Annotated in this window: 47 protein-coding genes and 3 pseudogenes (1 of these 50 running past the window's edge); 43 read left to right on the top strand and 7 right to left on the bottom strand. The window is 31.2% G+C overall.

The window, feature by feature from the left end; genetic code table 11:
• The 14 genes and pseudogenes from B5D16_RS05415 to B5D16_RS05350 form a co-directional block, all read left to right on the top strand.
• Window positions 1–518, top strand: the 3' portion of a protein-coding gene (locus tag B5D16_RS05415; RefSeq protein WP_159444291.1) for an AAA family ATPase. Its footprint begins 844 nt before the window's first position; 518 of the gene's 1,362 nt are visible here — the last part of the coding sequence; its start codon lies beyond the left edge, outside the window; its stop codon occupies window positions 516–518.
• Window position 519: 1 nt separating this feature from the next.
• Window positions 520–1,395: an RloB family protein gene (locus B5D16_RS05410; RefSeq protein WP_078765961.1), complete on the top strand. Its 876-nt coding sequence runs from the start codon at window positions 520–522 to the stop codon at window positions 1,393–1,395.
• Between the two features lie 175 nt (window positions 1,396–1,570).
• Entirely contained in the window at window positions 1,571–2,257 is a 687-nt protein-coding gene (sfsA, locus tag B5D16_RS05405) for a DNA/RNA nuclease SfsA (protein WP_078765960.1), read from the top strand.
• 713 nt (window positions 2,258–2,970) lie between these two features.
• Complete coding sequence (locus B5D16_RS05400) at window positions 2,971–3,552, top strand: type IV toxin-antitoxin system AbiEi family antitoxin domain-containing protein (RefSeq protein WP_078765959.1); 582 nt, start codon at window positions 2,971–2,973, stop codon at window positions 3,550–3,552.
• A gap of 212 nt (window positions 3,553–3,764) precedes the next feature.
• Window positions 3,765–5,684 (top strand): leucine-rich repeat protein, encoded by a 1,920-nt coding sequence (locus B5D16_RS05395; RefSeq protein WP_078765958.1) that lies wholly within the window; start codon window positions 3,765–3,767, stop codon window positions 5,682–5,684.
• A gap of 340 nt (window positions 5,685–6,024) precedes the next feature.
• Window positions 6,025–7,935, top strand: a complete 1,911-nt coding sequence (locus B5D16_RS05390; protein ID WP_078765957.1) for a leucine-rich repeat protein — start codon at window positions 6,025–6,027, stop codon at window positions 7,933–7,935.
• 16 nt (window positions 7,936–7,951) lie between these two features.
• Window positions 7,952–9,868, top strand: coding sequence for a leucine-rich repeat protein (locus tag B5D16_RS05385; protein WP_078765956.1), 1,917 nt, complete (start codon window positions 7,952–7,954; stop codon window positions 9,866–9,868).
• Window positions 9,869–9,976: 108 nt separating this feature from the next.
• On the top strand, window positions 9,977–12,079 hold the full coding sequence (locus B5D16_RS05380; protein WP_078765955.1) for a leucine-rich repeat protein: 2,103 nt from the start codon (window positions 9,977–9,979) through the stop codon (window positions 12,077–12,079).
• A 16-nt stretch (window positions 12,080–12,095) separates the two neighbouring features.
• The gene (locus B5D16_RS05375; protein WP_078765954.1) at window positions 12,096–14,138 is read left to right on the top strand and encodes a leucine-rich repeat protein; all 2,043 of its coding nucleotides are present in this window, start codon (window positions 12,096–12,098) and stop codon (window positions 14,136–14,138) included.
• A gap of 93 nt (window positions 14,139–14,231) precedes the next feature.
• On the top strand, window positions 14,232–16,139 hold the full coding sequence (locus tag B5D16_RS12655) for a leucine-rich repeat protein (protein WP_078765953.1): 1,908 nt from the start codon (window positions 14,232–14,234) through the stop codon (window positions 16,137–16,139).
• Window positions 16,140–16,202: 63 nt separating this feature from the next.
• Window positions 16,203–16,793: pseudogene (locus tag B5D16_RS05365) on the top strand (apurinic/apyrimidinic endonuclease family protein); the annotation flags it as partial.
• Between the two features lie 85 nt (window positions 16,794–16,878).
• Entirely contained in the window at window positions 16,879–17,289 is a 411-nt protein-coding gene (locus tag B5D16_RS05360) for a peptide deformylase (RefSeq protein ID WP_078765952.1), read from the top strand.
• Between the two features lie 58 nt (window positions 17,290–17,347).
• Window positions 17,348–17,614 (top strand): DUF1653 domain-containing protein, encoded by a 267-nt coding sequence (locus B5D16_RS05355; RefSeq protein ID WP_078765951.1) that lies wholly within the window; start codon window positions 17,348–17,350, stop codon window positions 17,612–17,614.
• Between the two features lie 132 nt (window positions 17,615–17,746).
• The gene (locus B5D16_RS05350; protein ID WP_159444290.1) at window positions 17,747–18,358 is read left to right on the top strand and encodes a leucine-rich repeat protein; all 612 of its coding nucleotides are present in this window, start codon (window positions 17,747–17,749) and stop codon (window positions 18,356–18,358) included.
• Between the two features lie 67 nt (window positions 18,359–18,425).
• Here the strand turns inward: B5D16_RS05350 and B5D16_RS05345 are convergent, their stop codons facing one another.
• Window positions 18,426–19,196: a hypothetical protein gene (locus tag B5D16_RS05345; RefSeq protein WP_078765949.1), complete on the bottom strand. Its 771-nt coding sequence runs from the start codon at window positions 19,194–19,196 to the stop codon at window positions 18,426–18,428.
• A gap of 88 nt (window positions 19,197–19,284) precedes the next feature.
• On the opposite strand from B5D16_RS05345, the gene B5D16_RS05340 reads away from it, so the two are divergent.
• From B5D16_RS05340 to B5D16_RS05310, 7 genes are all read left to right on the top strand, one after another.
• Window positions 19,285–19,950: a Maf family protein gene (locus tag B5D16_RS05340; protein ID WP_078765948.1), complete on the top strand. Its 666-nt coding sequence runs from the start codon at window positions 19,285–19,287 to the stop codon at window positions 19,948–19,950.
• Window positions 19,941–20,486: a M48 family metallopeptidase gene (locus tag B5D16_RS05335; RefSeq protein WP_078765947.1), complete on the top strand. Its 546-nt coding sequence runs from the start codon at window positions 19,941–19,943 to the stop codon at window positions 20,484–20,486. Before B5D16_RS05340 ends, B5D16_RS05335 begins: the two co-directional genes overlap by 10 nt.
• 33 nt (window positions 20,487–20,519) lie before the next feature.
• The gene (locus B5D16_RS05330; RefSeq protein WP_242942993.1) at window positions 20,520–21,992 is read left to right on the top strand and encodes an AAA family ATPase; all 1,473 of its coding nucleotides are present in this window, start codon (window positions 20,520–20,522) and stop codon (window positions 21,990–21,992) included.
• The gene (locus tag B5D16_RS05325; RefSeq protein ID WP_078765946.1) at window positions 21,992–22,735 is read left to right on the top strand and encodes a YlmH/Sll1252 family protein; all 744 of its coding nucleotides are present in this window, start codon (window positions 21,992–21,994) and stop codon (window positions 22,733–22,735) included. Before B5D16_RS05330 ends, B5D16_RS05325 begins: the two co-directional genes overlap by 1 nt.
• A gap of 151 nt (window positions 22,736–22,886) precedes the next feature.
• Complete coding sequence (locus tag B5D16_RS05320) at window positions 22,887–23,195, top strand: hypothetical protein (RefSeq protein ID WP_078765945.1); 309 nt, start codon at window positions 22,887–22,889, stop codon at window positions 23,193–23,195.
• Between the two features lie 173 nt (window positions 23,196–23,368).
• Window positions 23,369–24,079, top strand: a complete 711-nt coding sequence (locus tag B5D16_RS05315; protein WP_078765944.1) for a LytR/AlgR family response regulator transcription factor — start codon at window positions 23,369–23,371, stop codon at window positions 24,077–24,079.
• 22 nt (window positions 24,080–24,101) lie between these two features.
• Window positions 24,102–25,562: a sensor histidine kinase gene (locus tag B5D16_RS05310; RefSeq protein ID WP_078765943.1), complete on the top strand. Its 1,461-nt coding sequence runs from the start codon at window positions 24,102–24,104 to the stop codon at window positions 25,560–25,562.
• Between the two features lie 80 nt (window positions 25,563–25,642).
• Here B5D16_RS05310 and B5D16_RS05305 read toward each other — a convergent pair whose 3' ends face one another.
• A complete protein-coding gene (locus B5D16_RS05305; protein ID WP_078765942.1) occupies window positions 25,643–26,473 on the bottom strand; it encodes a CPBP family intramembrane glutamic endopeptidase in 831 nt (276 codons plus the stop codon).
• Between the two features lie 257 nt (window positions 26,474–26,730).
• Between B5D16_RS05305 and B5D16_RS05300 the strand changes: the two genes are divergently transcribed.
• The 14 genes and pseudogenes from B5D16_RS05300 (at window position 26,731) to B5D16_RS12765 (ending at window position 42,358) form a co-directional block, all read left to right on the top strand.
• On the top strand, window positions 26,731–28,350 hold the full coding sequence (locus B5D16_RS05300; RefSeq protein WP_078765941.1) for a M1 family metallopeptidase: 1,620 nt from the start codon (window positions 26,731–26,733) through the stop codon (window positions 28,348–28,350).
• A gap of 499 nt (window positions 28,351–28,849) precedes the next feature.
• Window positions 28,850–29,563: pseudogene (locus B5D16_RS05295) on the top strand (methionine ABC transporter ATP-binding protein); the annotation flags it as partial.
• The gene (locus B5D16_RS05290; RefSeq protein WP_078765939.1) at window positions 29,559–30,221 is read left to right on the top strand and encodes a methionine ABC transporter permease; all 663 of its coding nucleotides are present in this window, start codon (window positions 29,559–29,561) and stop codon (window positions 30,219–30,221) included. The pseudogene B5D16_RS05295 and the gene B5D16_RS05290, both read left to right, overlap by 5 nt.
• 200 nt (window positions 30,222–30,421) lie before the next feature.
• Entirely contained in the window at window positions 30,422–31,264 is an 843-nt protein-coding gene (locus tag B5D16_RS05285; RefSeq protein WP_078765938.1) for a MetQ/NlpA family ABC transporter substrate-binding protein, read from the top strand.
• Between the two features lie 218 nt (window positions 31,265–31,482).
• Window positions 31,483–32,640, top strand: a complete 1,158-nt coding sequence (locus B5D16_RS05280; protein WP_078765937.1) for a trans-sulfuration enzyme family protein — start codon at window positions 31,483–31,485, stop codon at window positions 32,638–32,640.
• A gap of 69 nt (window positions 32,641–32,709) precedes the next feature.
• Entirely contained in the window at window positions 32,710–33,885 is a 1,176-nt protein-coding gene (locus tag B5D16_RS05275; protein WP_078765936.1) for a MalY/PatB family protein, read from the top strand.
• A gap of 252 nt (window positions 33,886–34,137) precedes the next feature.
• Window positions 34,138–35,073 (top strand): cysteine synthase A, encoded by a 936-nt coding sequence (gene cysK / locus B5D16_RS05270; RefSeq protein ID WP_078765935.1) that lies wholly within the window; start codon window positions 34,138–34,140, stop codon window positions 35,071–35,073.
• Window positions 35,074–35,289: 216 nt separating this feature from the next.
• The gene (locus B5D16_RS05265) at window positions 35,290–36,162 is read left to right on the top strand and encodes a radical SAM protein (RefSeq protein ID WP_078765934.1); all 873 of its coding nucleotides are present in this window, start codon (window positions 35,290–35,292) and stop codon (window positions 36,160–36,162) included.
• The gene (locus tag B5D16_RS05260; protein WP_078765933.1) at window positions 36,155–36,505 is read left to right on the top strand and encodes a NifB/NifX family molybdenum-iron cluster-binding protein; all 351 of its coding nucleotides are present in this window, start codon (window positions 36,155–36,157) and stop codon (window positions 36,503–36,505) included. Before B5D16_RS05265 ends, B5D16_RS05260 begins: the two co-directional genes overlap by 8 nt.
• Window positions 36,506–36,519: 14 nt before the next feature.
• Window positions 36,520–37,368, top strand: coding sequence for a nitrogenase iron protein (nifH, locus tag B5D16_RS05255; protein WP_078765932.1), 849 nt, complete (start codon window positions 36,520–36,522; stop codon window positions 37,366–37,368).
• Between the two features lie 62 nt (window positions 37,369–37,430).
• Window positions 37,431–38,429: a PLP-dependent cysteine synthase family protein gene (locus B5D16_RS05250; protein WP_078765931.1), complete on the top strand. Its 999-nt coding sequence runs from the start codon at window positions 37,431–37,433 to the stop codon at window positions 38,427–38,429.
• Window positions 38,430–38,447: 18 nt separating this feature from the next.
• Window positions 38,448–39,914 carry a nitrogenase component 1 gene (locus B5D16_RS05245; protein WP_078765930.1) on the top strand — a complete coding sequence of 489 codons (1,467 nt, stop codon included), beginning with the start codon at window positions 38,448–38,450 and terminating at the stop codon, window positions 39,912–39,914.
• The gene (locus tag B5D16_RS05240; protein ID WP_078765929.1) at window positions 39,914–41,212 is read left to right on the top strand and encodes a nitrogenase component 1; all 1,299 of its coding nucleotides are present in this window, start codon (window positions 39,914–39,916) and stop codon (window positions 41,210–41,212) included. The genes B5D16_RS05245 and B5D16_RS05240 overlap by 1 nt, the downstream gene beginning before the upstream one ends.
• Window positions 41,213–41,386: 174 nt before the next feature.
• Window positions 41,387–42,358: a GNAT family N-acetyltransferase gene (locus B5D16_RS12765; RefSeq protein ID WP_078765928.1), complete on the top strand. Its 972-nt coding sequence runs from the start codon at window positions 41,387–41,389 to the stop codon at window positions 42,356–42,358.
• A gap of 102 nt (window positions 42,359–42,460) precedes the next feature.
• On the opposite strand, the gene B5D16_RS05230 is transcribed toward B5D16_RS12765, so the two are convergent.
• Together B5D16_RS05230 and B5D16_RS05225 are read right to left on the bottom strand one after the other, a co-directional pair.
• Window positions 42,461–42,667 carry a helix-turn-helix domain-containing protein gene (locus tag B5D16_RS05230; protein WP_078765927.1) on the bottom strand — a complete coding sequence of 69 codons (207 nt, stop codon included), beginning with the start codon at window positions 42,665–42,667 and terminating at the stop codon, window positions 42,461–42,463.
• A gap of 17 nt (window positions 42,668–42,684) precedes the next feature.
• Complete coding sequence (locus B5D16_RS05225) at window positions 42,685–43,368, bottom strand: DUF2975 domain-containing protein (RefSeq protein WP_078765926.1); 684 nt, start codon at window positions 43,366–43,368, stop codon at window positions 42,685–42,687.
• Window positions 43,369–43,709: 341 nt separating this feature from the next.
• On the opposite strand from B5D16_RS05225, the gene B5D16_RS05220 reads away from it, so the two are divergent.
• The 5 genes from B5D16_RS05220 to B5D16_RS05200 all read left to right on the top strand — a co-directional run bounded on the left by B5D16_RS05220 (window position 43,710) and on the right by B5D16_RS05200 (window position 51,869).
• Window positions 43,710–45,620 (top strand): glycoside hydrolase family 3 protein, encoded by a 1,911-nt coding sequence (locus B5D16_RS05220; RefSeq protein ID WP_078765925.1) that lies wholly within the window; start codon window positions 43,710–43,712, stop codon window positions 45,618–45,620.
• 343 nt (window positions 45,621–45,963) lie between these two features.
• The gene (locus tag B5D16_RS05215; RefSeq protein WP_143405048.1) at window positions 45,964–47,307 is read left to right on the top strand and encodes a carboxylesterase/lipase family protein; all 1,344 of its coding nucleotides are present in this window, start codon (window positions 45,964–45,966) and stop codon (window positions 47,305–47,307) included.
• Between the two features lie 219 nt (window positions 47,308–47,526).
• Window positions 47,527–48,336, top strand: a complete 810-nt coding sequence (locus B5D16_RS05210; protein ID WP_078765924.1) for a sugar phosphate isomerase/epimerase family protein — start codon at window positions 47,527–47,529, stop codon at window positions 48,334–48,336.
• Window positions 48,337–48,540: 204 nt separating this feature from the next.
• Window positions 48,541–49,443, top strand: a complete 903-nt coding sequence (locus B5D16_RS05205; RefSeq protein ID WP_159444289.1) for an alpha-hydroxy acid oxidase — start codon at window positions 48,541–48,543, stop codon at window positions 49,441–49,443.
• Between the two features lie 146 nt (window positions 49,444–49,589).
• Window positions 49,590–51,869, top strand: a complete 2,280-nt coding sequence (locus tag B5D16_RS05200) for a GGDEF and EAL domain-containing protein (RefSeq protein ID WP_159444288.1) — start codon at window positions 49,590–49,592, stop codon at window positions 51,867–51,869.
• Window positions 51,870–51,884: 15 nt separating this feature from the next.
• On the opposite strand, the gene B5D16_RS05195 is transcribed toward B5D16_RS05200, so the two are convergent.
• Together B5D16_RS05195 and B5D16_RS05190 are read right to left on the bottom strand one after the other, a co-directional pair.
• Window positions 51,885–52,127: a hypothetical protein gene (locus B5D16_RS05195; protein WP_078765921.1), complete on the bottom strand. Its 243-nt coding sequence runs from the start codon at window positions 52,125–52,127 to the stop codon at window positions 51,885–51,887.
• Between the two features lie 14 nt (window positions 52,128–52,141).
• The gene (locus B5D16_RS05190; RefSeq protein ID WP_078765920.1) at window positions 52,142–52,930 is read right to left on the bottom strand and encodes a hypothetical protein; all 789 of its coding nucleotides are present in this window, start codon (window positions 52,928–52,930) and stop codon (window positions 52,142–52,144) included.
• 185 nt (window positions 52,931–53,115) lie between these two features.
• Between B5D16_RS05190 and feoB the strand changes: the two genes are divergently transcribed.
• The 3 genes from feoB to B5D16_RS05175 all read left to right on the top strand — a co-directional run bounded on the left by feoB (window position 53,116) and on the right by B5D16_RS05175 (window position 57,292).
• A complete protein-coding gene (gene feoB, locus B5D16_RS05185) occupies window positions 53,116–55,473 on the top strand; it encodes a ferrous iron transport protein B (RefSeq protein WP_078765919.1) in 2,358 nt (785 codons plus the stop codon).
• 230 nt (window positions 55,474–55,703) lie between these two features.
• Window positions 55,704–56,597, top strand: a complete 894-nt coding sequence (locus tag B5D16_RS05180; RefSeq protein WP_078765918.1) for an ATP-binding cassette domain-containing protein — start codon at window positions 55,704–55,706, stop codon at window positions 56,595–56,597.
• 2 nt (window positions 56,598–56,599) lie between these two features.
• Complete coding sequence (locus tag B5D16_RS05175) at window positions 56,600–57,292, top strand: hypothetical protein (protein WP_078765917.1); 693 nt, start codon at window positions 56,600–56,602, stop codon at window positions 57,290–57,292.
• Between the two features lie 169 nt (window positions 57,293–57,461).
• Here B5D16_RS05175 and B5D16_RS05170 read toward each other — a convergent pair.
• Window positions 57,462–57,671, bottom strand: a pseudogene (locus tag B5D16_RS05170) (IS110 family RNA-guided transposase); the annotation flags it as partial.

Raw genomic sequence — 57,671 nt, 5'->3', positions numbered from 1 at the left:
CAGTAGAAAAAAGACCTGTTGTAATAAAGATTAATGGTCAAATATATGAGTTTAAAAAAGATGAAAATGGTAATATTATATATGATAAATTAGTACTTAATCATGGTAATGAAGAAGATTTATTTGATTATGATGATGAATCCGATGGAACCAAAAGATTGATTGATTTAGTTCCTGTTTTTTATGAGAAAGATAGTGCGAGTGTTGTTTTAATAGATGAAATAGATCGAAGTATACATACAAAAGCAGTTAGAGAATTTTTGGAAATATTTTACGAAAGCAATGAATCTGAAAATCACCAGTTAATTGCTACAACTCATGATACAAATTTATTAGATTTAGATTTGTTACGACAAGATGAGATTTGGTTTGTTGAAAGACAGGAAGATAATAGTTCCAAAGTCTATTCTTTAAATAAGTATAAACAACGATTTGATAAAAAAATAGATAAAGATTATTTATTAGGGCGATATGGCGCAGTTCCAGTTTTTTTAAAGGATAATATATTAGAGGAATAAAATGGAAAATAAATATAGATTAAGTTCTAATGCCTTTAATCGAGAAGACGATAATGATAAGATTTCTCCTAAAAAAATATATTATATTTCAGTTGAAGGTAATGTTACTGAGAAAGAATATTTTAATGGTATATCGATAAACAGACAAAAGATAGGAATTGATGCGATTATTGATGTGCATGTGTTAGGAAGGAGACGAAATGATACTAGGTGTATGCCGAGTGATGTATTAGAGTTATTAGAAGAATATGTTGAATTAAGAGATAATGAAGAAGATAATTTTTTTGAAAATGTTCCTGAGGAAATAATAAAAAAATGGGGAAAAGAGTTTATAAAAGAATTTCTAGATGAAAATGAATCAGGAAAAGCACAGAATAATGAAGAGTTTAGAACAGATTTATTAAAATTAGGATATGATATATCTTATAGAAAATATTTACGTGATCATGCGAATCATAATGATGAATTTGGTATTGTTATTGATAGAGATCAATATACACATTCAGAATTTAATATGTTAAATTGTATAGATTATTGTAAGAAGAAAAATTATTCTTGTTATATTTCTAATCCATGTTTTGAATTTTGGTTATTATTACATCATGTTGATGTAAAAAATAAATATGCTAATCAAATGAATTTAATATTGGAAAACAAAAAAATATCAAATAAGCATACTTTTGTTAGTAATGAAATATCAAGAATAGTTCATCATGCTAAAGGACATATTCTATTTGAAAAGAATTATCTACCTTTTATTGATGATGCAATTAATAGAGCAAAAGAGTTTGAATCTGATGAAATTGGATTGGTTGATAATGTTGGTAGTAATATTTGGAAATTGATAGAGAAAATGAGAAAAAGTAATAAAGAATAATGTATAAATAGAAAAATAATATGGTGATTATTTTGTATTTACTTGATGAATAGAGTGAAGACTCTTTTTGCTTGATAATTCCCATTAGAGTAGTCGCTCTAAGGGGTTGTTCTTTTTGGCAAAAGTATTTGCTGAAGTTAATATACAAAATTAAGATAAAAAGAGTTTAGAAGATATGAAATACAATAAAGTAATTAAAGCAACATTTATTAATCGGCCAAACCGTTTTATTGCCGAAGTTGACATTGATGGTAAGCGGGAAATTGTTCACGTTAAGAATACTGGTAGATGTAAGGAATTACTTATTCCAGGTTGTGATGTTTGGCTTGATGAACCGGGTACACCTAATAGGAAAACTAAATATGATCTTATTGCTGTTAGGAAGAGTAATGGATTATTGATTAATATTGATAGTCAGGCACCTAATAAGGTTGTTAAAGAATGGCTTGCTACGAAGGATTATGATGTGGTAATTCCTGAGTATACATATGGAAAATCACGTATTGATTTTTATATGGAGAGAGATGTTAGCGGTGAGGATGGTAATGTTGGAAAGGAAAAGTATTTGCTGGAAGTAAAGGGGTGTACTCTTGAAAGAGATGGTATAGGGTATTTTCCTGATGCTCCGACAGAGCGTGGAGTTAAGCATTTGCGGGAATTAATAAAGGCAAGGGAAGATGGATATCATGCTATGCTTGCATTTGTTATTCAGATGGATGGTATTAGTGAGGTGAGAGCTAATGTTGAGACGCATCCTGAATTTGGGCAGGTGTTTGATGAGGCGAAGGATAAAGGTGTTGAGATTGTGTTTTTGACTTGTCATGTGGAAGTGGATGAGTTGAGGGGGGAGATGTCGGTATAAATGTCGGTAGAAAATTCGGTTGGTTGACAAAAAGATGGATTGGGATTATACTTGAGGTGATGAAGGATATGTTTTATTAGACATAAAAAACGACCCCTCAGAGTTACAGGCTCTAAGGGGTTGTTCTTTTTAGTAGGAAGAACACAACCTAAGGCTAAACTACCGAAATATTTCAGTCTAACCATTTGCAAATAAAGTATGCTACGATACTTGCCATGACTGAAATAATGAAGGATATTACGTTAGACATGCTATTCACCTCCTCACTGCTACAGTTTGGAGCGGTAGCAAGATAATTATAGCACAAACGTAATGCGAAAGTAAATATTTTTTTGGCAAAGATATTTGCTGATGGTTGATTGACAAAATATAGGATTGGAAGTACAATTTGGATTATAAAGGAATGAATTATATGATGCATATGTATCAAAATTCCCCCTTAGATTGCGGCTAAGGGGGTTGTTATTTATATATAAGGTGAAAATAATATATTGACTTTTGCGCAAGATTGGTATATAGTTTAGTTGAAGCGATAAATTTGATTTTTTATACCTGTTTTTATATATGTGGTTTATGTGCACCTACTATAAGTGGGTGCTTTTCTTGCGCCATTTTATAAAAATAGGAGGTAAATAAATGGAAAAAAGTTGAATGTATACAAACTTTTGCGCTAATATAGTTAATAAGATTAGCACGAAAGTTGGTGATTGATGATGAAATCAATAGAAAAAATAATTGATAAAACAGGGACGCTTTTAACAAAGGATGTAATGAAAGCGGGAATATCAAAATATGATTTGTATAAGTTTATTGATGAAAACAATTATACAAAAGTTGCACATGGAATATATGTATCTCCGGAAACTTGGATGGATGAAGAATATATACTTTTTTTAAGATGCCCGCAGGGAGTTTTGTCTCATGATGAGTCATTGTATTATCATGGCTTGATAGATAGGGAACCTATGCAGCCTATAATTACAATATATACCGGTTATGGAACATCGAGATTAATTGCTGATGGTATAAAAGTATTTACAGTGAAGAAGGATTTGCTGGATATTGGTAAAGAGTATGTGGTTAATTCATACGGTCATAAGATACCTATATATGATTTAGAAAGAACAATATGCGATCTGGTTCGTTCTAAAAATAGATTTGAAATACAGGACTATCAAACAGCAATTAAGTATTATGTTGTTAGTAAAGAAAAAAATTTAAATAGATTGGTTGGGTATGCAAAATTATTTCATGTGGAGAAGAAAATAAGAGAAATAATGGAGGTTTTATTATAGGTAATGCTTACAGAAGCACAAATTAAGGGGAAGATAAAAAAATTAGCGAAAGAAAATAGTTTATTAGAAATAATCGTTGATGGTAGATATTTTAATGATGTTGACTGAGATTAAAAATGACCCCTCAGAGTGGTTGCAGCTCTGAGGGGTTATTTTATATTGGAAATGTGGTATAATTAGGTTGTTTGAGGAAAAAATATAGGAGGTTTACTATGAAGTTGAAGGAATTAATATGCAAGATCGTTATGATTTTGTGCTTGGTTGGTTTATTTGAGGTAGGAATAAATACTAAGGTTTATGCAGCTGAAGAGAAGATTGTTAATTTTACATCTTTTGGAACATGGGTTGAATATAAGGGCGATGAAAAGATTATATATAAGGTTGTACCTAAAAAATCTGGTGTTTATAATGTTGCATTAGATTGTGGGTTTGGACCTGATCCTTCATATTATTCATCATATGGAACTTTATATAATAGCGATAAGAAGTATATAGGTACTATAGTTGATCGAAATGATGTTGATGAAGCTGGAAATGAGTTTTATTTAAGTAAGGGTAAGACTTATTATGTTGTTCTAGAGAGAAGTAATTACGCAGGTAGAACAGGAATTGAAGGATTTGGTGGAAAAATTAAGATATCATATTTAAAAGATGTAAAATTAAAAGAATATACGGATGTTACGGTTGAAGTCCAAGGTTATGATATTTCAAATGGATATCGTCGTTTTGAGGGAATAAGTTATAATCCTAAGAAACATGTCTTGGAATTAAACAACTATACTGGTGAAGGTGATATAAGTATTAGTTCGCCATATGATTTTGAAGTTGATGAAAAGGATGATCCAAATTTCTTAAATTTTACTATTAAGATTACTGGAAATAATACTATTTATTCAAATCCGGGCTTGGATAGTATTTTTAATATTTGTGGGCATGGTAATTTTAATGTAATAGGTGATGGAACAGTAAACTGTAAATTTAATCTTAAAGATACTTGGAGAAATAAATTTATAGACGGACATGGTTGCAATATAATCTTTGATGGGCCTACGATAATTACTGATAAAATTAATAGCGCTTTAATCGTAACTTGTGACACGAATAACATGATTGGCAAATTTACATTTAAATCAGGATCAATTATTATTAATAATTTTGTGAATTCTAATGAATTTTTATTATCTGCTTTTGAGGCAGGTGCTATGGATATGTCGGGCGGTTTTATAAGAATTAATTATGTAGTAAATGGTTCTTTGGAGCCTAAGAAAACTCATGGAATGTTTTGTATTACTGGTGAGATGAATGTTACGGGTGGAAATATTATTATTACTGGAGATGCAAAAACAATACCGAAAGTTAAAGTTTTAGATTCATTTGCTAAGATGAATGAAAAAACAAAGAATGCAATATTAATTGGTGCAAGAATAAAAATTCAGGATGTGAAGATGAAACTTGAAAAATATTCATACAAGTTTGATGGTAAAGCGAAAACACCAAAGGTAATAGTCAATGGATTAGAAGAAGGTAAGGATTATATTGTTTCTTATGTGGATAATGTTAATGTTGGAATAGCTAAGGTAATTGTCAAAGGTAGAGGACACTTCTGGGGAAGTAAGACATTTAGATTTAAAATCTCAGGTGAAGAGAATATTAAAGTAGGTGATACGGAAACATACGATGGTATTCATGGATTAAAGTTTGGTAGTACATTTACTGATGGTAAACTTATTTATAAGGTTACTAAGGAAGGCACATTGGATGGGAAGACAGCTGGTAAAGTAACAGTTATTGGACTTAAGAAGAAGACTTTAAAGAAAGTTGCCGTTAAGACTAGTGTTAATTATGGTGGTGTTAAGTATAAGGTAACTGCTATAGGTAAGAAGGCTTTTAAGAAGGGTAAGAAGCTTAAGAGTATTGTGATTGGTAAAAATGTAGCTAAGATTGGTAAGAGAGCATTTGCTGGTTGCAAGAAACTTAAGAGTATCAAGATAAAGTCAAAGAAGATTAAGAAGTTTGTTAAAGGAGCTTTTAAAGGGTTGAAGAAAACTTGCGTGATTAAGGTTCCAAAGGCAATGAAGAAGGCTTATGTAAAGAAGATTAAGAAGGCTGGATTTAAAGGAATAGTTGAGTAGTTGACAAAAGATAGAATTGGGATTATACTTTGATTAACAAAGGAAATAAGATTGTTAAAGTCATGTTTAACAAAAGAACCCCTCTCAGAACGAATCTGAGAGGGGTTGTTCTTTTTGATAGGAAGAACATAACCTAATATGCTACCATGAGTTATCAGTCAAGCCATTTGCATATGTAGTAGGCTACTACACTAGCTAAGACCGATAAAACAAAGGAAATATTTTTTTGGCAAAAATACTAATCAGATTAAAATAAGATATAATTATATAAATATTTGATAGTAGGTAAAAAAAATGTGGTATAATTAGGTTGTTTGAGGAAAAATATAGGAGGTTTACTATGAAATTGAAGGAATTAATATGCAAGATTGTTATGTTTTTGTGCTTGTTTGGATTATTTGAGGTAGGAGCAGGTACTAAGACATATGCTGAGGAATGGCAGACCAGAGATTATAAATCATATGGCGATACCATTACTGTAAGAGCTAAGGAGCAAATGATATATAAGGTTTTGCCAGATGAGGATGGACTCTATGAATTTAAACTTATATGTGATACTAAGAAATTAATAGATGGTAGAACGGTATATACAGCATTTGCTACAGTATACAATAGTGACAAGGAGTTCATAGCGAGTGCTCATTATGATGAGAACCAAGAGGGGCAAAAGGTTTATTTAAAAAGTGGTAAGATTTATTACTTTGTGGTAAAAAAAGAAGTTTCTTGTGATTCACTTGACGCTAAGGTATGTATAGAAAAGAGATGGATGGGAGAGTGTGAATATCCTGATACATGTGACGTTTATTTGAATAGGGAAAAAGATACTAATATTATTAAAGCAAATATACAAGGTGTAACATACGATAAAGATACGCATACCTTGGAATTAAATAATTACAAAGGTAGTGATGAGTTTATTATCAATTCTTTTATGGGTAGTTTGGCGGATGAAAAGGATTGGCCATATTTACCAAAATTTAATATAAAAATATCTGGAAATAATACTGTTGAGTATGATAAAACTGCAGCAACTTTATTTACAATATATTGGTGTGGCAATGTAAATATAATAGGTGATGGAACATTAAATATTAAATTTAATGGAAAGAATAAATCAGTGGATGATGCAAGTCTCTTTTTGAAGACAGAAAAAAGTAGTGTAGTTATTGATGGACCTACTATAAATATTGAAAAGGCTTTTGGACCTGTTATTTCTACATATGGGGAAAAAGGACCATATGGTAAGTTAGAAATCAAGTCAGGTTCTATTGTCGTTAGCAAGTTTGAAAATGAAGATAAGGATTATTTTTATTCTATTTTTGAAACTGGATATTTTAAAATGTCAGGTGGTAGCATTATTGTAAATTACGTTAGAAAGAATGATGTTATGCCAAGTCATATTTATGAAACTATTCACTCTATTAGTGATATAAATATTACAGGTGGTAATATTATTGTTATGGGAGATGAAAAAGTTTTAGCTAAATTAAATCCTATATCATCAGCTGATGGTATAAGTGATGAAGAAAAAAATATGGTAATAAAAGGAAATAAGCTAGATGTTTCAAAGTTGGATGTTGAACTTGAAAATACTGAATATAAATATGACGGTATGGCTAAAGAACCTAAGGTTACTATATATGGTTTGAAGGAAGGTAAGCATTTTAAGGTTATATATGAAAACAATGTAAAGGTTGGTACTGCTAAAGTTATTGTTACAGGATTAGGTGTATTTACTGGTAGCAAGACTGTTACATTTAAGATTACTGAAGGTATGGATAAAAATGGATCTTATGATGGTTATCATGGCGCTAAGGCTGGAAGTAAGATAACTGATGGTATCTTTACTTATAAGGTTACTAAGGAAGGAACTTTAGATGCAAAAGTTACAGGTGAAGTAACAGTTACTAGTCTTAATAAGAGATTATTAAAGAAAGTTAGTATCAAATCAATACTTACTGTTAATGGTGTTAAGTATAAGGTGACTGCAATTAGTAAGAAGGCTTTAAAAAATGGTAAGAAACTTAAGAGTATAGTGATTGGTAAGAATGTGTCAAAAATCGGTAAAGGGGCATTCATTGGTTGTAAGAAACTTAAGAGTATTATAATAAAATCTAAGAAAATAAAGAAATTTACTAAGGGTACATTTAAGAGCGTTAAGAAAACTTGTGTAATTAAGGTACCAAAGGCAAAGAAGAAGTCTTATGCTAAGAAGATATTAAAGGCAGGATTTAAGGGTATAGTTAAGTAGATATAAGGAGTTTAAGATGAAAGCAAAAAATATAATTTGTAAATTGTTTATGTTGTTATGCTTAGTTGGTCTTTTTGAATTGGGCTCAATGAAAAACGTTCATGCTGAAATGAAGTATTCAAAGATACTTGATGGCATGAATGATATAGAAGATATTACCGAGGAAACTACATATTTGATTACTCCAAAGGAAACAGCTGTATATGCTTTTTATTTGAAATATGATACTGATAAAGATGCTTGTGCAACATTGTATAATGATAAAGATGAAGTAATTGAATTCATTAGAAGTTCAAGTAAAGAAACTCCACATCATGTATATTTAAAAGAGTCAAAGAAATATTATTTAAAGATAAGTAAGGTTGCTAATGAAAAATATGCTGTAGGAGGAAAAGTATGGATCAAACTATATTCAAGAACAATTGATGAGTCAGAATTTGAAACTTCTATTTCTGCTGAGGGAAACACTATATATAGTTCTACAGGACATCATAATTTGGATATGGAAGGAATATACTTTGATGAAAAGGCTAGGACTTTAGAACTTGATAATTTTCATGGAACTAAAACTCTTAATATTATGATGAACGCACTCTATTTTTCTGCAGATCCTGATGATGTAGATGGAAAGAATGTTGTAAATATTAAACTTACAGGAGAAAACAGTATTACTTTAAGTAATCCTGAAGACACATGGGCGATATATGCATATTTAAATGTAAAAGTTAAATTTATAGGTGATGGTGTTTTAAATATTAAGTTTGATAATATAAATAAAGAGTCTAAGTATGAGGAGTATGGTCGTTGCTTAATATCAGGATTATGTGATGTTGTTTTTGATGGTCCGACTATTAATGTCGAAGAAGAATGGGGCAATTTAGTGGATACATATTCTTGGTGGGTGCCATATGGAAGTATCGTTTTTAAGTCAGGTGAATTAAATGTAAAGAAATGCACAGATAGATGTAATAGTGGATTTGGTTCTATTCTTTTAGCAACATATATTGAAATGTCAGGTGGCGTTATTAGAGTTGATTATGAGTTTGAAAATGGCGCTAGACAGATTGAAGAATTTTGGGATCGAGATACATTCTATTCTATTGGTGAGATGAAACTTACAGGTGGAACAATAATTATAACTGGTGATTCTAGAATTACATCTGAACTCGGTACGTTTAGATCATTAGTTAGTGGGGGCGTTCAGGATAAAGGTGTTTCTGTTTTAAAAGGTGATAAAATCGATATAGCAAATGCAAAGGTTAACCTTGATAAGACTGAATATAAATATGATGGTACAGCTAAAACACCTAAGGTTACTATTGATGGCTTAAAGGAAGGCGTGGACTTCTCTTATACATATGCTGATAATGTAAAAGCTGGTAAAGCTAAGGTAATAATAAAAGGTTTAGGTGTATTCTTTGGTACTAAGGAAGTAACATTTGATATTGTTGCTGGAAAAGATGCTAATGGTTCATATGATGGTGTTCACGGACTAAAGGTTGGTAGTAAGTTTAATGATGGAAAGCTTATTTATAAAGTTACTAAAGAAGGTACATTAGATGGTAAAAATGTTGGAAAAGTAACAGTAGTTGGACTTAAGAAAAAGTCTTTAAAGAAAGTTAGTATCAAATCGATACTAACAATTAATGGCGTTAAGTATAAAGTAACTGCCATTGGTAAGAAGGCTTTTAAGAATGGTAAGAAGCTTAAGTCTATTGTGATTGGTAAGAATGTATCTAAGATTAGTAAGGGAGCATTTGTTGGTTGTAAGAAACTTAAAAGTATTACGATAAAATCTAAGAAAATTAAGAAGTTTGTTAAGGGTACATTTAAGAGTTTGAAGAAGACTTGTGTGGTTAAGGTACCTAAGGCAAAGAAGAATGTTTATGCTAAGAAGATTAAGAAGGCTGGATTTAAAGGTATAATCAAATAGTTTACATAAAACAAGTAATCATAATATGGTTGCTTGTTTTTTTGTCACAGATTATAATGGATATGTGTATAAATAGTGAAGGCATTTTTTTAGAAAGGTTGTAAAAATATGAAGGAATTAAGAAAAATAAAAATTTTTGTTTTAGTGGCATTTGCTGCTATTGGTATTATGACTAGTAAAAGTCCAGTTAATGCTGAATTAGCATCAAGTTCTTATGAGAGACCATATGATATGGAGATTAATAAAGAATGTGGTTTTGAAATTAGAATTAAAACGAATAATAATTATGTTGTTAAGTTTAGTCCTGATAAAACTGGTGTTTATAATTTTAATTATTATTTAAGCTGTACTGAACAACAGGATGATAAGAAATATATTAGTTTATACTATTATAATGGAAACTATGATAGCATTCGGTATGGAAATTTAGAGGTGGACAGTGAGCATAAAGATAGCATGTATTGTGTTGCTGGACATACTTACTATGTGGTGTATTGTAGGTACAATACTAGTAATACATTTAACATTGATTGTGCAGTTTCATATGGTGGAGACATTAAAATTGAACCGGAATTAAATTGTTCTGAGTATTATGATGGACCATTAATTGATTTAAACCAACGAAAAGGTGTAAAGTTTGATAATAATAGTAGAACATTGGAGTTAAATAATTACAGTGGAGATGGTTTTTATTTTTGTGTTGAACTGAAACAGAATTATTTGATATGTGATATAAATGAAGTATTGCCTAAAGATTATGGTATTACAATTATTCTTAAGGGAAAGAATATAATTAAGGCCTGGAAAGATTCAGCAAATATTATTGGAGCGGATGAAGGAATTTCGCTGAAAATAATAGGTGATGGATCGTTAGAATGGGAAGATACTACAGATATTAGAAATGACCAGTGGTATTATCCAAGTGATTATTATGCATCTATAGTAAGTGGGAAAAATCTTACAATTGATGGGGTAAAGATTAATAGTATAGGAATTACTGCTCCAGGTGAAATTTATATTAAATCAAGTGATTTACATCTTTCTGATATGGTGAAATCTGGTAAAGAATTAAGCATTTCGAATAGTAAGGTTGTTGTTGAGAATACATTAGAAGATGGAAGTGCATATACGTTGGATAGCACTAATATACAAATAACAGGATCTGATATTTATTTAAAAAGTAATAGGGCTTCTGCTTTGATTTATTCATATGAAACATGTATGCTTAAAGATAGTAATATTCACTTGATTAGTGAAGCTTTTATACCATATGGTACAACCAATAGTAGAGATTTAATATCAACAAATAATATAGATATATCAAATTGTGATTTCGTGGTTGAATATTTAGATGATAATAAGGTTAATAATTCAACAGAATATATGTTACATAATTTGATATTTAGTGCATATGGTAAATTTATTATAAAAAATATAAATCTAATTATAGTAGCTAATGATTCAATTATTAATGCAATTGTTGATGAAAAAGATGACGCTGATAATAAGTTTGAATATGTTATCTTTGAAAAGTTATATTATCAAGATGTATATGATGTAAATATGAGCACGGTTAAGATTATTAAGACAAGCAGTTATGATATTAAAGGATATAATTTAAAACTTAAGAATGATTCATATAATTATAACGGCGAAGAGATAAAACCTGAAGTTGATTTAAATGGATTGATGGAAGGTATGGATGTTGATATAAAGTATGAAAACAACATTGATCCTGGTAAGGGAAGAGTAGTTATTACAGGTAAAGGTAAATATACGGGTAAAGTTGTTTTTGATTTTGTGATTAAAGGTACTAAGCCTAGTGCTGGTGATAAAACATTTAATAATGTTGCAAAAAAAGGCACAATTATTTCGGATGGAAAATATAAATATAAGGTTTTAAAAACAGGAAGTTTAGATGGTAAGAGTATTGGTAAAGTTTCTGTGATTGGTTTTAAGAAGAAATCACTTAAGAAGGTTAGTATTAAATCGAAACTAACTATTAATGGAGTTAAGTATAAGGTTACAGCAATTGCTAAGAAGGCTTTTAAGAATAACAAGAAGATTAAAACTGTTGTTATTGGAAAGAATGTTAAAAAGATTGGCAAGGGTGCATTTGCTGGATGTAAGAATCTTAAGTATATAAAGGTTAAATCAAAGAATATAAAGAAGTTACTTAAAAAGAGCGGATACAAGGGAGTAATTAAATAGTTTATTGGAGGGAATAATGAAAAATAATAGCCTTAAAAAATTATTGTTGATAGTTGTATGTGCAATTGCAGTTATTGTTGCTTCAAATGTTTGGAGTGAATTTGCGTATGCTTATGACGTTGGTGCGGATACTGAAATTAATAAAGAATGTACAACAAAAATTACAACAAATAAAGATGGTTTCAAAAAATACGATGAATGTAAAGTTGAAGCTAATTATTTGATTAGATTTAAACCAGAAGAAACTGGTGAGTATGACATTACTTTTTCAGCAAATATTACTAGTGGTAGTAGTGATTATAGTATACAATATTGTTTTATGAATGCTGAAAGTGATTGTCTTCAAAAATTTTGTTATTTTGGAAAAAATAATGTTATTGAAAAAATGCATTGTGTAAGAGGAAAAACATATTATATTCCAATACTTAATAATGATGATAATTCATATAATGTAAATATTACTTTTAATTATTTAGGGAATAATAATTTTAAACCTGAGATTCTTTGTAATAATAGAAAAACTGAAAGAATAAATATGTATAAGGGTGCAGAGTATGATCCTAAGAGTAGAACTTTGAACCTTGAAAATTATGAAGGTTTAGGATTTAAATTTTCTTTGGATAATGGTGGATATGTTTTTGATACGAAAGATTTTTCTAAAGAAGATTTTACTATTAAAATAATAGTAAAGGGAAAGAATAAGATAAGTGATAAAACTTATGAATACTACACATATTATTCATTTGCTGGTGAAGGACTTTCTCTTAAATTTGAAGGTGATGGAGAATTAGAAGTCTTAGCGATAGATGAAAACACATATAGCTATGAATATGGTTGCGGAATTAAAAGTGATAAAGATATTATAATTGATGGACCAACTATTAAAACTGATACCATTTATGCTTTGAATAATTTATATGTTAAATCTGGTAGTATAAATTTAATAGGTCGTATTAGAGCAATTAATGCATACTTTAATGGTGGAGAGGTAAATATTGATTATACTTCTGAAAGTAATTATTTTGGATATTCATATTCTGATACTAAAACAGCTGGTAATTATACACATGCGATGGATATAGATAATTGTAATTTGAATGGTACAGATTTTAATATTGTTGCTCATAATTTATCTGCTATTTTTGCAACGAAAGAGTTGAATTATAAAGCTGGTTATATATATGTAAAACTATATCATACTGTTTATGATTATTCTTGGAGCGGATATGCAGGATATGCTGATGTATTTACAGGAGAAAAAATAAAAATAGATGGTGGAGCTCTATTGGTAGAGTATGAAAAGAAGCCGGATAATATTCAAAATGTAACTAAAGAGAGATTTTTAAATAAAGTAATATATGCAAGTGAGGAATGTGAAATTAATAAGTTAGATATTATTCTTTTAGGAGATGAATCATTCTTAAAGTTATTTAAGGATGAAGGTATGGCACCTGAAAATGTAAATGATTTTGTAGTATTTGCTAAAGGTAAGGACACAAAGAAATTTAATGTTAACATGAAGAATGTTAAATTGACAAAGACAAGTAGTTATGATGTTAGTTCATTTAGACCTAAGAAGAATGATAAAGTACTAAATACTAGTGATGTGATTACAGGACTTAAGAAAGGATCCAAAATAACGGATGGTAAGCTTATTTATAAGGTGATTAAGACTGGTACATTAGATGGTAAGAAAGTTGGTAAAGTAACAGTTGTTGGTCTTAAGAAAAAGTCATTAAAGAAAGTTAGTATCAAATCAGTACTAATTTATGAGGGAGTTAAGTATAAAGTAACTGCTATAGGTAAGAAAGCTTTTAAGAATGGTAAGAAGCTTAAGTCTATTGTGATTGGTAAGAATGTATCTAAGATTAGTAAGGGAGCATTTGCTGGTTGTAAGAAGCTTAAGAGTATAAAGATAAAGTCAAAGAAGATTAAGAAGTTTGCTAAGGGGACATTTAAGGGAGTTAAGAATACTTGTGTGATTAAGGTAGCTAAGGCTAAGAAGAAAGCTTATACTAAGAAGATTAAGAAGGCTGGATTTAAAGGTATAATTAAGTAGTTTATAGCCTCTCAGAGTTGTGGCTCTGAGGGGATATTTTATATTGAAAATGTGGAATAATAGAAATGTTTGAGAAAAACTAGGAGGTTTAAGATGAGAGTGAAGGAATTAATTTGTAAGGTTATTATGCTTTTGTGTATGTTTGGATTTTTTGAGGTAGGAATAAGTAGTAAGGCATATGCAGATGAACAGAAGATTTTAGATTATCCATCTTTGGATAAAATTGTTAAAGTGAGTGGTGAATCTGATGTGACTTATAAAATTTCCCCCGAAACATCTGGTGTGTACAATATGTTTTTGTATGCTGCAGAAGTTGGTGCTGGTAATCGCGCAGCTTACGCTACTTTATACAATAGTGATATGGAATTTATATGTGATTTAACGGATATTAGTCATTATAGTAGTGATGGAATACTAGTGTTTTTAAGCGGTGAAAATGATTATTACATGGTTGTGAAAAAAGAGGCAACATGCGAAAAACTTGAGGCACAAGTTAAAATTTCGTATAAATACTATGTTAATCCAAATAAACGTAACGGGTTTTATGTATCTGAAAAGAAAAGCGGAGATACAGTTGATGGGGAATATAAAGATGGATTATCGTATGATAAGAATACGTATACATTAGAGTTAAATAATTATAATGGTGATGGTGAGATTAGTATTGATTCTTCATGGGAATTTTTTGTAGATGAAAAGGATATGGTTGATTTTCCGACTTTTAATATAAAAATATCAGGTGTAAATAATGTTACATATTCTGAAGGACCATCAATTTTATTTAATGTAAAGGGTCATTGTAATATAAATGTTATTGGTGATGGAGTATTAAATGTTAAGTTTAGTGTAGGTGATGGACATTTACTAATACAAAATGGTCTACTTGTTAGTGGTGGATGTGATATTATATTTGACGGTCCTACAATTAATGTAGAAAGTATTGATTCGCATATTATAACAACTAGTTATGATTCAGATGAAATAGGAAAGTTGACTATTAAATCTGGTAATATTTGCGTGAATAATTTTTTGAATGTTGGTAATTATTATTTTAATGCAATAGTTGCTGGAAAAATTGAAATGACTGGTGGTAGAGTTTTAATTAATTATTCAGGAGATTCTGAGATAACTAACTATGAGAAAATTATTGCAATAAAATGTAATGATATAGAGAATACGGATGGTAAAATTATTATTACTGGTGGTGATAATGTGCTTACTAAACTTGAACCGGTATATGCTAGTGAGGGGAGATATGACATTATAAAAGATGCAGTTTTAAAGGCTAATAACAATATTTCAAAGATTGATGTTAAGTTAGAAAAAGACGTATACAAATATGATGGTAAGGTTAAAACACCTAAAGTTATTATTGATAAATTAGAAGAAGGTGTGGACTATACTGTTACATATGTTGATAACAAAAAAGTTGGAACTGCGAAGGTTATTATTAAAGGTATAGGTGTATTTACTGGTAGTAAGAAAGTTACTTTTAAGATCGTAAAAACTATAAACGGTAAGGATATTGATGATAAGACTAAAAACGAATCTGCTAATGATATAAAGGGTGTTAGTAGTATTACTGATGGCAAACTTATATATAAAGTTACTAAAGAAGGTACATTAGATGGTAAAACTGTTGGTAAAGTAACAGTTGTTGGTCTTAAGAAAAAGTCTTTAAAGAAAGTTAGTATCAAATCAGTACTAATTTATGAGGGCGTTAAGTATAAAGTAACTGCCATTGGTAAGAAGGCATTTAAGAATGGTAAGAAGCTTAAGTCTATTGTGATTGGTAAGAATGTATCTAAGATTAGTAAGGGAGCATTTGCTGGTTGTAAGAAACTTAAAAGTATTACGATAAAATCTAAGAAAATTAAGAAGTTTGTTAAGGGTACATTTAAGGGTGTTAAGAAAATTTGTGTAATTAAGGTACCTAAGGCAAAGAAGAAAGTTTATGCTAAGAAGATTAAGAAGGCTGGATTTAAAGGAATAGTGAAGTAATTGATAACCTCTCAGAGTTTTGACTCTGAGAGGTGTTTTATTGAGAAAAAATATTCCTTAAGTGCAAACCTTATGAAGATGGCTAGAGATTATGGTAGAAAGATTGGTTTTAATGGAACATTCTTAATTGAACCTAAGCCAAAGGAACCTATGAAACATCAGTATGATTATGATGCAGCTACTGCAATTGGTTTCTTAAAGGAATATGGTTTGGATAAAGAATTTAAGATGAATATTGAAGCAAATCATGCAACATTAGCTGGTCATACTTTCCAGCATGAATTACGTATGAGTCGAATTAATGATATGCTTGGTTCAATTGATGCAAATCAGGGTGATGTAATGCTTGGTTGGGATACTGATTGCTTCCCAAGTAATGTATATGATACAACACTTGAAATGTATGAAATTGTTAAAAATGGAGGACTTCCTGTAGGTATCAATTTTGATTCTAAGAACCGTAGACCAAGCAATACATATGAAGATATGTTCCATGGATTTATTCTTGGTATGGATTCATTTGCTTATGGTTTGCTTAAGGCCGCTCAGATTATTGAAGATGGCAGAATTGAAGGATACATAAACAAGAAGTATGAAAGTTTTGAGACTGAACTTGGAAAGAAGATTAGAAATGGTGAAACATCTTTAGAGGAAAGTACTGAAAGCTTGCTTGAATGTATTTAATGCATGGATTATAATATTTTGTAGAAAATGACTATAAAAATATAAGGAGCAGGGTATGGTAAAAAAGATAGTTAGAAACGTTATGTTTCTTAAGAAAAAATCAATAGAAGCTACAAAGGATGATAAGCAGATTATTACTGATTTAGAGGATACACTACGAGCAAATACTGACAACTGCGTTGGTTTGGCAGCAAATATGATTGGATATAATAAGAGAATTATAATTGTGTCTTTAGGATTCGCTAATATGGTTATGATTAATCCTGTTATAGTTGGTAAGAAGGGTGAATACGAAACAGAGGAAGGTTGCCTTTCACTTGATGGTGAAAGAAAAACCAAGAGATATGAAGAAATCTTAGTTGAGTATTATAATAAGAATTTTGAAAAGAAAAGCCAGAAGTTTACGGGTTATGTGGCTCAGATTATTCAGCATGAGTGTGATCATTTAGAAGGAATAATTATTTAAATTGTAGATTAAAATCTTTATTGATTAAAATCAAAGATTATGTGAAAGGACATTATTTATGTGTGATAGAAATTTTAATCCTGGTGATGTTGTAAAACATTTTAAAAGGGAAACATTATCAGATGAAGAATTAAAAACAAATATGTATCTATATGAGATTGTTGGAATTGCAGAACATACTGAAACTAAGGAAAAACTTATAGTGTATAAGGCTTTATATGATAAGGAGTTTATGTGCGCAAGACCATATGATATGTTTATAAGTGAGGTTGATAGGAACAAGTATCCTGATATTAAGCAGAAATATAGGTTTGAAAAAGCCTAGAAATTATAATTATTTATGATATAATATCAAATTGTGTGGGGGTAAATATACTAAGGATGAGAGGAAGAATGGATGAAGTTAAAATTGTTAAAAAAGGGAATTATATATTTTAGCATTTCGGCTTTTTCTTTTATGAGTTTACAGAGTGAGAATGCATTTGCTGATGAATTAGGAGCATATGTTGGGAGTGATGCTAACGATATTATTCATATTAGAAAAGATGATGAAGATAATGTTAATACTGAATCAGAAAAAACAAACAAAGAGGTTAAGTATGGACCTAAAAAAGGAAAGAAGATTTCTGATGGTGTTCTTAATTTCAAAATAACTAAACGAGCAAATACAGGGACTTTCGGTGAAGGTAGCGTTGAAGTTATTAGACTTAAGAAAAAGTCTGTAAGAAAAGTTGTAATTAAGGATACAGTTAAAATAGACGGATTTAAGTATTTTGTTCGTTCAATCGGAAAGAATGCATTTAAGAATAATAAGAAGATTAGACAGGTGAGAATAAAGTCTGTTTATTTGAAAAAGATTGGAGCTAAGGCTTTTTACAATTGTAAAAAACTTAAGAAGGTATATATTTATTCTTTGGTTTCATTAAGATATGGAAAGAAGGCATTCTATAAAAAGGGTAATAGCAAAATGACTATTATATATTCAAGTGAATGCATCAAGAATATGAAGTTACGTTTAAAGAAAGCAAAATGTAAGGGATATAGATATACTATTAAAAAGTTAATGTAGTGTATAGTTAATACAAAAGACCTCAAATTATTAGAAGATTAATTCTAATGATTAGAGGTCTTTTGCTTTATTTATAAATATCAGATTTAATAACAGTTTCGTCATAGCTAGAACTTGCTGTTGGTACTTTGATTTCTTCGCCGAGTTTTAATGAATTATCTATTTCATTTTGTATATCATCGCTATAACCAGAGATGATTCTAATTTGTACATAATCATCAGAGTATTGTGAAAATGTACTGTTAATATTTTCTTTTAATTGCTCTGCATCTGTCCTATTAAAAATGATGTAAGTAAAATCTATTTTATATTTTTGTATAAATTCTTCGGCTTCTTCAGGTGTTTTTATAATAGGAACTTCTGCAGCAAATCCTTCTGCACAATCAATCTGTCCTAGAAGATTAAGCTTAGTTGCTTTTTGACCATATTGTTCATCTAGATATTCCTTTAAAATAGGTTCAACTTTAGCTATATAATAATTATCACAAACTATAATTGGAGTAGAATCTTTTTTTGATGTATATGTAACATATGCTTCGTATGTTTTTGGTGTATCACTGTTATCATTCTTTAATTGAAAACGTACTATTCGATAGTAGTGTTTGCCTTTTTGCAGTGTTGTTGCGTTATCTGGTATTATGAAGTCTTCATGGTATCTATCGCTTAGGTACTTCTGTAATTCTTCTTCACATGCTTTTTCACTTGGTAAATACGAAGCTTCATGCGCAGTTTTTATTATGCCATATGAGCAACGTGTTAGTCCGGAAACTACATATAAAATCATGCAGAATACGTATATTGTAAATAACGTTCCTAATATTTTTAAAAATCTTTTCATATACCGTAAATCCCCTTATATAAATATAATCTTTTTATATCATAATATATGGTATTTAGCAAGAAAGTGTTATAATAGGGAGTGATTGATGAAGAACGTAAAGAGAATTTGGAGGCTTAAAATGAGAGTTGTTTTAGCATCGGCATCACCAAGAAGAAAGGAATTACTTGGTAATATATATTCAGAATTTGAGGTTATACCTTCAACAGTTGAAGAGAATATAGAGTTTACAAATGTTGAGGAATATGTGAAAGAACTAGCTTTTATTAAGGCTATGGATGTTGTAGAGATGATTAAATCTACAGCAAATGCTAATGCTTCAGAGGAAAACGAATTATTAGTTATAGGTGCTGATACTATAGTTTATAATGATGGCAAGGTTTTAGGAAAGCCTAAGGATGAAGAAGATGCTACGAAGATGATTAGATCGCTAGCAGGTAAGAAACATCAGGTTTATACAGGTGTTTGCTTGATTAGTAATGTAGACGAAGAAGTTGATAGTGCTTCAAGAATTGGGGATTTACTCATCCAGAAATTCTACTCTAAAACTGATGTATACGTTGATGATATTACAGATAAGGAAATTGCTGATTATGTTGCAACTGGTGATCCTTTGGATAAGGCCGGTAGCTACGGCATACAGGGAGTATTCTCTAAACACATTAGAAAGATTGATGGTGATTATTTTAATGTAGTTGGATTACCTGTTAATGAAATATATAGACATTTGGATGGTTTGTTAAATTGGAAATAATAAAGAGTAAGAGAAAGACGATTGCAATTTCTGTAGATAGAAATGAAAATGTTATAGTTAAGGCTCCACTTCGCATGTCAAATAAAGCGATTAATGAATTTATAAAAGAACATGAAGAGTGGATAATAAAGGCTATAAATAGACAACGAAAAATAAATGAAGAGTATGAAAAACTTGATAGATTTACATATGAAGATATAAATAATATGGCCAGTAGGGCGTTAGAAATTTTCCCAAAGTTAGTTGAAAAATACGCAAAGAATATAGGTGTTTCTTATGGGAGAATTACAATAAGAAATCAAAAAACTAGATGGGGAAGTTGCTCAGCTAAGGGAAATTTGAATTTTAATTGTTTGCTTATGGAAGCCCCTGATTATGTAAGAGATTATGTAATAATACATGAACTTTGCCATAGAATACATATGAATCATTCAAAGGAATTTTGGAGTTTGGTTAGAAGCGAAATGCCTGATTATAAAATTGCTGAGAAATGGCTTAAAACAGAAGGTAAAACCTTAATGATGCGCGCATTTTAAGGTCGTTAAATAAATGGAGTATAAAGGAGTAGTATGTTAGAAAAAATAAAGGAAGCTATAGATAATATAATTAATCTTGTAGAAGATTATATGGTCATGACAGGAGAAAGTGATGACGATATTGATAGGGGAATAAGATTAGAACTTGCTCTCTTTGCAGTTGCTATTGCAAAGAAAGATGGCGAGGTTACTGCAAGTGAACTTAGAACAATCAGAAAAATGGTTGGTCTTGATGCTGAGGAAATACTTGAAAAGGCTAAAGTATTATCAGATGAGAAGTTTTCAGAAGTTTTCTTTGAGTGCCCATTTACACTTGGATTTATACTAAGAATTGATAAGGCACTTAAAGAGCAGGGATATTCAATAGATGGAGATGTTACCCTTACTGAATACATAGTTTATTTATTCCAAGTTATTGGTTTATTTATGGTATATGCTGATGAAGAGGATGTATTTGGTAAGGATAAGTATGTTAAAAACTATATTAAGGAAATGAGAGAGTACGCATCTAAGAAGAATGCTAAATATAAGAAGCGTTTAGAAGATGGCATTTCTATGGATATAGCGAACGACTATTCAGATGCAAAGCCATTAAAAAATAGTGAGGCTAAAAAAGATAGTAGCAAATCCGGAATAACTAAAGGTTTAAAATTAAATGAAACTGAAGATGAAGAGGAGGAAAAGGAAGAAGATCCAAGAACTCTTGAAGAACTAATGGAAGAATTAAATTCATTAATTGGTCTTGAATCTGTAAAACTTGAAATAAATAATTTAATTCATCTTCAGGAACTTAATAGAATTAGAGTTGAACGTGGCATGGTTTCACTACCTGTATCTAATCACTTAGTGTTCTATGGGAATCCTGGTACAGGTAAAACAACAGTTGCAAGACTTCTTTCAAAGATATACTGTAAGATTGGTATTCTTTCAAAGGGACATATGGTAGAAGTTGATCGTTCAGGCCTTGTAGCTGGATATGTTGGACAAACAGCAATTAAGACAAGTGAAGCTATTCAAAGCGCCATGGGTGGAATACTATTTATAGATGAAGCCTACACTTTATGCTCAAATAGTGAGAATGATTATGGTAGAGAGGCAATAGATACTCTTCTTAAAGCAATGGAAGATAATCGTGATGATTTTATTGTGATTGTAGCAGGTTATCCAGATCTTATGATGGATTTTATTAAAGCAAATCCTGGTTTGGAATCTAGATTTAATAAGTATATTCTTTTCGAGGATTATACAAATGATGAATTGATAGAAATCTTTAAAGTTGTTTGTAAAAAGAATGGATATGTTCTTGAAAAAGAAGTAGAGGATGAAGTTAAGAAATTATTTGCTGAAATGTATACTGATAGACCTGATAATTTCGCAAATGGTAGAGAGGTTAGAAATTATTTTGAAAAGGTGGTTACTAACCAGGCTAATAGACTTTATGGTAAAGAGAATATTACAAATGAGGAACTTGCACAGATTACCAAGGAGGATTTGAAGGTTAATTAATGGACGATATACAAAGATTACGAGAATTAGCAGATAGAAGTTATAATAATGAACAGTTTGTATTTACGGACTTTTTATCCATGGCAGAGCTTTCGGTTTTTTATGATTATGAGAATGAATTAAGATATGCATCGCCCCAAGTTTTCGGTGGGTGTGAAATAGCAGAGCGAAAGATGATTAGATTTGGAAGCGAAGATGATATAGGATATGTTATTGATTTTCCGATTGTTGCTTTAAAGATTTCACCACTTGCAGCGAAGTTTGCCGACAAATTAAATCATAGAGATTTTCTTGGGGCGCTTATGAATCTTGGAATTAAGAGAGAGGTGCTAGGGGATATATATGTGAAAGATAAGGCAGCACTTGTGTTTTGCAAGGATACAATAGCTGATTATATAATTGAAAATCTGACAAGAGTTAAACATACATCAGTTAAAGTAGTTGTGGCAGATGATATAGAAGATTTAACTGCTCCAACTTTAGAAGATAAGGTTATTCAAGTTGCAAGCACAAGAATTGATGCTGTTATTGCAAAAGTTTATAACATGTCAAGACAGGAAGTTTTAACTCCATTTAAACAAAGCTATATTTTCCTTAATGGCATAGTTTGTACAGAGAATGCAAAGGCTTTAAGTGCTGGAGATATTATTTCTGTAAGAGGGCATGGAAAGTTTGAATTCTCAGAGGAACTTAGTGAAACTAAAAAGGGAAAGATTAATTGTAAAATAAGAATATATAAATAAAGATGCCGCATACAGAAATACATTGGAATAAAATTTGAATAAAAAGTAAAAATACTCTTCACGACAAAATTAATGCAATTCACGACAATTTTTTAACGAAGAGGATAACGATTGTTATAATTCAAAATGTGCTTGAAAAAAGGAGATAAAGATGGAAAAGAACAAGAAAAGTTTTCAGGGCAATTTGAGGAGTTATTTCTTGGATGATGAAGAAATAACTAGTAAAAGTGATTTATTAAGGAAAAGGCGATTTACAAGAAATCTATATCTTGCTACAGCTATTTGCTGGGGACTAATTCCAGTAATGAGAATTGGAATGGGGAATAAGTTAAAGTTTAATGATATTATTTTCATTGGACTTGCAATTCTCTATGCTGGATTGGTTTTATCGAAAAATAAGGGTATTAACGAAATTAAAAAAGAAGTAGAAAAAGAAAAGAAAACGGAAATTATAATATAATTGAGTAGAAATAATCGTGAAAAAATTTATGAAGAGGGGAAGGCATAAAAGTATAGTCGTACAAACATAGAAAGTTGAATGGGGGAATTTTTATTTTTTAATATCTGTGATATAATGAAAACTGAGGTTGCGTAAACAACCTCGGTTTTATTATGCTTATTTAGAGGTATGTTATGAGAATTGCGGTATGTGATGATGAGGAATTATTCGGTAGGCAAGCTAAGGAGTTGATAGAAAAGCTGACACGAAGTATTGACGTTTGTGTTGATATGTATGATGATGGGAAAAAACTGCTTGCAGCTTTTGAACAGAACCCCTACGATTTATTGTTTCTTGATATTGAAATGCCTAAGATGGATGGCATTTATTTAGCGAAGAAGATACGCGAAAAAAGTGAAACTGCGTATATTGTTTTTCTTACTGGGCATGTGGAGTATGCCTTGGAAGGATATGAAGTTAATGCACTTAGGTATTTAACAAAGCCAATTAAAGAAGGAAAATTAAAAGAGGTTTTAAGATTCGTAATGGATAAGAGCGTTAGCATGAATCAGCTTATGATTAAGGATGAAGGCTATGAACGTTTTATTAACATTGCGGATATTATTTATCTAGAAGCACAGAATCAGTATGTTATGATTTATACTACTGCTGGAAACTTTTTGGTAAGACATAACATTGGAGATTATGAAAATGAACTTAAAAATGACGGTTTCTTTAGAGTGCATAGAGGTTATATAGTTTCACTTGCGAGAGTTAAAAAACTTGTTAAGAATGAAATTATTCTTGAATATTTTGGTGGTGAAGTTGTTGTCCCAGTTAGTAGAAACAAAATCAAAGAATTAAAAAGTGCCTTATATGCATATGTTGAAAAAGAAGCTTTTTAAATATATTTAATTTGGAGGAACTATGGATATATATCAGTTACTGGGATATATTGCATCTGCATTAACAACTATTCATTATGTTATTGCGGTATTTACATTATGTTTAATTGCACATTGTTTTCTTGGATACACGGCAGAATTAACAAAGAAGAAAATAGCTTTTGGTATTATTTCAATTATTCTTGTTCAAATAGGATATTACGTAATTGAAGCTATCTACGAGGCTTCTGTACCAAAAGAAGTATTACAGGGAGTTATGGAAGGAAACCTTGAGGATCCAAGAGTAGTAGCATTTTATAAACATGCTGAATTTATGTCGAAAGCGGTTGATGCAGCTATGTATGTTGCGGCATTCTTATTTTTCCTTGTAGTTTATAGTAAAAAAAGAATTTTACGTGCAATAGAAAGTACGATTTGTCTTCGTTGTTATTATTTTTATGTGAATAAGGCAATTATCTATTCATATATTTTCTTAAGAGGAGGAAAGGCATCCATATATGATGAGATATTTAGTATGATAACAGAAGCATATTATGTACATATGTTTTACATTGAACTTATAAGTTTTACTATTGCAGTTATTCTTATTTTGATGCTTTATTTGGGATATTACAAGAAGGATAAGACGTATATTGTAAGAATACGAGATAGAATCTTACTTGTAGGATGGTTTATATTAACATCTTTTTGGATTGAGAAAGTATTTGCTCAAGTGGATTTATCAATTGAAAAAAGATATGAACTTTTAAGTGTTTTAGGTGGTTTTATGATTCCAGTTCTAGCAATGTTTGTTCCTTTCTATATCGTTGCAAAAACAGCGGATTTAGCCATAAAAGAAAAGAATGTAATGCAGGAGACATATCTTCAGGCTGAACTTGAATATATTAAACAGTATAAAAAAGCTCAGGTTGATACGAATGCATTTAGACATGATATAATTAATAATTTGTCGCTTATGAAGATGATGATGGAAAGTGGTAAAGAAGAGGAAGCTTCAAAGCATTTGGATACATTGATTGGTGATATTAAGGCATTATCACCTGAGTATAATACTGGTGATGAAATGCTTGATTGTATTGTCGCAATGAAGGTCGATAAGATGAAGGAAGAAAACATTAAGTTTTCGCTTGATGGTGCTATAGAGGGTGGCCTTAATATGAAACCTATGGACATTTGCAATGTATTTGCTAATGCGACGGATAACGCAATTGAAGCCGCTAAAATGGTTGAAAATGATACATGGATTAAGATGATAATTAAAAGAACAGATAATTTTTGTATCGTTAAATTAGCAAATGCTGTTGCAGATAAGGTGGATGTTGAAACTATATTTGAAAATACAGGATATACTTCAAAGGAAGATAACATTCATCATGGATTTGGGCTTAAAAGCATTAAAAATACAGTGAAAAAATATGATGGTATTATTAAAGCAGAATCAAATGATAAGGAATATGTTTTATCAATTATGATACCAAGATAGATATTAATGATGAAAAAAGAGGCTTGTTGTTTGCAAGCCTCTTTTTGATTGCCTATGTATTTGAAATATAAACGGATAAATTAGTTATTAATTATTGAAAATTGTTTATTTTTGTAATGTTTATTTAACTGTAAAATTCCGGATATTAAGAATAATAAAGCGATTGAAACAACAAAAATTGAATAGCTTATAGTATAGTCTGATTTTGATGCATTTGATAAGACTTTAGAAGTATTCTTCGCAAAGGCACCCCAGAAATTTCCAGTAAAATCAACAAGGCCATGGATGATTACAACTGACCAGAAGTTTTTTGTTCTGTAGTAGATTACACAGAATATAAAACCAAAGAAAGTTGCATATAATACTTGAGAAATAGTTGCTAAAACTATTTTGGGATTTCCAGTAAGATTTAGCAAATGCAAAGCTCCAAATATGCCTGATGATATAAGCGCAGACTTGGTAATTCCTGATTTGCTTTCACCAAAACGAGCTTTAAATGAATTAAAGAATATTCCTCTAAACAGTGTTTCTTCAATTAAACCAATTGACATGGTTTCGAAAAAAATCATGAAGACTTTAGGTAATGCTTTAATTAAGCCAATTTCAGGTTTCATGAATTCATCATGAATGTTTAATGTGTATATTACTATGAAACACAAACCATACCAAAAAACTCCTAGTATAATGTTTTTAGAATTACAACCGAATTTAATGTTCAGCTTTTTTTTGATTACTAGAACGCTGATTACGAAAAGAGCTATTCTAAAAATAATTCTAGCACCATAATTCATAAATAATTTTTGGTCGTTAGTTTCTTTTATGATTTCCCCAATCACATTTATTCCTATTAGATAAATAAATGTAATAAATACTCCAAATAATACACCTGATAATAATTTTTTTGTTTTCATTTTATTCCCTTTCTTCTCAATTTTTTCATAGTTTGTATTTCAAATACATATAAATAATAATCTGTAATGCTTAATATTTCCTTAATCTAAATCTTAAAAAAATCTTAATTATAAATGTTAAGAATTAATTAAGGTTTTTTACATTACTTAATGCTATAATGAATTTAAGTTATAAGGAAAATGGGCTTGATATGGTAATCTTTATATAGATTACGTGTGATAAATATGAAAAAATTTATAAAGACGAAAGGAGCGGTATGAAAAAAAGAAATTTAGTATTTCTAATTGCAATGTCAATGCTTGCATTAACTTCTTGTGATAAATTTTCTTCAGATGTTACAACAACGACGATGGTTGTTCCAGAGGAAAGTATAGTTGAAGAGACGACGCTTAAATCTGAGGTTGAAACAACCACAGAGAAATTAGAACAAGATGACGAATTAAACTTTATGGACTGGAAGGGAAAAAGAGAAAAGTCAGGTAAGGATATTCTTAAGAATGAAACTGGAAGAAGAAAAAACTATTATGAGCTTAATGTTGATTTTGATGATAAATCATCTACACTTGATATTGATCAGAAATTAATTTATGTAAATGATAGTGAAGATGATCTAAATGAAATGTATTTTAACATAATTCCAAATGCATATAGTAAGGGATATGCTTATAATAAAAAGGATAAGAGTTCAAGTGATTCTGATAAGGATATGACTTGTGTGCAGTCTATAAAGATTGGAGATAAAGATTGTAAATTAACAAGGGTTAAGGGAACAGTATATAGTCTTACACTTCCAGAAACTTTAAAGAGTAATGATACTCTTGAAATCTTGATGGATTATAAAGTGACGATTCCAAAACTTCAGAATCGTTTTGGATATTATAATGGTGAATATAATGTTGGTAACTTTATAATTTCGCCAGCTATTTATGAGAATGGTGAATGGGCTTGTAATCCATATGTTGAAGTTGGTGATGCATTCTATACAGAGATTGCTGATTATAAAGTTAAGATAAATGCTCCAGAAGAATTTAAGGTTGCAGCTACTGGTACTTTGGAGAATGGAACATATTATGCCAAAGATGTAAGAGATTTTGCTTTTTTTACATCAAAGAAGTGTGAAGTGATGAGTGATTCTTACGATGATATAGATATAAATGTTTATTATCCAAAGAAATATAAGGTAAATGCGAAGGAAGCGCTTAAGTGTGCAAAGAAATCATTTGAAATTTATAATGAATTATATGGTGGTTATCCATATGATGACTTTGATATTACAATGACTGCTCAGTCACAGGGCGTAGGTGGTATGGAGTATCCAGGCCTTATTATGATTTCAATTAGTGAAGATGATTTGAAATTCGCAAAAACAGATAGAAAATATTTTAATGAACAGGTACATGATGTTGTTTGTCATGAGATAGCACACCAGTGGTTCTATGGTATTGTTGGTGATGATGAAATAAATGAACCATGGCTTGATGAAAGTTATGCTAATTTTAGTGAGAAGTTATATAACTATAAATCAGGTAAAAAAGATTATGATATGGGCAATATCATAGATGCATATATGACTTTGTTTAAAGATGTTGAACCACCAAAGGATAAATCAGAATTCATGTCAAATCTTTATGAGTTTAATAAGGATAAGGATTTATTATACATGGCCATATACATAAAAGGTGGCAAGTTCCATTATGAGATGTATAAGCAATTAGGCGAAGAAGAGTATCTTAAATGTCTTAAGGAATATGTTAAAACCTTTGCCTTTGATGAAGTAACTACAGAAAAGTTTTTAAATTTCTGGAAAGATAAGGGCGACTTTAAAAAGTTGTTTAAAGAGTATCTTTATGGAAATGAGATTGTTGATGCTATGTAGGGGGGAATATTAGATTATATGAATTTGAAGATGAAGAACCAGAAATCAGATGATTTCTGGTTCTTTTTTATAGAATTTGGGATGTTTGTGTGAAAGTAAAGCCAAAAACGGCCGTTATGGCTAAAGATGTAGAAACGGCCGTAAAGGTAAGTTGCTTATGTATGTAGAGGATGGTGTAAATAGGGGAAAATAGAGAAAAATGTACATTCACTCATTAATCTAGATATAGCCAAAACACAAGCGAGAGATATAGATATAAATAACAGCTATAACAAATGATAGGTTATCAATATTTTACAAAGAATGTTTCATCACTTATCATTTATATTGTCAATCGACAAGGACATGAGATATTAAAAATAACTTGTGAGAAACATGTTATCAAAATTGATTCTCATAAGAACAAGTAATTCTTGTTAGGCCTATAGGGGATTAAGAACTCATTCGTTTTTAATTGTTTATATGTTTTAGAGAATGAAAATTAGAAAGGGTGCTAAATATGTCAGAGATTTCAATTAAGAATTTATCCAAATCATTCGTGGATAAAAACGGAGAAGTAATTGCTCTTGATAATATAAATATCGATATTGAAAAAGGTGATATTTATGGAATCATTGGTATGTCGGGAGCAGGAAAATCAACATTGGTTCGATGTATGAACTATCTTGAAAAACCAACAAGTGGAACTGTTGAGGTTGCAGGTAAGGAACTTGGAAGTTTAAAGAAGAAAGAGTTACAGAAACATCGAGAAAAGATAGGAATGATTTTTCAGGGCTACAACTTACTAATGCAAAAGTCAGTTGTGGAAAATATATGTTTTCCTCTTTATATTCAAGGGATTAAAAAGAAAGAGGCAAGAAAGAGAGCATATGAACTTCTTGAAATTGTAGGATTATCTGATAAAAGAAAAGCTTATCCTTCACAGTTGTCGGGTGGACAAAAACAAAGAGTTGCCATTGCAAGAGCACTTGCAGCAAATCCAGAGATTCTACTTTGTGATGAAGCAACAAGCGCACTTGATCCTCAAACTACAGCTTCAATTCTTGAGTTACTAAAAGACATTAATGAAAAGTACAATATTACAATTGTTATTATTACTCATGAGATGTCTGTTGTAAAAAAGATATGTACAAAGGTTGCAGTACTTGAGGGTGGACATGTAAAAAAAGAAGGCGAAGTTGCAACGATATTTAAGGAGGTGATAAGTGATGTTGGAGCCTGAAATTAGACAAATGATAATCAATGGAATAGGCGAAACATTATATATGACTTTAGCTTCAACATTTGTTGGTTATCTGGTTGGACTACCACTTGGTATATGCTTAGCTGTTACAGATAAAGACGGACTTACACCTAATAAAGTAATATATAAAGTTCTTGATTTTATAGTAAATGTTTTAAGAAGTATTCCGTTTTTAATACTACTCATTTTACTAATACCATTTACAAGACTTGTAGTTGGACGAAGCACTGGTGTGAGTGCAACGGTTGTTCCACTTGTGGTAGCTGCTATACCATTTATAGCACGAATGGTTGAATCGTCAATTAAGGAAGTTGATAATGGCGTAGTTGAAGCAGCAAGATCGATGGGTGCTTCGAATTTAAGAATTATTATTCATGTTCTTATTACAGAAAGTAAGACATCCATAATATCAGGAATTACAATTGCAATTGGTACCATACTTGGTTATTCAGCAATGGCTGGCGTTGTCGGAGGCGGAGGCCTAGGAGATATAGCAGTAAGATATGGCTATTATAGATATCAGACTAATATTATGGTAATAACAGTAGTTTTACTAATAGTTTTAGTTCAGGTATTTCAAACTTCTGGAAATCTTATAGCTAAGAAAACAGATAAGAGAAACATATAAGATTTGAATAATAAAGAAAACTTAAAATGATAAGAAAATAATTAAGGAAATAAAACATTTAGAAATTCAAAAATTAAGTTACAAATATTTACAAAATCTAAAATATTAGATTATTAAATAAATTATTAAGTTACATAGTATCAAAATGATACTAACAATATATGAAAAAAAGAATTATAGCACGAAAGGAAATTAAAAGTATGAAAAAGAAATTATTAGCAGTAGCATTAATAGGAGCATTAGCGGTATCATCACTTAGCGGATGTGGAAAGAAAGCAGCAAATGCAAAAGGTAAGGACAAAAAAGAAGAAACAAAGACAATTAAGATTGCAGCAACACCTATTCCGCATGCAGAAATTTTAAATGAAGCTAAGAAGATTTTAAAGGATAAAGGTTATGAATTAAAGGTTACAGAATTTGAAGATTACGTTCAGCCAAATGAAGTTGTTGAAAGTGGAGAGTATGATGCTAACTACTTCCAGCATGTACCATATCTTGATAGTTTCAATGATGAAAAGGGTACACACTTAGTAGACGCTGGTGATATTCATTACGAACCATTTGGTATTTATCCTGGAAAGAAAAAATCACTTGATGATGTTGAAAAAGGTGACAGAATTGCAATACCTAACGATACAACAAATGAAGCAAGAGCTTTACTTTTATTAGAAGCAAATGGTCTTATTAAACTTAAAGAAGGTGCTGGTCTTACAGCAACTGTAAATGATATTGAAGAGAATCCAAAAGAAATTAAGTTTGATGAACTTGAAAGTGCACAGGTTGCAAGAGTTGTTGGTGAAGATGAATTCGTTGTATTAAATGGTAACTATGCTCTTGAAGCAGGATATGTTGTTTCAAAGGATGCACTTGCATATGAAGCTAGCGATTCAGAAGCAGCTAAAACATATGTAAATATCATTGCTGTTAAAGAAGGTAATGAAAACAACGAAGGAATTAAGGAACTTGTTAAAGTATTAAAATCAGATGAAATCAAGAAGTTCATTAATGATAAGTATGAAGGAGCAGTAATTCCTTTTGAATAAGATATGGGTACAATAGAATAATGATGATACATTAATTTTTATTAATAATATCATCGAAGATTTAATATAATAATTATATTAAAAAGAACTTAATTACATGTGCAAAATACGTCAGATATACATTTACAAATGTAATCTGGCGTATTTTATATATAAAATAACTTGCCAAAATGATATGAGTAAATTAGCTATATTTTTTAGAATATGGAGAATGATGTATGGACAGAGGAATAAATACGCGATGTATACACTTAGAAGAAGATGAAGGGAAATGTTTAAATTATGGAGCTTTAAGTTTTCCTATATTTCAGACAGCTACTTATGAACACCCAGAGGTTGGTAGAAGCTCAGGATTTGATTATACCAGACTTCAAAATCCAACAAGAGAACAATTAGAAAAGATAATTGCAAGTATTGAAGGTGGAATAGATGCATTTGCTCTATCATCGGGAATGGCTGCAATTACATTACTTATGGAATTGTTCAAACCGGGTGATCATATTATAGTTGAAGCTGATTTATATGGCGGAACAACTAGACTTTTTGATAATGTGTCAAAGAAGAATAATTATGAATTTAGTTATATCAATTGTTCTGAAGATGATATTGAAAAGGAAATAAAGGATAATACAAAGGCTATTTTTATTGAGACACCAACTAATCCAATGATGAATGTTTCGGATATTGGAAAGATTGCAAAGATAGCCAAGGCTCATAATTTGATTTTTATTGTTGATAATACTTTTTTATCTCCATATTTTCAAAATCCACTTGAACTTGGTGCAGATGTGGTAATACATAGTGGTACTAAGTTTATAGGTGGTCATAATGATACACTTGCTGGATTTATTGTAACAAATAATGAAAGTATCAAAGAGCAACTAAGGTTCCTTATAAAGACAACAGGATCTGGACTTGCTCCAATTGATTGTTGGCTTATACTTAGAGGTGTAAAAACATTAGGTGTTCGTATGGAAAAATCACAGGATAATGCAATTAAAATTGCAAATTGGTTGAAAAATCAAAAGCATGTTACAAAAGTTTTTTATCCAGGATTACCAGAACATCCAGGATATGAACTTATAAAGAAACAGGCAAGAGGATTTGGTTCGATGCTAACATTCTATGTGGATAACAAAGAAAATGCTCTAGCAGTTTTGGCAAATGTTCGGCTTATAAAATATGCTGAAAGTTTAGGTGGAACAGAAACATTAATTACTTATCCTGTAACACAGACTCATGCAGATGTACCAGAAGAAGTTAGACTTAAAAATGGTATTACAAATGAAACGCTCAGATTATCAGTTGGCATAGAAGATATAGATGATCTTATTAATGAATTAGATAGAGTGTTTAGTTTATTAGATGAGAAATAAATATAATAGATATGTATAAAAATTGCACATGATTAGAAACTGAATTTATACATATAAGGATGTGAAGCAATGGAAAGAAATTTGAATTTTGACGAGATTATAAACAGAAAAGGTACTGATTGTTTGAAGTATGATTTCGCTGATCGTCGTGGTTATCCATTAGATGTTTTGCCTTTTTGGGTTGCGGACATGGATTTTAAAACATCTTCGTATATTGAGGATGCTCTTGTAGAAAGGGCAAAACATGGAATATTTGGATATAGTGAAGGACGAGAAGATTATTTTAATGCTGTAAAACGATGGATGAAGGTACATCATAACTGGGATGTTGAGAGAAGTTGGCTTGTAAAAACTCCTGGTGTTGTTAATGCATTAGCTCTTGCAGTTAAAGCATATACTGAAGTTGGAGATGGTGTGTTAATTCAAAAACCTGTATATTATCCTTTTTTTGAAGTAATAGAGGATAATGAAAGAGTCGTTGTAAGTAATGACTTGGTTTTAGGAGATGATAATAAGTATCATATTGATATTAAGGATTTTGAGCAAAAGATTAAAGATAATAATATTAAATTATTTTTCCTTTGTAATCCTCATAATCCATCAAGTAGAGTTTTTACTAAGGAAGAACTTATAGCGATGGGTGATATCTGTCTTAAGTATGGAGTTATTGTAGTGAGTGATGAGATTCATAATGACTTTGTATTTGAAGGAGAACATTATGTATTTACTACGGTGAAGGAAGAATACAAGGATATAACTTTAGTTTGTACATCCATAAGTAAGACTTTTAACTTGGCTTCATTACTAATGTCTAATATTTTTATTCCTAATCCAAGATTAAGAGCTATGTTTAAACATCAACTTGATGCTGCTGGAATAAGTCAGCTTAGTGTGTTTGGCCTTGAGGCTACAAAAGCAGCATATAATTATGGCGATGAATGGTATGAAGCTATGCTTAAGTATGTTAAGTCAAATATTGACTTTGTAAAGCAATATGTTGATGAAAACTTACCTGGAGTAAAGGTTGTGGATGGTGAAGGAACTTACCTTGTATGGCTTGATTTTAGGAGGACTGGAATTGAGTTTGAAGAATTGGATCGAAGAATTATTAATGAGGCTAAACTTTGGCTTGATAGTGGCAAGATATTTGGTAAGGTTGGCGAAGGCTTTGAACGTATAAATGTTGCAACACCTAGAGCTATAGTTAAAGAATGTTTAGATAGAATCAAAATGATACTAACTTAAAGTATTTAGATGGGATGTAAACTGAATTATAATAATAAATATTTAAAATTATGCATATTAAAAATCATAGATTATATAATAAACATTTAATTGTTGTTATAAAACTAATATATAACCAAATCTAATATGACACACTTTGCTATAAATAATGCTTATAACTAATGATAAATATTAAAGATTTTTCAAATAACTAGATAAGTGATAGAATATACACATGTTAAGAAAAGAACTTTTTGAAGGAGGATATGACATATGAGTAAAATTAAACAAAGCGCATTAGAATTAATTGGAGAAACACCATTACTTAAACTTAATGGTTATTCAAAAAAGAGAGAGATTACAGAAGCAACTGTTCTTGCTAAACTTGAATATTTAAATCCAGCAGGATCAGTTAAAGACAGAGTTGCCCTTTCAATGATTGAGGATGCTGAAGCAAAAGGTTTATTAAAACCTGGCGCAACAATTATCGAACCAACTAGTGGTAACACAGGTATTGGTCTTGCAGCAGTTGCAGCAGCTAAGGGTTACAAAGCAATTTTAACACTCCCTGATACCATGAGTGTTGAAAGAAGAAATCTTTTAAAAGCATACGGTGCAGAAATTGTTCTTACTGAAGGTGCTAAGGGTATGAAAGGTGCCATTGCAAAAGCAGAAGAACTTAATAAAGAAATCGAAGGATCAGCTATTTTAGGACAGTTCATTAATCCAGCTAATCCAAAGGTTCATAGAGAAACAACTGGTCCAGAAATTTGGGATCAGACAGAAGGTAAAGTTGATATTTTTGTAGCAGGTGTTGGTACTGGTGGAACAGTTACAGGTGTTGGTGAATATTTAAAATCACAGAATCCTAACGTTAAGATTGTAGCTGTTGAACCTGCAACAAGTGCAGTATTATCAACAGGTGTTGCTGGCCCTCATAAGATTCAGGGTATCGGCGCAGGTTTCGTGCCTGATGTTTTAAATACAAAGGTATATGATGAAGTTATCGCAATTGATAATGAGGATGCATTTGCTGAAGGTAAAGCATTCGCAGTATCAGAAGGTATCTTAGTTGGTATTTCTTCTGGTGCCGCTTTAAAGGCAGCTGAGATTTTAGCTAAGAGACCAGAGAATAAGGGTAAGACAATCGTAGCTCTTCTCCCTGATTCAGGCGATAGATACTTATCTACTCCATTATTCAATAACTAGGTTGAGTTATAGATAAGGAGGATTCTCTTACAGAGAATCTCTGACTCCGCTCAAAGCCGCGGAGGGCTCCTTTGATTCAAGGAATCAAAGGCATTAATATTGAATAATCTGACCTTGCAAAAAAAACGCTGATTTTTTTGCAGGGTTATATTATACCTTTTTTTGGTCAAAAATGAGTAAAAATGGAGCATTTTAAGAGAAAAAATGGAGGATTTTATGAGTAATACATACAAGGATTTACAAAATTCTCATCCATGTTTTGGAGGCCATAAAAACAATGCAGGCAGAATTCATCTTCCAGTTAGTCCGGGTTGTAATATAGCATGTAGGTTTTGCGACAGAACAATAAATGATGTCGAAGAAAGACCAGGAGTTACATCTAAAGTGTTAAAACCTGAGGAGTGTGAAGATATTTTAAAGAAGGCATTAGATATATGCCCTGATATAAAGGTCGCAGGAATTGCAGGACCTGGAGATACATTAGCATCTAATTATGCTTTGGATACTTTTAAGATTATAAAGGAAAAATTTCCAAATCTTATTAAGTGCATGAGTACAAATGGTTTGTTACTTAGCGAAAGAGCACAGGATGTTATTGATGTAGGAATTGATTCTCTTACAGTTACAGTAAATGCTGTTGATCCAGAGATAGAAAGTAAGCTTAATGCATACATTATCTATCATGGTGAAAAGATAGAAGGAGTTAAAGCAGCAGAAATACTAATTAAGAATCAGCTTGAAGGAATAAAGAAAGTGGCAGATGCAGGAATTACAGTTAAGGTCAATACAGTATTAGTTCCAGAAATCAATGGTGATCATATTGAAACTATTGCAAAAACTGTTAAGGAAGCTGGAGCTAAAATCTATAATATAATCCCACTTATTCCACAGCATGAACTTAAAAATGTAAAAGCTCCTGTTTGTGCAGAGATAGATGAAGCGCGAACAAAAGCATCAAAGTATATTGATGTATTTAGACATTGTCAGCATTGTAGAGCGGATGCCGTTGGTGTCCCAGGTAAATCTGAATATGGAGATCAGATTTATCAAAGACGACTAAATGTGAAGGAGACATTTTCTCATGGATAAAACATTAGTCGCAGTTGCCTCAAGTGATGGAATTGTTGTAAATAATCATTTTGGAAAAGCATCAAAATTCTATATTTATAGTATTGATGATGACGATGTAAGTTTTAAGGAAATTAGAAACTTAACGCCTGTTTGTGAAGCGGGCAATCACGATGAAGAAAAACTGGAAAGTAATTTAAAAGCTTTATCTGATTGTGAGTATTTGCTGGTAAGCAAAATAGGATTTGGCGCACAAAGTAAGGCAGAGGCGTTTGGAATTGAAGCTTTTGAAATTCCGGGAATCATAGAAGATTCAATTGAGCAAATGATTAAATATATTAAGATAAAAGAATTATTTAAGTAAGAAAGGAAACCGATATGAGTGAGATTAGACAGATTGCAATTTATGGAAAGGGTGGAATTGGTAAGTCAACAACAACACAGAACCTTACAGCAGGCCTTGTAGAACATGGCAAGAAAGTAATGGTTGTAGGTTGTGATCCTAAAGCTGATTCTACTAGACTTTTATTAGGAGGACTTGCACAGAAGACAGTACTTGATACTATCCGTGAAGAAGGTGAAGACATTGAACTTGATCGTATCATGAAAGAAGGATACGGCGGAACAAAGTGTGTTGAGTCAGGTGGTCCAGAACCAGGTGTTGGTTGTGCAGGTAGAGGTATTATTACATCAATTAATATGCTTGAAAACCTTGGAGCATATACTGATGATTTAGATTATGTATTTTACGACGTTTTAGGTGACGTTGTTTGTGGTGGTTTCGCAATGCCTATCAGAGAAGGAAAGGCTAAAGAAATATATATAGTAGCAAGTGGAGAGATGATGGCTTTATATGCAGCAAATAACATCTCAAAGGGTATTTCAAGATACGCTAGAACTGGTGGAGTTAGACTTGGTGGTATCATTTGTAACTCAAGAAATGTAGATAGAGAGTTAGATCTTTTGAGAGCATTTGCTAAGGAATTAGGAACAAAACTTTTATACTTCGTTCCTAGAGATAACATTGTTCAGCATGCTGAAATTAATAAGAAAACTGTTATCGAGTATAAGCCAGATTCAAATCAGGCCCAGGAATATAGAAATCTTGCTCAGGCAGTTATTGAAAATGAAGATTTTGTTATTCCTACACCAATGACTCAGGAAAGACTTGAGGAAATCTTAATGGAATACGGCATGATGGAACTTGCTGATGATTATAAGATTTAATTTTTGAAGAAAGGATATGAGATAGTAGTGATTTGATACTATCTCTTGGTAGGAAATGAATTATGGGAAAAATTAATAAGTCAATTACAGAACTTGTAGGAAGAACACCTTTACTTGAATTAGTAAACTATGAAAAAAAGAATAATCTTGAAGCTAAGATTTTAGTTAAACTTGAATACTTTAATCCAAATCAGAGTGTAAAAGATAGAATCGCTCTTGCAATGGTTGAAGATGCAGAGAAAAAAGGTTTACTTAAACCAGGTTATACAATTGTTGAAACAACAAGTGGTAATACAGGTATTGGTCTTGCAGCAATTGCAGCAGCTAAGGGATATAAATTTAAAGTTTATGTTCAGGATAATGTAAGTAAGGAAAGATTCCAGGTTATTCAGGCTTTCGGTGGTGAAACAATTAAGTTATCAGAAGAGCCAGTTGTTGCAAGAGTTTTACAGGAAACTAATGGTGATTTTGTAGCTGCAATTGACGCTTTGAGAAATGAAGTTTTAGCTGGTCAGGAGAATATCTTCTTCGTTGATCAGGTATCTAATCCAGCTAACCCTGCAATCCATGAAGCTACAACAGGTCCAGAAATCTGGGAAGATACAGAAGGTAATGTAGATATCTTAGTAGCAAATGTTGGTACAGGTGGAACAGTTTCAGGAACAGGTAAATTCTTAAAGAGCAAGAATAGTGATATTAAAGTTGTTGCTATTCAGCCAGGCCCTAATTCACTTCCTAGTGATAGTAATCCAGAGCCAGAAGAAATTACAGGCGTACACCCATTTGAAGGAGTGCCTAAGGAAAGAATTCCTTCAACAATGGATTTAAATATATATGATGAAAAAGTTGAAGTAGAAACTATTGAAGCATACAAAGCTGCAAGAGAAGTTGCTAAGACAGATGGTATTTTGATTGGCACATCATCAGGTGGTGCAATTCATGCAGCAACAGTTCTTGCAAAAAGACCAGAAAACAAGGGTAAGACAATTGTTGCAGTTTTACCAGATACAGGTCTTAGATATCTTTCAACAAATCTTTTTAACGAGGAATATCAAGGCTAAATAGAAAGGAATGCGAAAATGGCTATTAATTTAAGTAATTCAAATATAGCGACTAGAGAAAATCGTATAGGATCAATTACTGGTTATGTAGGTACACTCAAAGATCTTGCAGAGAAGAGTGAGTGTGGAACACTTAAGGGTTGTTCAAGATGTTTTTCTCAGTCAAGTACATGTTTATCATCATGTGGATTAGGTCAGTTATCTGGAATAAGAGATGTTGCCATAATTCATCATGGACCATCAGGATGTTCAGTTGCAGCAGCTAATTCATATTATATGTCAAAAGTTATGGCTAAGAAGAGAGGCGTAACTTCAGATACAGTTTATGTTGGAACAGATGTTAATGAAAATGATACAATCTTTGGTTCAACAGCAACTTTAAGAAATGTTATTTTAGAAGTAAATAAGAGATATTCACCTAAGGCAATATTTGTTTCAAGTTCTTGTACAACTGGTATCATAGGTGAAGATATAGATAGTATTGTTGATGAAGTTCGCGACGAAGTTGGAGTTCCAATCGTAGCAGTTCATTGTGAAGGTTTCAAGTCAAGAATCTGGGCTACAGGTTTTGATATTTCAGACCATGCAGTTTTACAGGAAATCGTACAGCCACCTCGTGAAGGTGTTAAAACAAATAAAATTAACTTTAAGAACTTCTTTGAAAGTGCTAGACCAGAAATTATTGAAATGTTTAAGCAGTTTGATTTAGAGCCAGTATTCTTATATTGTAACTCAACAGTAGAAGAGTTATCACATTTATCAGAAAGCATTGCAACAACATGTATCTGTGGAACACTTGGTAACTATCTTGGAAATGCACTTGAAGAAAAATATGGAGTTCCATATATAAGAAGTATAAATCAGTGTGGTATTAAAGGTTTTGAAACATGGCTTCGCGAAATTGGAAGAGTTACAGGACGTAGCGATAAGATTGAAAAATACCTTGAAGAACAGAGAGCAATCTACTTACCACAGATTGAAGAAGTTAAGAAAGAACTTAAGGGCTTAACAGCAGTTCTTGGTATGGGTCCAGGTTATACATTTGAAGTATCTCGTGTACTTGAAGAACTTGGAATCAAGGTTGTATGGGCACTTGCATGGCATTACGATAAGAAGTATGAAAATGGAGATGTTCCTCCTTCAATGAAATATCTTCTTGATAATGATATTGACTTTGAAGCAAGTGTTGCTGATCAGCAGAACTACGAAGTTATGAATATTCTTAATAAATATCAACCAGATATGTACTTATCACGTCATCCAGGCTCAACTGTTTGGGCTATTAAGAATGGTACACCTGCTATTTATGTAGCTGACGAATATATGATATTCGGATATAAGCATACATTAGAATTTGCTAAGACTATTTTAGATGCAATTAAGAACAGAAGTTTTGAAGAAAACTTAGCAAAGAGAAGCAAACTACCATACACAGATTGGTGGTATAAGCAGAACGTAGATACATTCTTAGAGGAGGCGAAGTAATGGCTAAATTATTAGATAAACAGAGATATAAATGTGCACTTGGTGCAATGCAGAGTGTTCAGGCTATAGATAGAGCTTTACCAATACTTCACTCTGGTCCAGGTTGTGCACAGAAACTTTCTGAATCAACAGGAAGTTCAGGATATTTTTCACCAAATATCTTTCCTTGTACAAGTATAAATGAAAAGGACGTAGTATTTGGTGGTGTAAAGAAACTTAATTCTACAATTGAAAATGCACTTAAGGTTATTGATGCAGATCTTTACGTTGTACTTACAGGATGTATTCCTGAAATCGTAGGTGATGATTCAGGTGAAGTTGTATCTAGATTTGAAGATGCAGATAAGCCAGTTTTATATGCACCAACAGCTGGATTTAAAGGAAATAACTTTAAAGGTCATGAACAGGTTGTGGATGCAATTATAGATCAGCTCTTAGAAAAATCAGAAGAAAAAGAAAAAGGATTAGTTAATATTTGGGCTGATGTTCCTTATCAGGATTTATTCTGGTTAGGTAACTTAAGAGAATTAGAAAATTTAATTAAGGAAATTGGTCTTACACCAAATACAATTTTTGGTTATAAGCGTGGTATTGAAAATATCAAAAAGATTCCAAAAGCAGAGTTTAATTTACTCATATCTCCATGGGTAGGGCTTAGTAATGTTAAAAAAATGGAAAGAAAATTTGGTATCCCATTCCTACATTACAAAACCCTTCCTATTGGGGCAACTGAGACGAGTAAGTTTTTAAGAGAAGTCGGCAAATTCGCCGGTGTAGATGAAAAGAAGGTTGAGGATGTTATTACAGAACATGAGGATTATTATTATTACCTCATTGGAAGATATGCAGATCTCTTCCTTGAAAACCGTGTAATTAATAAGCAGTTCACTGTAGTAGGTGATGCTCATTACACACTTGGCATTACAAAGTTCTTAGCAAATGACTTAGGACTTATTCCTGCTAAGCAGTTTGTTGTCGATGATACTCCAAAGAAATATAGAGATGATATCGCAGCAGAATTTAAGAATTTAAATTTTAATCTTGAAGCAGAAGTTTCATTTGAAACAGATGGATATAAGATTCATAATGAAATTAAGGAACATGATTATCATGGTTATCCACTTATTTTAGGTGGTTACTATGAAAAAGAAATTACTGAAGAACTTAAGGGCAACTTCATTAACATATCTTGGCCAGTTCAGGATAAGGTTGTACTTGATAATTCATATGTTGGTTATACAGGTGGTATCAGACTTATTGAGGATATTTATACTGTAGCTGTTTCAAGATTTAACTAAAATATAAATAGTATAATATTATAGACTTTGATCTATTATATAATGTTTAAATAGTTTATATGTTGAATATTATTTATAAGATAATTCATATGGCTATAATTAATACTTAAATTAATTTCCAAACGGGCACAAGCGTTATGCTTGTGCTTGTTTATAAATATAAAGGTGATGATAATGAGATATAAGATAGCAGTAGGTTCATCAGACGGAGTAAATGTAAATTTGAAGTTTGGTGAAGTTAATAATTTTTTGATTTATGAAGTTGATGGACTTAAATTTAAGCTTCTTGAAGAAAGAGAAGTAAAAAAAGAAAATGAAAGTATTGATATAGATGATAATAAAAAGCAAGATGTAGCAAATGATGCGAAAAATAATTGTGGAAATATTTTACAAGAATGTGGTAATCAAAGTAGCTGTGGATCAGCTGGTAGCGGTTGCGGAGGAAATGGAAAGGGTTGCAATGGTTCATCAGATGTTGCAACTAAGATATCTGTTATAGATGATTGTAGATGTATCCTTTGTAAGAAAGTTGGTTTCCAGGCTCAAAAACAATTTGAAAAAAAGGCAATAGCAGTTTTTGATATAGAAGTTGATATAGATAGTGCATTAACAAAAATCGCAGATTATTTTGATAAACTAGATAATCATAAACTTAATAAGAAATTTGAAGTTAGGAAAGCAACTAAATCAGATCTTGATGGAATAGTTGAACTTGAAAGTCTATGCTTTCCTGAAAGTGAAGCAGCAACAAGTAAGTCTCTTAGTGAAAGATTAGATGCATATGCCAATCATTTTTTAGTTACTGTATATGATGGTAAGATAATTACTCTTGTAGATGGATTAGTAACAGATGAAGAAGATTTGCTAGATGAAATGTATGAAGATACAAACTTTCATAAAGAGGATGGAAAGTGGCAGATGATATTTGGTGTTGAAACTCATCCAGATTATAGAGGTAAAGGTTTAGCTAAAGCATTAGTGGAACGTTTTATTCAATTAGCAGAAAGCGAGGATAGACTTGGTCTTGTTCTTACATGTAAAGAAGAATTATTAGACTTTTATGAAGATTTAGGATTTGTAAGTGAAGGTCTATCTAAATCCAACCATGGTGGAGTGGTTTGGTATCAAATGAGATACAGATTTTAAATGATATAAATTTATATTAAATAAAAAGGATTCAAGTGTAATATTATTACCTTGAATCCTTTTTGGGTATATAAACAATTTAAAATGTGGTGAATTATGTTTTTAATCATCTACATATTCAAATAAGTCTGCTGGCTGACAATTTAAAACCTTGCATATGCTGTTCATGGTTTCAAATCGAATACCTTTCATCTTTCCATTTTTTAGATTGGATAGATTTACATTGGTTAATCCAACTTTTTCAGCAAGTTCATTAAGTGATATTTTTCTATCGGCCATGACTCGATCGAGTCTAACGATTATTGCCATATTAATCCCTCCAATCTTTATGCTATACTATCTGAATCTTCTTGTAATTTTACTCCATATTGGAATACATTTGCTATAAGTGCTGTTATAGCGGATATGATTAGCAAATACATCCATTTAATATTAAAACTACCATGACTATTAGAAAATCTTACCATTGTCATTGTAAATGATATCATACCTGGTAATACAGCAAATAATAATTGTAATATAGATATGGCTTTAATTCTTTTTACATTAGTTTGTGTAAATGGTGTTTTATCAGCAGAGTCTTTGGCAATTAAAATTACTAATATCATCATTGCAGTAAGAAGTAATGTGCTTGTATGAGCATTCACATCTTCAGTTAGTGCACAATATTTATAATCTGTTTTTCCATTATTGTCAACATAAGAATAATTATTTATATCTATATCTTTGCAATATGTATCATTTCTATATAAGCGATATAATTTATGTTGCTTATTTGTATCTTTTGGTTCATTTTGGGTAGCAATATCTACTAAGTCTTTTTTGTCAGAATCTTCGTTTACTTCTTCGGATGATTCATATCTTATTTCGTAATCATTCTTATTAGTTTTTATATCCTTTACAAAATCCATAGTTATGGAGAATGAAAGCACTACTACCATAAAAATTAATGCTGAGCTCCAAGCTCTGCTACTAACTGTTTTTTCGTTTTTTCTTTGTTTTTCATTCATAATTAGATACCTCGTTTCCCTGAATATAAATTTTTTCTTGTTTTATTTATTTTTGTTTGGTACCAAAAGTTTAAAAATTTAAAGTGATACTTTAATTATAGATTTATAATAACATTAGAATTTAAGTTTGTCAATAAAAATTTAAAGTAAAACTTTAAATAATTAAACTTTTTGGCTTGATGATGGGAGAAAGGCTGAAATTATAATATAGTATTAGATAATATAACATTTGGAAATGGTATATTTGTTTTCTATTATTATTGCGAAGATAAACACCGTATAATATAATTATAAAAAATAAAGGAGGTAAGGTGTGTTAGGGGATTTCACATCGAAAAATAATGAAAAAGAAAATCAATGACTTAAAGAAAATTACTGCAGTAACACTTAGTTTCACTATGTTACTAACTATGAATGGATGTAGTAAGAACAAAAAAAGTGAAGATACAACTAATGAGGTTACAACACAAAGTACTACTGAAGTTAAGACTACTCAAAAAGAAACCGAAACAGAAGCAAAAAAGGATAGTAATTATAAGTATGAAGAATATGCTTCGCTTAGTGCAGAAGAAATTGTAGAGAAACTTTCATTAGAACAGAAAGCTTCACAGATGGTAATGGCAGATTGTAAGAAGACAGAAGCAAGTGAAGTGGAATCAAAAGATTATGGTGCAATACTTTCAGTGCCTAATGAAATTTATACAAAGGATGATTGGGTAAAGTCAGTTGATGAATTTCAGCAAGCGGCTATAGAATCAGAAGCTGGCATTCCTATTATATATGGTAATGACCAGATTCATGGAGTATATCAGGTTGATAATGGAACCATATTTCCGCATCAAATTGGTATAGGCGCAACTCATGATAAAGATTTGGCATATAGAATTGGTCAGGCTACAGCTAAGGAATCATTACTTTGTCATAACATATGGTCGTATTCTCCTATTGTTGCACAAAGTGAAGATCCTAGATGGGGTAGAACATATGAAACATATGGAACAGATATAAAAAACATTACAGATTTAGCAACATCATATACTAAAGGTATGAATGAAGTTGGCATGATAACTTGTGCTAAGCATTATCTTGGTGATGGTAATGTTGAGTTGGGTTCAGGCGAAGGAGATAGACTTATAGATAGAGGTGATGCAAAGATTTCTGATGACAAGATTAAAGAATTACTTTCTGTATATCAGGCTGAAATAGATGCAGGTGTTCAAACTATTATGGTAAGTCATTCAGCACTTAATGGTGTTAAGATGCATGAAAATAAAGAATATATTATGAAACTTAAAGATGAAATGGGCTTTAAGGGATTTATATCAGGTGACTGGGATAGTGTCCATAATACTTCAGCGAGTACATACTATGAGCAGGTAGTTAATGCGGTTAATGCCGGTATCGATATGTTTATGGAAGTTGATGTTGATAATCAGGAGGTATGTCGTGGTCATATTATAGACGGTGTTAATAAAGGAGATATTAGCGAAGAAAGAATAAATGATGCTGCAACAAGAATTATTAGAGTTAAACTTGAAGCGGGGGTATTTGCTGATCCTTTATTTGAAAATCAGAAGTTAGACATTACTGATGTTGGCTGTGATGAGCATAGAGCACTTGCTAGAGAAGCGGTTAGTAAGAGTCAGGTTTTAATTAAGAATGAAAATAATATCATTCCTTTAAAGAAGGGCACTAAGGTGTTTGTTATGGGACCTGCTGCAGATAATGACAGGGTTCAGTGTGGTGGTTGGACACTTCAGTGGATGGGACCACCAGAAGATCAGGTTACTGGACTTACAACAATTAAGGAAGGTTTAGAAGAAGTGGCTTCTGAATGTGGAATTGAAGTTTTAACTTCTTCAACAGAAGTTGATAAAGCAGATGTTATCTTATTATGTTTAGGTGAAGAACCATACGCAGAGTGGAATGGTGATACAGCAGATCTTAAACTTTGCGGAGAACTTGGTTGTGCAAATAATCAGACAGCCATTAATGATGCAAAGTCTTATGGAAAGCCTATAGTTACTTGTATTGTTGCTGGACGTAATGTATTACTTGGCGATGATTATAAGGATTGGGATGGTATAGTTATGAGTTATCTTCCAGGTTCAGAAGGCGCAGGTGTCGCTGATGTTTTATGTGGAAAGACTGAATTTACTGGTACACTTCCAGCACCTTGGTATTCATCAGTTGATCAGATTGGAACAGATAAGTGCTGGTTGAAGGAAGGTTTTGGACTTAAAACCAAGTAGTTTAGGTTTGTAGGGCAGTATAAATTTGGAAAAACGTGAATTCACCCGTAAAATAACTTGCTAACGTGTGTAGTGGGCAGTATAAATGAGATAATTAAAAACTATGAAAAAATTTAAGTTTGTGATATAATGAATTCACTGGTAGCTAGTGAGATTTACTTCGTGGTCATTGAATAATCTTACAATTCACCAGTTTTAGGGAGATTACAAATTTATTGCGGATATAGAGAAGTGAGCTGATTATACATATGTGTAACAGTTCACTTCTTTTGCATAAAAATATCGTATATGAAAATATATTCTATTTTTCATATGGAAAATAGACTAGAAATTGGAGGTAAGAATGTTAAGAACGGTAGAGACAAAGTACGGAAAATTAAAAGGAATGAGAGGAAATAATCCTAGAGTTACAGCATATAGGGGAATTCCTTTTGCAAAACCACCAGTTGGGGATTTAAGGTGGAGAGCACCACAGCCTGTTGAACCATGGGATGGAGTAAGAGAAGCTTATAATTATGGCCCTATATCTATGCAGGATACTCCAGGACTTGGCGATGATGTATATTGTAGAGAGTGGCATGTGGATCCAGAAATCCCAATGGATGAAGATTGTCTTTATTTAAATGTATGGACACCTGCTAAAAGTGCAGATGAAAAATTACCAGTTTTAGTTTGGTATTTTGGTGGTGCATTTAACTGGGGATATACAGCAGAGATGGAATTTGATGGTGAAATGCTTGCTAATCAGGGAATTGTAGTTGTAACAGTTAATTATAGAATTGCAGTTATGGGATTTTTAGGTCATCCTGATTTAACTAAGGAAGCACCTGATGCACCAACTAATTTTGGTTTGTTAGATCAAAAAGCAGGTCTTGATTGGACTATAGAGAATATCGCAGCATTTGGTGGTGATCCAGATAATATTACTATAGCTGGTCAGTCAGCAGGTGGTGGTAGTGTTCTTAATCAGCTTGCTTGTAAAAAGAATCAGGGTAAGATGAAAAGAGCAGCTATTTTTAGTGGAATCATTAAGATGGATGATGAGCAAATGGATATATTTACACCTGTAGATTTAAAGAAGCATGAACAAAAAGGTGTTGAGTTCTTTAAGTTTTTAGGCGTTTCAAGTATAGAAGAAGCAAGAAAACTTGATGCAAAAACAGTTAGGGATAAATATGGCGAGTACGCTCAACTTTCTACTGATCCTATGAAGATGGGACTTAGATTTTTCCCATGTGATGATGGAGTTACATTTACCGGTGATCCAACAGATTCACTTTCAAAAAGTGATGTTAATAATGTACCGTTAATGACAGGTTATACAACAGATGAGTTTGTATTTGGTGGTATTAATACTGTTAAAGCTTCAGTGGATGTTACACTTAATGAATCTTTTAAAAACTATCCTGATAGACCATTATATTACTATTGTTTTGGACCTGAAATACCTGGATGGGATAATCCTGGAGTATTTCATTCTGTTGATTTATGGTTCTGGTTTGAAACACTTGGAATGTGCTGGAGACCATTTACAGGAAAGCATTATGATCTTGCAAGACATATGAGTGGTTACTTTGTTAATTTTATTAAGACTGGTGATCCAAATGGTAAGGACCATAATGGTGAAGAACTTGCTAAGTGGAGTAAGTACACTGGCAAAGCAGATGAAGTTATTAAATTTGATTAGCAAATGTGTATTCTTTAATAAAAGTGTATTGTTTTACATAGGTATATTTGTTAACAAAATTATATTTGTTCATAAAAGTATCTTGACTAATCAAAGAGTATTGTTTAATGAGAATGTTATTTAGTGTTATAAATAGAAATAATATAATACTATGTATATAGCGTATTATAAAGTGGTCAACCCGATGATATCATCGGGTTGATTTAAAAAGGAGGAAAAATGAGATTAGGAATTTCAGGAGCTCTTGAACATGAAAGTGTTGCTGAATGGGCAAAAAAACAAAGTAAACTTGGATGTAAGAGTATCGTATTTCCAATATCATGCAATGAAAGTGATGAATTAATTGACGAATATGTTAAGGCAGCACGAGAAAATGATTTAATGATTGCAGAAGTTGGAATCTGGAGAAATGCACTTTTCGGAAGTGAGGATGAGGTAAAGAAGAATCTTGATTATTGTGTTAATCAGTTAAGACTTGCAGACTATATCGGAGCAAGGTGTTGCGTAAATGTTGCGGGTGCAATTGGAAGTAGATGGGACGGCGGATACAAGGAAAACTTTTCAAAGGAAACATATGAAAAGATAGTTAAGATGGTTAGATATATCATTGATACAGCTGATGTGAAAAATACATATTTTACATTAGAACCTATGCCTTGGATGATTCCAACAGGCCCCGATGAATACTTAAGATTACTTGATGATGTTGACAGAGATAGATTTGCTGTGCATCTTGATGGAATTAATATGATTAATTCATCACAGAGATATTTTGCTATGGAAGAATTTATCGATGAGTGTGTTGAGAAACTAGGCAAATATATAAAAAGTTGTCATATCAAGGATATTCATTTGTGTGATGAATATACACTTATGTTACGTGAATGTGCTCCAGGTATGGGAGAATTTCCTCTAAAATATTATATGGAAAAAATTGATAAGTTAGATGAAAATATGCCAATTATTCTAGAACATTTAAACTCTGATGAAGATTATTATAAATATTTTGATTATATAAAGAAGTTATAATATACATTATTAGAAAGTATACTTATGATATTTCATATCATAGGTAGACCAAACCTTAAGCTAAATTTTTAACGGAAAACTCAAATTGTTTGCTTAGATATAATAAATGTTTTCGCTTATGTAAATATCATAGTTTTAATCTTTCTAATAATGTATATTATCGGAAAAAGTAAAATTATCTAAATGAAAGGAAATATAATTATAATGGAACATAAGAGAAATCAAGATGCTAATTTGATTAATGAAAAATACATTGAGTCATTGGTGGTTGAACAGAGGATTATTGATTCAGTTAAACCAAGTTTAAAGACAAATTACTTTGGAAGTGAATTTGATATGCCAATTCTCACACCGGCATTTTCACATATTGGAAATATTAATGGTAGAGAAAAGACAGGCCTTTATGAGTATTCAGTTGCCGCTAGAAATTTAAATATGTTAAATTTTGTTGGCATGATGGAGAATGAAGGTTTTAAGGATATAATGGATGCTGGTGCAAAGACAGTTAGAATAGTAAAGCCTTATGCTGATAATGGAAAGGTGCTTGATCAGTTTGCATATGCAAAGGAGATTGGAGCATTTGGTATAGGTATTGATATTGATCATATATTTGCTAATGGTGGATATGATGTTGTGATTGGTGAAGAAATGGCGCCACAGTCATCGGACATGATTAAGAACTATATTGATACATATAATTTACCTTTTGTTGTTAAAGGTGTTTTAAGTGTCTCTGATGCAGTAAAGTGTAAGGAGATTGGTGCATCTGCTATTATAGTTAGTCATCATCATGGTAGAATGCCTTCTGCTATTCCTCCTATGATGATTTTACCAGAGATTAAGAAGGCACTTGAAGGAAGTGATGTTAAGATATTCCTTGACTGTCAGATTGCAACGGGTATGGATGTGTTTAAGGCATTAGCACTTGGTGCAGATGGTGTTGCACCAGGTAGAGCTATGATGGATGACCTTAATGCAGAGGGCACAACTGGTGTAGAAAAGTTTATTAGAGGAATGGCTGATGAACTTATGTTTGCAATGGGAAATACAGGATTTGATAAAGTCGAGAATATTAATGATTCCGTGATACATAGATTGAATGGCTAGATATAGTTTTGAATAAAAAAGAAATGAGAATTATTTTGCTTTAATATATTGGCAAATAGTGATAAAATAATATTATAGTGTAGGCATAAACTATGAAAGGTATTTTGGTCTTTTTTTGTATTTGAGTGATGTTTTGGGGGAAACATATGATTATTCAAGAGAGATATTTTTTGTTATATATATGCCTTATTATGATTCAGCTTTTTTGTTGTATTAAGGCTTATAAATCTGATAAACCAATTGGAAAATACACTAGTTTTGTGAATGCTTCTATTATTCTTCCAATAGTTGGAAATATAATTATTATAACGTCTGAAAATAAGCATATATCTTATTTGGGATATTTGCTATATTATATTGGCATGACTTTCGTTATGCTTTCTTTAGTTGTGTTTACAAATGTTTATTGCAAGGGTGTTGATGAGTATAGTAAGAATAAACATAGTAAACCATATTTTCTATATGTACTAGTTATTATTGATATAATTCAGTTGTTACTAGGCGATATGTTTCATCATATTGTATCTTTAGAACCAACAATGTTAGATGGTAAAATCCTTTATAGTGATGTACCAAAGGTTGGATTAACTTTCCATAGAATAGCGGATTATTTTATTTTAGTTTGTATTGTTTTAATTTATTTTATTAGTATATATAAAACTTCTAAGTTATATAGGGAAAAATATGTATTATTACTTATTATTCTTGTAGCTTCCGCTGTGGCTCAGTTTATATATATACAAAACAGGAAAATTATTGATCATGCAATTATTTTTCATGCCATATTGGGTGGCGTGATTTTCTATTTATCCATTATACATAGACCGTTGCGTTTGTTAGATGCGATGCTTTCAAATATTATATCGGATATGAATGATGCGGTATATGTTTTTGATAATACACATAGGTGTGTATGGGTTAATGAACAAGGTATGAATTTGCTAGAATTAAAGGATAGTAGTTTAAAGGAAGTTAAAGATACATTATTTGAAAAATTTAAAAATATAACTAATAAAGGTGATAGCTGGACAGAGAACAGAGTTGTTGGGAAAAAATATTATATTCTTGAAAAGAAGTCAATAAAAGCAGAACGTGGAAAGTTGGCTGGTTCGATGTTGATAATTAAGGATGATACTAAGAGACATCTTGCCGTTGAAAGAGAAGTTTATGATTCAAGACATGATTCTCTTACGGGAATCTATAATATGAAATACCTATATTCAAGAATTTCTAATCAATTAGCATATACTGATGAAGAATATGTATTGCTATATTTAAATATTAAAAGTTTTAAATTAATTAATGAAAACTTTGGTAAGACATATGGAGATGTTGTATTAATTGAATTAGCTAATTGGATAAGGAATAACGTAAGTGATGGACTGTATGGCAGATTGGTATCAGATACATTTGGAATATGTATTTTAAAGAAAGATTTTGATGAAGATTTTTATATAAGAGAACTTAGTGATTTTGTTGTTATATTAAAGAATGTAGAACTTAGAATTAATATTCATATAGGAGTATATGAAGTTTTGAATAGAAGTATGGATGTGTCGGTTATGTTTGATAGGGCGCATCTTGCAATATCTAATGTTGAAGAAAAATATAAAACAGTGGTCAAGTATTACGATGAGAAAATTAGAAATGAAATGCTTGAAGAACAAAGATTAGTTTCAGATTTTCCAGTGGCCATAAAATATGATCATATTATACCGTATTTACAGCCTATAGTTGATGAAAAAGGAAAGGTTGTTGGAGCGGAAGCTTTAGCAAGATGGAATCATTCGGAAATGGGATTCTTACCACCTTATAAGTTTATTCCATTATTTGAAAAGAATGGTTTAATTACACAATTGGATATGTATATATGGGAACAGGTCTGTAAAATTCTAAATGAATGGAAAAAGTTAAATCTGGATTTGTTTATTTCGATTAATATTTCTCCTAAGGATTTTTATTTTACAGACGTGGTATCTGTTATAGTTAAATTAATTAAAAAGTACGATATAGAGCCAAGAAAATTAAGAATTGAAATTACTGAAACAGCCATGATGTCTAATCCTGAAGAAAGAATAGATATTTTAAATAAATTCAGAGATGCTGGATTTATAGTTGAAATGGATGATTTTGGAAGTGGTTATTCTTCACTTAATACACTTAAGGATATGCCAGTAGATCTTTTAAAGATAGATATGAAGTTTTTATCTAAAGATAATGATGAAAGAGCTAATATAATTATTAAGAACATTATAAATCTTACTAATGATTTGGATATTGTTTCTTTAACAGAAGGAGTAGAAACCAAGGAACAATTTGAAGGCTTATTGGCAATGGGGTGTGAATTATTCCAAGGTTATTATTTTTCAAAACCAATGCCGGTTGAAGAATTTAGTAGTTTTATTGAAAAAAGTGCATCTTTGTAAAGATGCACTTTTAATTTATTTTTTATTTTTTTTATTTTTTAAATATTCAATATGCCTTACAAGTACAATGTTTTTAATCCCAATAAATAGAGCAATAGAAAAGAATATAAATGAAATAATGAATAGAATGAAAACAGTCATATTACTAACATTATTATATTTTGTGATTGCTAATGCTATTGCGGGTAAAAAGAATATATTTGCTAATATTCCGAATAATAACATAAGTTTTACTTTTTTATAATCATATTTATTCATAGTTAATGCTCCTATTATTTTGCGTAAGCTTTGGCTTTGTCGTAACTTTTGTAAACCGTTTTGTATTCTTTTCGCATTTTGAAAATATTAGATACACATTTTGTGACCGCTGCAACAATTGCACCTGCATCGCCTATTCCTGCTGCTGCTAAAATTGCTTCAACAACTACTGCTTCTGGAAAAATGGCATTTGCGGCGCAAATGAGTAATGCTACTTCATAAGATACTCCTGCCACGCCACATTGGAAAAGAGCTTCGTTACGATATTTGTTTACTTTATCTATAGAGTTAGTATATTCGTCAAGTATTTTTACTCTATTAGCATTACCAGCATAATCTACTGTGTATGTAGCCTTGCAACCTATTCTATATTTTTTTCTTTTTTTCCCTTTTTGATACCAATAGCCATCACCATATAAGCAACGAACTTTATCTTCATAATTTCCTTTGTTGAGAATAAATGGTTGCGTAGCATCATTATTGATTGTATTCGAAAAAGCGATATCTGAATTGTTTGAAGAATTTATAATTTTGTTATTAGATAAATCTGTAGTTGCCGTGCTTATTGAATTAGTTTTTTTGTTATAAATAACTGTGAGTTTAGTTTTTGATGATGAATCTATTACATTGACTATATTTGTTTCACCAATGTTTTCGGTTGAAATAGAATATGTAGAGTTATTTTGGATGATTTCTTTTAGGTTATTTGAGTTTTGGGTTTCGCCTAAAATGAAATTTGTTGATTGTAGTGTAACGATAACGAGAATCATTATCGTGGATAGAATTTTTTTTGTTTTTTTCATAGTAATTACCTCTCTAGTTTAAATTTTTTAAAACATATGAATCCTAGCACTGTTTTATAAAATTGTCAATAATTTTTTTGAAGTTAGCATAATCTAATTGAAAAAAAGTATTTTTTAAAGTATAGTATACTCGGAGAAAAAATGAAAATGATTTATTGGTATAGAAATAGGAGTAACAATTAAAAATGACTTTAGATGAATTAAAGATTGGTCAAAGTGCGGTTATTAAAAGTGTTGGAGGCGAGGGTACACTTCGTCAGCACTTTTTGGATATGGGAGTAATTCCGGGAGCTAGAACTACTCTTATAAAATTCGCCCCTATGGGAGATCCAATGGAACTTAGAGTCCATGGATATGAATTAACACTTCGTCTTGATGATGCAAAGAACATTGAGATTGGAGATATTCTTGAAGAGGGTGAAAAAGAACCCAAGAAAGACAATGACATAAAGAAGGTTAAGTACAACGAGCATCCAGGTTTTGGTGAGGAAGGAAAGTATCATAAGAAGAACGATGGTAAGAAACTTCCTGATGGAACGATTCTTACATTTGCTCTAGCTGGTAATCAGAATAGTGGTAAGACAACACTTTTTAATCAACTTACAGGTTCAAATCAGCATGTTGGTAACTTCCCTGGGGTTACTGTTGATAGAAAGAGCGGTGAGATAAAGAATCATCCTAATACTGAGGTTGTTGATTTGCCTGGTATTTACTCGCTTTCGCCATATACGGAAGAGGAAATAGTTTCGCGTCAATATATCATCGGTGAAAAGCCTAAGGGCATTATTAATATTGTTGATGCGACTAATATTGAAAGAAACCTTTATCTTACAATGCAGCTTATTGAACTTGATATACCTATGGTTTTAGCGCTTAATATGATGGATGAAGTTAGAGGCAATGGTGGTTCTGTAAGGATAAATGATATGGAGCAAATGCTTGGTATTCCTGTTATACCAATTTCTGCTTCTAAAAATGAAGGTGTTAATGAAGTGATAAGTCATGCACTTCATGTTGCAAAGTATCAGGAAAGCCCAGGGAAAAAGGACTTTTGTGATAAGAATGATCACAACGGCGCGGTACATAGATGTGTTCATAGTATTATGCATCTTATTGAAGATCATGCAGTGGCAGCAGATATTCCGCTTAGATTCGCAGCAAATAAAGTTATCGAAGGCGACAGTAGAGTTATTGATGCTCTTAAACTTACTCAGAATGAAAAGGAAACTGTTGAACATATTATAATTCAGATGGAAGAAGAACGCGGACTTGATAGAGCGGCAGCTATGGCAGATATGCGTTTTTCGTTTATTGAAAGATTAGTTAGTAGTACGGTTATTAAACCTGAGGAAAGCAAGGAACGCGAACGTAGTGAGAAGATGGATAAGATCTTAACTGGTAAGCATACTGCAATACCTGCATTTGCTATTATTATGTCATTGATTTTCTATCTCACATTTAATTTGATCGGAGCTTTCTTTCAGGAAAAACTTGAATACATAATTGAAGTTGGTACTGATAATTTGGAAAAGGGTCTTGTTAACATGAATGTTAATAAGGTTTTGATATCGCTTATAATTGATGGAATATGTAATGGTATAGGAATTGTACTTAGTTTCTTGCCGATAATTATCATACTATTCTTCTTTTTATCTTTATTAGAAGACAGTGGTTATATGGCAAGAATTGCATTTGTTATGGATAAGCCTCTTAGAAAGATTGGTTTATCAGGAAGAAGTATAGTTCCAATGCTTATTGGGTTTGGTTGTTCTGTTCCTGGCGTTATGGCAAGTAGAACGCTTCCATCACAGAGGGATAGAAAGCTTACTATTTTATTGATTCCATTTATGAGCTGTACAGCTAAACTTCCAATTTATGGTTTTTTTGCGGCAACATTTTTCCCAGGACATGGTGCACTAGTTATGATTGCCTTATATTTATTTGGTATATTTATGGGAATCTTAACAGCGCTTGTTTCTAAGAGAACTGTATTTAAGGGTGAGGCAGTTCCATTCGTTATGGAACTTCCAAACTATCGTATGCCTAGTGCGAAGAATGTCTTTCAGCTTCTCTGGGAAAAGGCAAAGGATTTTATTACAAGAGCATTTACTGTAATATTCCTTGCAAGTATCGTTGTATGGTTTTTACAGAAATTTAGTTTACAGTTTGAATATACAAATAATGTAAATGAAAGTATTTTATATCATATAGCTAAGTTTGTTGCTCCAATATTTAAACCACTTGGATTTGGAGATTGGAGAGTTGCAGTTGCACTTATTACAGGATTTATGGCAAAAGAAAGTGTTGTTTCAACATTACAGGTTTTATATGGTAGTGGTAAGGCTTCGTTATTAACACTTGGCAATGCAGCAGCAGTTTCACTTCTTGTATTTTGCTTATTATATACACCTTGTGTTGCAGCTATTGCATCAGTTAAACGAGAACTTGGTAAGAAGTGGGCAGCAATTATGGTTATATTGCAATGTTCCATAGCCTGGGTTGCGGCATGCATTATTTATAATATAGCAAGTATGATAATGTAATTAGTTTGATAGTGTGGGAAGCTAGGATTAAAAAATAATAAGTATTTTTGAATATGAAATTGGACTTCAAAATAATTATCTTTTATAGGTATTTAGTATTGAAGTCCAATTTTTTTAGAAAAGATATTGACAATCTGTATATAACTGTGTATACTGTACATATAAACGGTGAGTGATACCAGTATAGATATTTAGAACTAGTGATTAGTATTAATTAAGGATGTGAAAAGATGAATAATAACGGGAAAACATTAATGGTTGAGGGTTTAAACAAAAGAATAGGTGATTTTGAACTTAAGGATATTAGTTTTGAATTAAAGCCAGGAGTTGTAACTGGACTTATTGGAGTTAATGGTTGTGGTAAGACTACACTTATGAGGACTTTGATGGGAAGTTACATTAAGGATTCAGGAAAACTTTCATATGTTGATGATAAAGGAAATGAAAATGAAGTATCAGATATAAAGAAGGAATTGGGTTTTATATTGGAAAGTTTTCCTTTTTCAAAAAATTATAGTGCAGAGAACATTGGTAAACTTTATGGAATATATTATGATGATTTTGATTATAAAAAATATATTGATTTATTAAAGGAATATAAAGTTCCATTAGGTAAAGCTAATGTTTTGATGTCAACAGGTGAAAGAATAAGAATAGAGATTGCATTTGCTTTAAGTCATAAAGCAAATATTTATGTTATGGATGAACCGGTAGGAAATTTAGATGTTGTTTTTAGAGATAAGTTTTATAAAATCATAAGAGAAATTGTTAGTGATGAAGTTAGTAGCGTTTTGATATCAAGTCATATAATTGGAGAACTTGAGGATGTTATTGATGAAGTTATATGGATGAATGACGGAAATATATTCTTTAATGGTAGTATAGAAGAACTTAGAGATTCTTATAGGATTCTTGAAGTTGATAAAGAGGACGTTGTAATGATTCCGTCTGACATGGTTGTTGGCAGCAGGGTTAGAGAGTATAGTAGTGAAGTTTTAATTAAAGTTGATGATGAGAATGAACTTAAAAATATAAGTGAATCAATTAGAGAAAAAATTAGATTTGCAGAACTTAAGGAGATTATATATTTTGTTGAAAAGACAAAGGAGAATAAGGAGGTATAAGCATGAACGTAAAAAGAAGTATATTGTTGGAAGAAATGAATAAGTTAAAAATTCTATTAACAAGTAATAGAGGGATTTTTCTATTTACGTTTGTTTTTGCAGTAATATGGACAATTAAGGATCTTAAGTTTTGTTATATGGGATGTTTTGTATCTTCGTTTATATTTGTGTTATGGTCATTAGAAAGTTTTAAGGAGGATGCTTCATTTTATATTCCTATGACATTTAAAGAAAAGAACAGACGAATTTTTTGCTTTGGAAATATAATAGCTTTTTGTTTTGTGATAATTTTTATTTTAATTAATGTAATAAATATTATTATTCCAAATTTAAATGAGTCCAGAGTGAAATCAGGGTATACAAATATATGTTCACTTAATAATATATTACTTTTGGTATATTTGTATTTAGTAATTGTGGCATTTGTTCTTAGTAATAAAATGGTGATGGGATTTTCAGAAGATGTATATTTATTTGGAATTAAATTACCACGTTTTGTAAGGTATATTTTTACGGTGCCTGGAACATTTTTATTTTCATGGACAGCAATGTCAATTGCAATTGGAAACTCGATTAATAAATATAAATGGATAATTTATATTGGTATTGTTTTAACTTTGATTGATATAGTTTTAGAATATAATCAGAATAAGGAAGCGGATTGTAAGTGGTTTCCTGGAAATGAGTCAAAATAAAAAATTTAAATATTACTTTAATTATTAATAAATGGAATATGCTAGCCTGCAAATAAAAAGTCAAGGCTAAATTTATAAAAATTGAAAATTAAATATAGGTTGGGAAAAGGCATTAAAAGAAGACCACCACATCAGTGCCGGTCTGATCAGGATCATTTATTAGTTATGATTAATCTGAAAGAGTCGATAGATATTCGGTAACTCGTCCATAGTAGACTCGTAAAAACTTATTTGCTCCAGCAGTCATATAGACATAGTACGGTTTACCTTGAGATCTTTTCTTATCAAGAAATTGATATACCGGATCGTCTATCGGAGCTGTTTTTATAAGTACATCCATTATCTGAAACAGAGTCTTTCGAAGATCAGCAGAACCTCT

The sequence above is a fragment of the Eubacterium uniforme genome, assembly GCF_900167115.1.
GTDB classification, from domain to species: Bacteria; Bacillota; Clostridia; order Lachnospirales; family Lachnospiraceae; genus Eubacterium_S; species Eubacterium_S uniforme.
This window is presented reverse-complemented; position numbering and strand designations above follow the sequence as displayed.

Bases quoted from the DNA above. Each gene is read 5' to 3' on its own strand.
- B5D16_RS05305 (WP_078765942.1), bottom strand. From the start codon at position 26,473: ATGAAAACAAAAAAATTATTATCAGGTGTATTATTTGGAGTATTTATT.
- B5D16_RS05190 (WP_078765920.1), bottom strand. From the start codon at position 52,930: ATGAAAAAAACAAAAAAAATTCTATCCACGATAATGATTCTCGTTATC.
- B5D16_RS05230 (WP_078765927.1), bottom strand. From the start codon at position 42,667: ATGGCAATAATCGTTAGACTCGATCGAGTCATGGCCGATAGAAAAATA.
- B5D16_RS05380 (WP_078765955.1), top strand. From the start codon at position 9,977: ATGAAGGAATTAAGAAAAATAAAAATTTTTGTTTTAGTGGCATTTGCT.
- B5D16_RS05315 (WP_078765944.1), top strand. From the start codon at position 23,369: ATGAGAATTGCGGTATGTGATGATGAGGAATTATTCGGTAGGCAAGCT.
- B5D16_RS05355 (WP_078765951.1), top strand. From the start codon at position 17,348: ATGTGTGATAGAAATTTTAATCCTGGTGATGTTGTAAAACATTTTAAA.
- B5D16_RS05340 (WP_078765948.1), top strand. From the start codon at position 19,285: ATGAAGAACGTAAAGAGAATTTGGAGGCTTAAAATGAGAGTTGTTTTA.
- B5D16_RS05220 (WP_078765925.1), top strand. From the start codon at position 43,710: ATGAAAAAGAAAATCAATGACTTAAAGAAAATTACTGCAGTAACACTT.
- B5D16_RS05395 (WP_078765958.1), top strand. From the start codon at position 3,765: ATGAAGTTGAAGGAATTAATATGCAAGATCGTTATGATTTTGTGCTTG.
- B5D16_RS05240 (WP_078765929.1), top strand. From the start codon at position 39,914: ATGGCTAAATTATTAGATAAACAGAGATATAAATGTGCACTTGGTGCA.
- B5D16_RS05375 (WP_078765954.1), top strand. From the start codon at position 12,096: ATGAAAAATAATAGCCTTAAAAAATTATTGTTGATAGTTGTATGTGCA.
- B5D16_RS05175 (WP_078765917.1), top strand. From the start codon at position 56,600: ATGAACGTAAAAAGAAGTATATTGTTGGAAGAAATGAATAAGTTAAAA.
- B5D16_RS05310 (WP_078765943.1), top strand. From the start codon at position 24,102: ATGGATATATATCAGTTACTGGGATATATTGCATCTGCATTAACAACT.
- B5D16_RS05205 (WP_159444289.1), top strand. From the start codon at position 48,541: ATGGAACATAAGAGAAATCAAGATGCTAATTTGATTAATGAAAAATAC.
- B5D16_RS05400 (WP_078765959.1), top strand. From the start codon at position 2,971: ATGAAATCAATAGAAAAAATAATTGATAAAACAGGGACGCTTTTAACA.
- feoB (WP_078765919.1), top strand. From the start codon at position 53,116: ATGACTTTAGATGAATTAAAGATTGGTCAAAGTGCGGTTATTAAAAGT.
- B5D16_RS05300 (WP_078765941.1), top strand. From the start codon at position 26,731: ATGAAAAAAAGAAATTTAGTATTTCTAATTGCAATGTCAATGCTTGCA.
- B5D16_RS05360 (WP_078765952.1), top strand. From the start codon at position 16,879: ATGGTAAAAAAGATAGTTAGAAACGTTATGTTTCTTAAGAAAAAATCA.
- B5D16_RS05265 (WP_078765934.1), top strand. From the start codon at position 35,290: ATGAGTAATACATACAAGGATTTACAAAATTCTCATCCATGTTTTGGA.
- B5D16_RS05325 (WP_078765946.1), top strand. From the start codon at position 21,992: ATGGACGATATACAAAGATTACGAGAATTAGCAGATAGAAGTTATAAT.
- B5D16_RS05280 (WP_078765937.1), top strand. From the start codon at position 31,483: ATGGACAGAGGAATAAATACGCGATGTATACACTTAGAAGAAGATGAA.
- B5D16_RS05215 (WP_143405048.1), top strand. From the start codon at position 45,964: ATGTTAAGAACGGTAGAGACAAAGTACGGAAAATTAAAAGGAATGAGA.
- B5D16_RS05330 (WP_242942993.1), top strand. From the start codon at position 20,520: ATGTTAGAAAAAATAAAGGAAGCTATAGATAATATAATTAATCTTGTA.
- B5D16_RS12765 (WP_078765928.1), top strand. From the start codon at position 41,387: ATGAGATATAAGATAGCAGTAGGTTCATCAGACGGAGTAAATGTAAAT.
- B5D16_RS12655 (WP_078765953.1), top strand. From the start codon at position 14,232: ATGAGAGTGAAGGAATTAATTTGTAAGGTTATTATGCTTTTGTGTATG.
- B5D16_RS05250 (WP_078765931.1), top strand. From the start codon at position 37,431: ATGGGAAAAATTAATAAGTCAATTACAGAACTTGTAGGAAGAACACCT.
- B5D16_RS05200 (WP_159444288.1), top strand. From the start codon at position 49,590: ATGATTATTCAAGAGAGATATTTTTTGTTATATATATGCCTTATTATG.
- B5D16_RS05245 (WP_078765930.1), top strand. From the start codon at position 38,448: ATGGCTATTAATTTAAGTAATTCAAATATAGCGACTAGAGAAAATCGT.
- B5D16_RS05345 (WP_078765949.1), bottom strand. From the start codon at position 19,196: ATGAAAAGATTTTTAAAAATATTAGGAACGTTATTTACAATATACGTA.
- B5D16_RS05390 (WP_078765957.1), top strand. From the start codon at position 6,025: ATGAAATTGAAGGAATTAATATGCAAGATTGTTATGTTTTTGTGCTTG.
- sfsA (WP_078765960.1), top strand. From the start codon at position 1,571: ATGAAATACAATAAAGTAATTAAAGCAACATTTATTAATCGGCCAAAC.
- B5D16_RS05225 (WP_078765926.1), bottom strand. From the start codon at position 43,368: ATGAATGAAAAACAAAGAAAAAACGAAAAAACAGTTAGTAGCAGAGCT.
- B5D16_RS05320 (WP_078765945.1), top strand. From the start codon at position 22,887: ATGGAAAAGAACAAGAAAAGTTTTCAGGGCAATTTGAGGAGTTATTTC.
- B5D16_RS05210 (WP_078765924.1), top strand. From the start codon at position 47,527: ATGAGATTAGGAATTTCAGGAGCTCTTGAACATGAAAGTGTTGCTGAA.
- nifH (WP_078765932.1), top strand. From the start codon at position 36,520: ATGAGTGAGATTAGACAGATTGCAATTTATGGAAAGGGTGGAATTGGT.
- B5D16_RS05350 (WP_159444290.1), top strand. From the start codon at position 17,747: ATGAGTTTACAGAGTGAGAATGCATTTGCTGATGAATTAGGAGCATAT.
- B5D16_RS05385 (WP_078765956.1), top strand. From the start codon at position 7,952: ATGAAAGCAAAAAATATAATTTGTAAATTGTTTATGTTGTTATGCTTA.
- B5D16_RS05285 (WP_078765938.1), top strand. From the start codon at position 30,422: ATGAAAAAGAAATTATTAGCAGTAGCATTAATAGGAGCATTAGCGGTA.
- B5D16_RS05410 (WP_078765961.1), top strand. From the start codon at position 520: ATGGAAAATAAATATAGATTAAGTTCTAATGCCTTTAATCGAGAAGAC.
- cysK (WP_078765935.1), top strand. From the start codon at position 34,138: ATGAGTAAAATTAAACAAAGCGCATTAGAATTAATTGGAGAAACACCA.
- B5D16_RS05180 (WP_078765918.1), top strand. From the start codon at position 55,704: ATGAATAATAACGGGAAAACATTAATGGTTGAGGGTTTAAACAAAAGA.
- B5D16_RS05195 (WP_078765921.1), bottom strand. From the start codon at position 52,127: ATGAATAAATATGATTATAAAAAAGTAAAACTTATGTTATTATTCGGA.
- B5D16_RS05275 (WP_078765936.1), top strand. From the start codon at position 32,710: ATGGAAAGAAATTTGAATTTTGACGAGATTATAAACAGAAAAGGTACT.
- B5D16_RS05260 (WP_078765933.1), top strand. From the start codon at position 36,155: ATGGATAAAACATTAGTCGCAGTTGCCTCAAGTGATGGAATTGTTGTA.
- B5D16_RS05290 (WP_078765939.1), top strand. From the start codon at position 29,559: ATGTTGGAGCCTGAAATTAGACAAATGATAATCAATGGAATAGGCGAA.